Origin of the sequence: Halodesulfovibrio sp. MK-HDV, from assembly GCF_009914765.1 — a bacterium.
Classification (GTDB): domain Bacteria; phylum Desulfobacterota; class Desulfovibrionia; order Desulfovibrionales; family Desulfovibrionaceae; genus Halodesulfovibrio.
Window position 1 is genome coordinate 57,672 of the sequence record NZ_WYDS01000014.1, and the last position, 57,671, is coordinate 115,342.

Annotated in this window: 35 protein-coding genes (2 of these 35 cut by a window edge); 15 read left to right on the plus strand and 20 right to left on the minus strand. The window is 44.4% G+C overall.

The window, feature by feature from the left end:
• The 5 genes from MKHDV_RS11885 to MKHDV_RS11905 all read right to left on the minus strand — a co-directional run.
• On the minus strand, window positions 1-367 hold the 5' portion of the coding sequence (locus MKHDV_RS11885) for a hypothetical protein (RefSeq protein WP_160715572.1). It extends 194 nt beyond the left edge of the window; the window shows 367 of its 561 coding nt (coding positions 1-367); its start codon is at window positions 365-367; the stop codon falls past the left edge of the window.
• A 170-nt stretch (window positions 368-537) separates the two neighbouring features.
• Window positions 538-2,007, minus strand: a complete 1,470-nt coding sequence (locus tag MKHDV_RS11890; RefSeq protein WP_160715574.1) for a radical SAM protein — start codon at window positions 2,005-2,007, stop codon at window positions 538-540.
• A gap of 28 nt (window positions 2,008-2,035) precedes the next feature.
• A complete protein-coding gene (locus MKHDV_RS11895) occupies window positions 2,036-2,665 on the minus strand; it encodes a TetR/AcrR family transcriptional regulator (protein ID WP_160715576.1) in 630 nt (209 codons plus the stop codon).
• A 288-nt stretch (window positions 2,666-2,953) separates the two neighbouring features.
• Entirely contained in the window at window positions 2,954-4,624 is a 1,671-nt protein-coding gene (locus MKHDV_RS11900) for a carbohydrate-binding protein (protein ID WP_160715578.1), read from the minus strand.
• 107 nt (window positions 4,625-4,731) lie between these two features.
• Window positions 4,732-7,266 (minus strand): glycosyl hydrolase family 18 protein, encoded by a 2,535-nt coding sequence (locus MKHDV_RS11905; protein ID WP_160715580.1) that lies wholly within the window; start codon window positions 7,264-7,266, stop codon window positions 4,732-4,734.
• Window positions 7,267-8,879: 1,613 nt separating this feature from the next.
• On the opposite strand from MKHDV_RS11905, the gene proX reads away from it, so the two are divergent.
• Complete coding sequence (gene proX, locus MKHDV_RS11910) at window positions 8,880-9,887, plus strand: glycine betaine/L-proline ABC transporter substrate-binding protein ProX (RefSeq protein WP_160715582.1); 1,008 nt, start codon at window positions 8,880-8,882, stop codon at window positions 9,885-9,887.
• A 596-nt stretch (window positions 9,888-10,483) separates the two neighbouring features.
• Window positions 10,484-10,801, plus strand: coding sequence for a hypothetical protein (locus MKHDV_RS11915; RefSeq protein WP_160715584.1), 318 nt, complete (start codon window positions 10,484-10,486; stop codon window positions 10,799-10,801).
• Window positions 10,802-11,385: 584 nt separating this feature from the next.
• Here MKHDV_RS11915 and MKHDV_RS11920 read toward each other — a convergent pair.
• The 6 genes from MKHDV_RS11920 to MKHDV_RS11945 form a co-directional block, all read right to left on the minus strand.
• On the minus strand, window positions 11,386-11,940 hold the full coding sequence (locus tag MKHDV_RS11920) for a hypothetical protein (RefSeq protein WP_216846916.1): 555 nt from the start codon (window positions 11,938-11,940) through the stop codon (window positions 11,386-11,388).
• Window positions 11,941-12,380: 440 nt separating this feature from the next.
• Entirely contained in the window at window positions 12,381-13,193 is an 813-nt protein-coding gene (gene ablB, locus MKHDV_RS11925; protein ID WP_160715588.1) for a putative beta-lysine N-acetyltransferase, read from the minus strand.
• Window positions 13,162-14,523 (minus strand): lysine 2,3-aminomutase, encoded by a 1,362-nt coding sequence (gene ablA / locus MKHDV_RS11930; protein WP_160715590.1) that lies wholly within the window; start codon window positions 14,521-14,523, stop codon window positions 13,162-13,164. The genes ablB and ablA overlap by 32 nt, the downstream gene beginning before the upstream one ends.
• Window positions 14,524-15,543: 1,020 nt before the next feature.
• Window positions 15,544-16,113: a nucleoside recognition domain-containing protein gene (locus MKHDV_RS11935; protein WP_254060469.1), complete on the minus strand. Its 570-nt coding sequence runs from the start codon at window positions 16,111-16,113 to the stop codon at window positions 15,544-15,546.
• Window positions 16,114-16,148: 35 nt separating this feature from the next.
• A complete protein-coding gene (gene feoB / locus MKHDV_RS11940; protein WP_160715592.1) occupies window positions 16,149-18,050 on the minus strand; it encodes a ferrous iron transport protein B in 1,902 nt (633 codons plus the stop codon).
• A gap of 126 nt (window positions 18,051-18,176) precedes the next feature.
• Window positions 18,177-18,398 (minus strand): FeoA family protein, encoded by a 222-nt coding sequence (locus MKHDV_RS11945; protein ID WP_160715594.1) that lies wholly within the window; start codon window positions 18,396-18,398, stop codon window positions 18,177-18,179.
• 230 nt (window positions 18,399-18,628) lie between these two features.
• Between MKHDV_RS11945 and MKHDV_RS11950 the strand changes: the two genes are divergently transcribed.
• The 13 genes from MKHDV_RS11950 to MKHDV_RS12010 all read left to right on the plus strand — a co-directional run bounded on the left by MKHDV_RS11950 (window position 18,629) and on the right by MKHDV_RS12010 (window position 47,597).
• A complete protein-coding gene (locus MKHDV_RS11950; protein WP_160715596.1) occupies window positions 18,629-19,093 on the plus strand; it encodes a Fur family transcriptional regulator in 465 nt (154 codons plus the stop codon).
• A gap of 163 nt (window positions 19,094-19,256) precedes the next feature.
• Window positions 19,257-20,084: a DUF3450 domain-containing protein gene (locus tag MKHDV_RS11955; protein ID WP_160715598.1), complete on the plus strand. Its 828-nt coding sequence runs from the start codon at window positions 19,257-19,259 to the stop codon at window positions 20,082-20,084.
• A 1-nt stretch (window position 20,085) separates the two neighbouring features.
• Window positions 20,086-21,495, plus strand: a complete 1,410-nt coding sequence (locus MKHDV_RS11960) for a MotA/TolQ/ExbB proton channel family protein (protein WP_160715600.1) — start codon at window positions 20,086-20,088, stop codon at window positions 21,493-21,495.
• A gap of 2 nt (window positions 21,496-21,497) precedes the next feature.
• Window positions 21,498-22,133 (plus strand): MotA/TolQ/ExbB proton channel family protein, encoded by a 636-nt coding sequence (locus tag MKHDV_RS11965; RefSeq protein WP_160715601.1) that lies wholly within the window; start codon window positions 21,498-21,500, stop codon window positions 22,131-22,133.
• Window positions 22,126-22,536 (plus strand): biopolymer transporter ExbD, encoded by a 411-nt coding sequence (locus tag MKHDV_RS11970; RefSeq protein ID WP_160715603.1) that lies wholly within the window; start codon window positions 22,126-22,128, stop codon window positions 22,534-22,536. The genes MKHDV_RS11965 and MKHDV_RS11970 overlap by 8 nt, the downstream gene beginning before the upstream one ends.
• Window positions 22,533-23,183, plus strand: coding sequence for an energy transducer TonB (locus MKHDV_RS11975; RefSeq protein ID WP_160715605.1), 651 nt, complete (start codon window positions 22,533-22,535; stop codon window positions 23,181-23,183). The genes MKHDV_RS11970 and MKHDV_RS11975 overlap by 4 nt, the downstream gene beginning before the upstream one ends.
• Window positions 23,171-24,397 carry a lipopolysaccharide assembly protein LapB gene (locus tag MKHDV_RS11980; RefSeq protein ID WP_160715607.1) on the plus strand — a complete coding sequence of 409 codons (1,227 nt, stop codon included), beginning with the start codon at window positions 23,171-23,173 and terminating at the stop codon, window positions 24,395-24,397. The genes MKHDV_RS11975 and MKHDV_RS11980 overlap by 13 nt, the downstream gene beginning before the upstream one ends.
• Window positions 24,398-24,443: 46 nt before the next feature.
• Entirely contained in the window at window positions 24,444-25,400 is a 957-nt protein-coding gene (locus MKHDV_RS11985) for an MBL fold metallo-hydrolase (protein WP_160715609.1), read from the plus strand.
• Window positions 25,401-25,589: 189 nt separating this feature from the next.
• The gene (locus MKHDV_RS11990; protein WP_160715611.1) at window positions 25,590-25,895 is read left to right on the plus strand and encodes a hypothetical protein; all 306 of its coding nucleotides are present in this window, start codon (window positions 25,590-25,592) and stop codon (window positions 25,893-25,895) included.
• 31 nt (window positions 25,896-25,926) lie between these two features.
• Window positions 25,927-26,832: a DUF4198 domain-containing protein gene (locus MKHDV_RS11995; RefSeq protein ID WP_216846917.1), complete on the plus strand. Its 906-nt coding sequence runs from the start codon at window positions 25,927-25,929 to the stop codon at window positions 26,830-26,832.
• A 44-nt stretch (window positions 26,833-26,876) separates the two neighbouring features.
• Window positions 26,877-36,845: a non-ribosomal peptide synthetase/type I polyketide synthase gene (locus MKHDV_RS12000; protein WP_160715615.1), complete on the plus strand. Its 9,969-nt coding sequence runs from the start codon at window positions 26,877-26,879 to the stop codon at window positions 36,843-36,845.
• Between the two features lie 10 nt (window positions 36,846-36,855).
• Window positions 36,856-46,491 (plus strand): non-ribosomal peptide synthetase/type I polyketide synthase, encoded by a 9,636-nt coding sequence (locus MKHDV_RS12005; protein ID WP_160715617.1) that lies wholly within the window; start codon window positions 36,856-36,858, stop codon window positions 46,489-46,491.
• Between the two features lie 104 nt (window positions 46,492-46,595).
• A complete protein-coding gene (locus tag MKHDV_RS12010; protein WP_160715619.1) occupies window positions 46,596-47,597 on the plus strand; it encodes a helix-turn-helix transcriptional regulator in 1,002 nt (333 codons plus the stop codon).
• On the opposite strand, the gene MKHDV_RS12015 is transcribed toward MKHDV_RS12010, so the two are convergent.
• The 9 genes in view from MKHDV_RS12015 to MKHDV_RS12055 are tightly spaced (at most 53 nt apart) and all read right to left on the minus strand, a layout consistent with a single transcriptional unit that may run on beyond the window.
• Window positions 47,594-49,054 (minus strand): hypothetical protein, encoded by a 1,461-nt coding sequence (locus tag MKHDV_RS12015; RefSeq protein WP_254060470.1) that lies wholly within the window; start codon window positions 49,052-49,054, stop codon window positions 47,594-47,596. The two genes, MKHDV_RS12010 and MKHDV_RS12015, sit on opposite strands and share 4 nt — an antisense overlap.
• Before the next feature lies 1 nt (window position 49,055).
• The gene (locus MKHDV_RS12020) at window positions 49,056-49,832 is read right to left on the minus strand and encodes an outer membrane lipoprotein-sorting protein (RefSeq protein WP_160715621.1); all 777 of its coding nucleotides are present in this window, start codon (window positions 49,830-49,832) and stop codon (window positions 49,056-49,058) included.
• A gap of 1 nt (window position 49,833) precedes the next feature.
• Window positions 49,834-50,979 (minus strand): saccharopine dehydrogenase NADP-binding domain-containing protein, encoded by a 1,146-nt coding sequence (locus tag MKHDV_RS12025; RefSeq protein WP_160715623.1) that lies wholly within the window; start codon window positions 50,977-50,979, stop codon window positions 49,834-49,836.
• A complete protein-coding gene (locus MKHDV_RS12030; RefSeq protein ID WP_160715625.1) occupies window positions 50,979-51,884 on the minus strand; it encodes a PLP-dependent cysteine synthase family protein in 906 nt (301 codons plus the stop codon). The genes MKHDV_RS12025 and MKHDV_RS12030 overlap by 1 nt, the downstream gene beginning before the upstream one ends.
• 11 nt (window positions 51,885-51,895) lie before the next feature.
• Complete coding sequence (locus tag MKHDV_RS12035; RefSeq protein ID WP_216846918.1) at window positions 51,896-52,705, minus strand: 4'-phosphopantetheinyl transferase superfamily protein; 810 nt, start codon at window positions 52,703-52,705, stop codon at window positions 51,896-51,898.
• The gene (locus MKHDV_RS12040; protein ID WP_160715629.1) at window positions 52,680-53,438 is read right to left on the minus strand and encodes a thioesterase II family protein; all 759 of its coding nucleotides are present in this window, start codon (window positions 53,436-53,438) and stop codon (window positions 52,680-52,682) included. Before MKHDV_RS12040 ends, MKHDV_RS12035 begins: the two co-directional genes overlap by 26 nt.
• A gap of 9 nt (window positions 53,439-53,447) precedes the next feature.
• A complete protein-coding gene (locus tag MKHDV_RS12045) occupies window positions 53,448-55,778 on the minus strand; it encodes an RND family transporter (RefSeq protein WP_160715631.1) in 2,331 nt (776 codons plus the stop codon).
• A 50-nt stretch (window positions 55,779-55,828) separates the two neighbouring features.
• Window positions 55,829-56,674, minus strand: a complete 846-nt coding sequence (locus tag MKHDV_RS12050) for a DUF4198 domain-containing protein (RefSeq protein ID WP_160715633.1) — start codon at window positions 56,672-56,674, stop codon at window positions 55,829-55,831.
• A gap of 53 nt (window positions 56,675-56,727) precedes the next feature.
• Window positions 56,728-57,671, minus strand: partial view of a TonB-dependent receptor gene (locus MKHDV_RS12055; RefSeq protein WP_160715635.1) — the 3' portion only. The gene runs 1,123 nt beyond the window's last position; only the last 944 of its 2,067 coding nucleotides appear in the window; the start codon falls outside the window, past its right edge; its stop codon occupies window positions 56,728-56,730.

Below are 57,671 nucleotides of genomic sequence, written 5' to 3' on the forward strand. Positions count from 1 at the left end.
CATTCTTCTGTTGACCACCGCTCTGTGTAAAGGGAAATTCTTTTTTAAGATCAGAATTCATATAATCAGTAAAAACTTGCCTTGAAAGATTAGTAGCCCAATCGACAGCTACAAGCGAAGCCATTCCGTATCCATTAGCCGACTCTGCATGGACTGTTGTTGAAGCACCATCCATACTTTCAACATATTTCCAGTCAGGTGGAATTTGTAAGGTAAATCCGGCAAGATCATTTTTTATTAACTGATTAACTTGCGGAGTTTTTTTATTTATAGAATTTTTTTTTGGACTTCTTTGAGTCCGCAGGTGATTTAGAAATGACGTCGGACTGTTGATTCTTCGTTTTTTCAAACTCTTTTTCAAATCCATTTTGCGCTGCGTCAGCACTATTCTTTTTTATTTCAGCATAGTCTTGATAATAAAGTACGGATAATGACCTGACATCATTTTTTACCTCAGCCCAATTGAAAAATGATAATGACCAGCCTGCAAGAGTGATCCATAGCAATACGATTATCCAATACAATATTGGTGCATTATCACGAGGGACATCTTCTAACAAATAAGTTTGTCGGTTTTTTTATGTCTATGAGTGCCCATAGCGTGAAAAGCACCCCCCACACCCAATACCAATCAAAAAGCAGCCCGATTGCGATTAAAGTTAGCCCTAGAATTGAAAGCCAATATTTAGGCTTGTGTGTAGCCATAGAACTCCTCAGTGATGTTTTATTCCTATCACTCGAGGTAGTGATGTTTTTTGAACGAATTTTTTCATATTCTTTATACTTTATCCTGTCATTTAACGATGGTGAAGTGACATTCTTTACCCTTTTTGTACGTTCAATCTCTCTCCAGAACCACTCGGTACCCTCTTCAAGTTGTTTTGGAGTCATCCCCTTAGGTTGAAAAACAGCATTGCTACCATCATAAAGCGCCCAATCTTTACTGAGAATACGTCCTTCTGCTTCTATTTGAGCAAATTGCTTTGTTCCGGGGAATGGAATGAGGATAACTGCTTCAACACTGTCGATACCTATCTGTTTGCAAAATTCCAAACTCTCTTTAAAAATTTCTGGTCCATGAGAGTCAAACCCAAAAATCATAGAAGATAGAATAGATACACCGTGACTATGGAATACTTCTATTTTTTCTCGGATGGATTCTGGTTCTACAAAACCTTTGCCTGTGCCACTCAGGGCATCTTTTGAAGGTGTTTCGATACCGATTAATAATTCTCGACAACCACTTTCAGCGGCTGCCTTCAGAAGCTCTTCATCGTCTGCGAGCTTAATTGTGGCTTCTCCTACCCAGTTAATATTGAGAGGCTTAAGTGCATTAAATAATTCCAGTGCATACTCTCTATCTGCTGCCAGATTATCCGAATGAAGTTCAACCCAATTTGTAGATAATGCTTTAATTTCTGCAACGATATTCTCAACGGGACGTCGCCTGAATTGATTGCCGAAAAACGGTGGAATCACACAAAAATCACACCTATGTACACACCCTCTGGTAACAAGAACAGACCATATGTGTTTGTACCGTGATGGAGGTATCAAATTCACTGGATACGGCTTGAGTGTTGCCAAATCAACAGGGTTTTTTCGTTGGTAACATTTAGCTAAAACACCTGCTTGATAATCTCTGAGTAGTTCTTCCCACACCCCTTCTGCTTCCCCAAGCAATAATGCATCACAATGTGGTGCTGCTTCTTCAGGCATAAAGGAAGCATGTAGGCCTCCAAGTACTACGGTGTATCCCTTCTTCTTGTACTTTTCTGCCATTGCATATGCATGAAAAGCATCAGGCGTATGAAAAAAAATAGCCACTATATCGGCCTTAACTCTAAAGTCTGGGCGCATATCTATTGTTTCATCGCAAAGCTTGACCCCAATATCGAAAGGTGTAGTCGCAGCCACGGAAAATATATTCTGTGGAGGTGACCCAAGAGCCTTTTTATACTCTTTAAAAGGGCCTGGTGCTGATGCTTTTATTAAATACACATTCATCTTATTTCTCCATGCGTGATAACAGGTGCTACATTTTAAGCGAAGTTGCTCCCGATACAAATAACGACACAATATGTTCTGCTAACCAAGTACTATCCTGCATATTCGACACAATCGTAGGTGAAAGTCCCTTAGTATGCACACCATAGAATCCAAAGGCATCCATTAATCCAAAGAGTGAAAGTGCAGAGAAATGCGTTTGTGGGTGGTCTTCTGGTTTCTCGAGAATCCGAGCTATAATTTTAGATAAAAAATGCAGTTCAGAATGGAAATATCGCTGAATAATATCGTTGGATATTGCTTCTGGGGCGACTGTATTTCGAGAAACTAGAGCCACTCGCCATTCTTGTCCGTCTTGTGTGACATATCCTTCCACACAGCCTTGAACATATGCGAATAATGCTTGAGTAGAAGGCAGCTTGAGTAAAGCCTGTTGATCTTCTTTAGTTGTTGCTACACTTCGACATGCATCTTCAAGCACCCCCACATATAATGCTTCTTTGTTTTTAAAATGGTAGTTTAACGCGCTTAAATGGGTATCGGCTGCACTTACAATTTCGCGCACAGTTACTGCTTTAAAGCCTTTTTCTGCAAAGAGTTGCCCTGCTGCCTCGATTATTTTGAGGCACGTAATTTCCGAATTTTTTGAAGTCCCCACAATTTTCTCCATATTTTATAAACTTGAACTAAAACACTTGATAGCATTTGAACAAGTATTCGAACATTTGTATCGAACAAATGTTCGATACGCAATTAAATTTTTTAACATTAAAATTAAGACAGTTACGTAAGTCGTATTATTTTATCGAAAGTTACTAATGAAATTCAACTATGCTGGGCTCTATCTTGTCCTTAGAGAAAGCCATGGTGAACCTGATCCACAAAAAGGGCTTCACGACATAAGTCGTAAAGCCCGAATCAGACATTATCTTTCTGTTACAAACTGTTACTCGTTACAAATACCTAAATCCTGCCAAGCACCCCATTGTCCATCTGAGCCAGGTTCGGTGTTTTTTGTCCACCACTGGGCTTTCCAAAGATGTCCGTTGGAAGATGCCTGATTACCCGCCACATAGACTTTGTTAACCTGCCAAACCGCAACGGTACACTCAGCTTGGCTCCCACCAGTCTGCCCTCCTGAAGGCGGATCAACAGGACTTTCATCACCAGTAGAAGCTGGCGGAGTCACGGATGTATTGCCACCGCATGCCCCAAGGTCTTTCCAAACTCCCCAAGCACCGCCGGTGCCAGGTTCGTTACTCTGAGTCCACCACTGAGCTTTCCATTGGTGTCCTTCGAAAGAGACTTGGTTGCCTGTGGTATACACCTTGCTGGATTGCCAAGCATCACCAGTGCACACATTACCAACAAAAATAGTTACCGAAGCCGAATTGCCAACAGCTCCTGCATCATCAGTGGCTGACGCCGAAAGTTGATACGTCCCTGTTTTTACATCAGCTATTGTTATATTAAAAGGTAATGAAGCGCCGACACCCTGAGAAATGCCATCCAGAAAAAATTCAACCACGCCAACGGAGCCATCATTGTCACTAGCCGTAGCTTGGACGCTTACATCGGCTCCTGCTGTAAATACCGATTTATTAGCCGGAAACGAGATGGTTACTGTAGGAAAACTGTTTCCTAAGTCGTCCTTCACGTATTTTTGAAAAACCTCAGTGAACGCAGATTTTTTTTGATCCACTCCACTACAGGTTGCGGAAAGAGATCCCGGGCAGCCGCCATTATCACGACCTGTAGACCACATCGATAGCATCCCCACCCAAGACAACTGTTCAGGTGCTACAGCCCATTCGTAAAGCTGCTGAGCATCTTTCAAATAAAATCGTTCTGAAGTGACGTCATTTTGACCAATCATTGGTGTGATACCAATTTGGGTGTCCACACCAAGTTCAACCATCTGACGATGTGTATTGGTGGCTGCATCAATGGCGTATTTCCCCATCTTACCTTCAGGGCTAGGTGCCGGATAATCGCCGTAGTCCATAGCCATGATATTTACCAGATCTACGCGAACCCCGTTTTGCTTGGCATTTTGAATAATAAAAAGCCCCTGCCCCGTGAGTCCTTGAGGCAAAACCGGCAGGCAATACGCCACCTTAAGCTCAGGGTTGGCAGCTTGAAGACCTACAATAGCTTTGTTTCGACGATCAATGGAAGCGCGGTCAGCTACAGCCGCTCCTTCAATATCAAAGTCAACCCATGTTAGCTTGTACATGTCTATCACAGATTGATACGCGGCCTGAAGTTCTGCAACATTACCATGTTTCAAGGCCAACTCTGTACCGCTTGCGCCGCCAAAGGAGACAATCACATCACCGCCAGCTCTTCTAACGGCTTCAACCTCTTCTAAATAGAATTTATCAGCCACCGGATAATATCCGCCCCAAGAGGGTTTTCCTGATGTGTCACTGACGACAAAGGCAAGTGTTGTATAGTTCTGAGAAGTCTTTTTTTGGTAATCAGAAATAGAGAAGGTAGGCCAGCTGCATACATCAACGTACGGAGCAAATATTTTGGAAGGAAAAGCCGCCAAAGAAGAGACGACAGATGTTGCAAGCAATGCCACAGAGCAAAGGATTAAGAGTATATTTTTCATCAGCATTCCTTTTTCGATAGGGATGAAGGCCAAGATTATAGCCTTCATCCCCTCGATCAAGTCCGACTCAATCGTGGTGTTAACCCGTGAACCGGACTAACACATTTTTATTTAGAGCAAATGCCCAAATCTTTCCAAGGGCCCCATGCACCACCAGTTCCTGGCTCGTTGCCACGGCTCCACCACTTCGCTTCCCAAATGTGTCCATTATGAGAAGCACGGTTTCCCGCTACATAGGTAGCGCTTGTAGACCATGGAGTGGCTCCGCCGCACTGCGAGTCCTGAGTGATTGTGGCGTTGGTTTGGATGGTAGCAGTTGCACCATCCCCGTCAGTCACCGTAAGACGCACTGCATATTTGCCTGCGGATGTGTAGGTATGGCTTACGGATTTACCTGTAGCTGATGCTCCGTCGCCAAAGCTCCAAGCGTAGCTGTAGACACCGTTGCCACCAGACGCACTCCCCGACATGGAGACAACTTTGCCAGCTTCACCTGAGTAAGGGCCACTTGAGAATGCACTTACAGGATCAGGTGTAGGCGTAGGAATAGTCTCATCCTTAGTGACAGTGATCACCGTTGTAGCGCTTACTAATCTTCGTTTACCATCAAACACATTCACAATGGTTGGATAAACACCTTCGGTGGTAAAGGTATGGGTTACAGGATTGCCTGTCCCCATTCCACCAGGACCGAAACTCCAAGAGTAATAATAAGGCGCAATGCCTCCCTTAACTGTGGTCTCAAGTTGGAGAGATTCTCTTACTTTCACAGAATAAGAAGCAGGCAAGCTCGCTGAAAACTCAACAGGCTGTGTATTCTCAGTGACATAAGCAGTTGCACTTGTAGAAGTTTTCAGTCCAGAGTTATCCGCTACGTACACAACTACTGGGTATGTACCCTTCGTGCCATAGATGTGGCTCACTGGGTTTCCAGTGGCGCTGCTTCCGTCACCGAAAGTCCACGTGCATGTGTAAGGAGCCTTGCCCCCTGCAATAGAAACTGAAAATGAAGCGCTGGCTCCGGCCTTTGCTGAAACAGTTCTAGCCATGCTGGCTGCAAGTTTAGGGACTGGATTTACGGAAGATTCATTTGCGAAGACTTCATTGATCTTGTTCACCAATTCGGACTTTACATTACTGTACTTCACAAGCTTGGGACCATATTTAGTGGCAGTTCCACCAAGTTCCAAGTCTCCGTAAACAGTCCATACAATGGTTCCGCCAAAACCGTTATCTACAATGTATTTAGATTTTACGGCAACGGATTCAGGGTTTTCAAAGCTTAAGAAGTAGTTGCCATTGGTAAGGTAAGGAACTTCGGCTTCTGTATCCCAGTGGTAAGTCCAACCACTTCCAGACCCCAATGCTTTTTGTTTAACAAAGAAGTAGTTAGGTGTGCCGTCGTAAACGTCCTTAGGCCAGTTTGTGTAATCAGCACTCGTGACGATGTTGCCATCAGGTTGGATAAATTCATCACGTTTTACTGTAGGATTGTTTACCTCTGCACCATCTTGGCAAATTACACCGCGACCATAGAAAGGAATGCCCATGTTTACTTTTTCACGGGGGATTCTGGCACTAATAATGTAATCGCGAAGGGCGTCCCAGTTAAATCGGGAAAAGTCAGAGTTGTTGTAATCGTGGACGTTAGAGTTGAATCCTGCTTTATCAGACCAACCACCGTTAAAGTCGTAGGTCATGAAGTTGAAGAGATCCATAACTTTATCCAGCTCAACCCAGTCAAACCCTTTCAACTTTTCAGAATCAACAGAAAAAGCTGCTGTCAGGAGTTTGTCATTACCGATTGCGGCTCGGATTTCGCGCATGAGAGTAAGGAAGTTTGCGTAGTCAGCTTGTTTGCCGGTGAAGTTCATGCCGGTAAATGGCCCTGGGTATTCCCAGTCGATATCAACACCGTCAAAGCCCATATCTATAAGCTGCTTAACGCCTTTTATGAAGTTAGCACGCTTGGCAGGACTAGCGGCTACATCAGAGAAGTGACGACACATACTCCAACCACCGATGGAGGCTACAAGCTTTACGCCGTTGGCATGAGCCTCGGCGATAAGACCTTTTGCACCACCAGGCTTAGGTAAAGGAAGAGGTAAAGGCTGGTTATATACACCCCAGGAAGGGTTAGACCAAGTAGACGAGCCTGCGGATGTTTGAAAACCGAGAGCATTAGCTTGCTTGGCTACAGATTCATTTATCCACCAAAGTCCCTGCATTTCGCCATACAGAATGTGGAGGTCAAAACTGCTGTAGACATCTGTATTCAGAAGACCTGCTGGTTCCTGAACTGTGCCCTCTTTGTAAATGTTTTTATTTCGGAAATCTCCGCTGTGCAAAGAACCGTCTTTGGCCACACCGAAAAAAGCGAAGTTGAGTATTGTGTATTTACTGAAATCCACATTCATATGTGTAAGAGCACCCTGCTGAGGAACCCCTGCTTTTTGCTCTTTCCAAGCATCCCAGTTTGTGATGTACCCCACCACATTTTTACGGTGATCATCGGTATTAGCTGAACCACCAGTATTAACAGCAGCAAAAGCTGTGCTCAAGAAAAGTGAAATAAAGAATGACAGTGTAACAAGCCAGGTAACGGGATTATGTCTTGTAAGACAACTCAAGAGTTTTTTCATGGCATCTCCTACCATTTTGGGATCAAACCCATTGTTACCCCCTAGCCCCCGTGTTCGGTTCACACACAGATGTGTTTTGCTTTAGCAAAGGACAACATCTGTTGAGTACCTCCTTTTGGCAATTTCATACGTTTTGCAGAAGTGATTACAACTTATGTTTTTCTTTATAAAATGCAGAAAAGAAAAATCCTAAATGCAATCAAACCGCTTTAGCACCTCATCCCTCCTAGACATAAGTTAAGTTGTTCATTGGTAAACATGAAATCAAATTGGTTTTCAAAAGTTTTATCATTATTGCCAGCTATAAATACAAACCTTACAGATACTTTGACTTCAAATGCTCAAGCCTTTTCACATCTTTAGAAAGTGACAAGATTGTTCTTTGTTGCCCTCTAAAATATTTCATCGAATGCTTTTGAAGCTTATAATGTTGTAGTAATTTTTTTTACTTATGTTTTATTAAGCAAAACAAAAATTTTACTTAGTAAAAGAACAAAAAAGTTACTTTATTTGAAGCAACAAAAGATATTCTGAAAACACATATACATTCATATTTATTTACGTCAAGTAACCAAGTACTTTTTTTGCTTATTTTTTGATTTAATACATTTTTTATAAAAATTTACTCATAACATTAATTTAATTTATAATCTTTTTTTGTTTTATTTAGCGCATGAAAATCAATTTATGCATTTAAAAAATGAATAAGTGTCAAAACTTTGTTTAATAAATTCTTTTTTGTGTTTTTTTTTACAATCTTAAAAGTTGTTTCTTTCGTATATATATTTAAGTTTTATTTCATGTTGCCTTCAATACATAATTTCAAATTCAAATTACATTCTATTTAGTTTAAACACATGTAATAAATAATAAAATTAATTCAAAATACAATTCTCTACACTACACCACAACAGTACTTTTATTCTAAATAAATACTGCACGTCGATGCATTAGAGTGAACAGTTCTAAGAAAAGTATATTACAACAAATAAGCAGCGTACCTACTGCTGAAATGAACAAAAAAGCTCTCGCACAAGGGTGCAGGAACTTATTTTTAAGACTTATAAAGACAAACATCATAGCCAACACGATAGTGATAAGAATCACAGAAAGTTGGGAGAAAGATTTGAAGCTGTAATCTGGTTAAGGTTTGTTCTTAGACAGGGAAAAGCATCCCAAAAAAACTACGATATTTGCAATCGAACAGATATTTCCACTTGATGACAATGAGAAGCTAATCCCCCTAATCTTCACTTTTAATTTTATAGGCGTAACAGCTTATTATTTATATTTTTTTACCATTGCCCATTACGCGTTATAAAAAATGAATCCACTCACCCTCTTGATCATGAGCAAATATCATACTAAAAAAATTAGATATCTTGAGACAGGAGGCATTAGGACTGAAGTAAAAGATACGAATACATCTTATTAAAACCAAAACAGTGCGTTATAATATGACTGCATTGTCCATTGTTGTTTCTCAGTATTCATTGGCACAAACTACCTTGGCTCACCGCCATTCTTAGCATAACGGCATGCTAAGTGTGCATTACGCTGAATGCTGCTTCCCGTAATAAACAGTTCGTTATTTCAAAAAGAAAGGAAGAATTATGTTCGTAAGAACCATTCTTAGTTGTTGCCTTTTAGTACTTCTCTCCATTCCTGCTAATGCTTACAACCAACTGCCAGGTGAAGGGGTAACGATTAAGCCAGCACGTGCCACATGGGTTAGCGGATACTTCCATGAAACCATTATTCGAAAAGGACTTGAAGAACTGGGTTATTCTGTAAAGAAGCCAAAAGACCTTTCTCCAGCTATTTTCTACAAAGTTGTTTCATTGGGAGATATCGACTATTGGCCTAACACATGGTTGCCAAACCAGAACCACCTGCTTAGCGACAGTGTGAAGGAAAGAGCTTCCCAGGTTGGTTATGTTCTCAAAGATGAAGGCTTACAAGGCTACTTAGTCAGCAAAGAATACGCTGATAAGTTTGACATTAAATCACTGGACGACTTTAAACGCCCGGAAGTAATTAAAGCCTTTGACCGTGATAATGACGGCAAGGCAGATCTTACCGGCTGTCCTTCCGGCTGGGCTTGTGCAAAGATTATCGATCGCCACTTAAAAGAAAACGGACTGAAAAAATACGTTCGACATATTCAGGCCTCATACGAAGCAGCCATGGCTTCAAACCTTGGCGCTTACAAAAGTGGTGAGCCAATTTTCTACTACGCATGGACTCCAAGCTGGACTGTCTTCAAATTAAAACCCGGCAAAGATGTTGTATGGATCAACGTTCCAGAGAAATACAACACACCGAGTGAGAAACCTCTGGAAAACGTAGTAGGTGCAGTCTCTTCTCCTATTAATATGGGATTTGAAGTTGCAAGCATTCGAGTTACAGCGAACAACAAGTTTCTTGAAAAGAACCCTGCTGCAAAGAAATTCTTCACACTATTCCGCATGAGTGTTGGCGACATGAACGCGCAACAGGTTAAAGTTCAGGAAGGCAAGAAGTCTCAAAAAGACATCAACGCTCAGGCTGATGAATGGATTGCAGCGAACAAAGAACTCTGGAATAGCTGGCTTGATCAGGCTCGACAGGCTGCAAACTAATACCATAACCTTCATGGTAACTCTGAAGTCTCTCTCCTACTAAACGGCAGAAAAGACAGAACGCTCTTACATAAAAATGTAAGAGCGTTCTTTTTTTAATATTTTTTGCCAGCTTGAATGACAGCCCAATTAACATTCCGAAACATACACTTCGAGTTTTGTATCTGCTAAAAACAATATGTGTCACTGCTTGCCATATATTGTTCTCAAGTCTTTGAGTGCCAAAGAAAGAAAGCCTATTTCCTAAATTTCTCAGTATCCTGAATTCTGTATCAGGCAGCATCTGGAACTCAATATTCCATAAACAATTGCTAACAGGATCCCTCTCGCAAAAGATTTTGTTCTTGTGGCAAAATAATCACTTGTTGTTAAATTGAATGCGCTGACTAGTTGTAAAACAATTCTGTCCTTGCAGCTGGTCAAAATAATTAGAATATCTTTTCCCCTCATGATTTCTTTCCAGGCCGTAAGCATCATAAGCGTAAGAGGACAGGCGCTATCCGCCTTGCAGCTTTTGGGTGTGGTGTTACTATTGGCGGAATTGTTTTAACGGCTATTTCGTAGTTAATGGGACATATTCCAAGGAGGAACTAACAATGCCTATGTATCTCTGTCATTACACTTGCAATCCTGCCGCTTGGCCCGTCGATCGTAAGAAAGAAATAGAGGTCTGGACCTCAATGGTTAAAGATGCCGACATGCTGGCTGAAGGTGAAGGGCCGGTTAAATTTAATGGCTGGATCACCAATACAGAAGGGTATGCTTTGGTTGAAGCAAAATCCAAGAAGGAAGTCATTCTATTATGTGCGAGATTCTGGCCATATTTCCATAACGACATCAGAGAAATAATTCCAGCGCACGAAGCTGGAGAGGCAATTCTGACAGGCGCCACTCAAGGTTGGGAAAATCGTTAAAAAGATGACGCCTCGTGCGTGAGGTAATGAACATTGTGTGTACCATTGTTCAGTGCGTACTTCACACTCTTATCTACTCTTTCAAATGAAATGCACGCAGTCGATATGCTATATAATTTGTTCCACAATAGATTGAATCCGTTATGAAGAGGGAACCTAGAAAGCTACCCTAGTTATAAATCGAATCGGTACAGAAAAAATTTGAAATTCTTCCGTCATCAGATAGGTGTTACCTTACAATAAGCAGAAGGCTCTTACATTTTCATGTAAGAGCCTTCTTGCTGACCTCCGCCTATCCCCCTTCTCTACCACTGTCGTCTTAAAATTAGTCCGATTTCTAAGTGTTGCAGCTGGAAATATGTAGTTTGCACAATTGCGTAAGGCTACAACCTAAATCACACTTTACCAAGAAATGCTGAATGGGCTTCTTCTAGTGCCCTTGGAATTTCATCAGTACGTCTTTCATGTGCATCATTCGCGCAAAATAGAGACCGCTATGTTTGAGGAAAAAGACGCAAGGAGCAATTACATAGCGGGGCTTCGTACGAAATTGGTAACAGAGCAACAAAAGACGTTTCTCAATGTTAGTTGTTGTTTTCGACGTGGTAACGTGCACTGGACATCGGTACTGTTGGGTATTTCGCCACATCATTAGGAGTAAAAACAATCACACGGGCTATGCTTGTTCGACTGGCAAGGCGATCATACATTTCAACAAGGTAGTCAGAGCATTCAGACAAGCCTTTCTCTTTGATGAATTTGCTATATTTTTCAAATTGTTGCGTCGTATCTAAAGCATTCATGCTGTAAGTGTTTTTACACCAATCTTTATCCCACTTAGCCACTTTCTCCCCACCAAGTTGCTTGAAGTAATTATTTCCTGCTGGGGATGACATACGTTGAACAAAAAGAATCGTTTCGCCATCGGTATATATTTTTGAATGCATGGTCCCACGCGGAAATTGGCCGCTCACTTCCGTATTCAGAGGGATATTTACTGAGAGTTGACCTATTTTTTGAAAATCAGATGGAATAGTAAGCGCATACGCGCCACTGCCTATTTTACTACCTGAACTATCAGTATCAGTTTGAGGTGATCGTTCAAAAAAAGAGACAATTAATCTTTTAATTACATTCATATAACAACCTAACTTTTTTGACATATTGCGAAATCGTTCGGGATATTTCAATTTTGGACGGTGAAGCAAATCTGTATAGCGATTAAGTGCCCTGTTACCAATGAAATGTTCTTATAAACTTTCTTGTTGAAAGCAATCTGCAATTTATTAAACACACGTAGTCTGCGTCAGTTTTGTTGTCACGTGCAATCAGTGATCTTGTTTCAATCTTGTAATACATAGTGAAGCCATTATGTTGAATCAAGCTGAAGATGGAAAGGAGTGCTTAAAGGCGTTGAACAAAAAAAGCTCTTACACTTTCGTGCAAGAGCATTCTCTATGGAGCCTTTCCTTTTGCCAGATCGATAGCCTGAGTATGCAGTCTTGTATCCATTATGGTTAGATCATAAACAGGTGACACGAAACGGGGTGAGGTCGGGAACCATAAACAATATCTGATGTCATAACGCCATCAGCTTTTTACTCCATACATTCATACTTTCGATCCCGTTTGCAATGCATGTGTTATTCGGTAGTCGTCCGCAATAAGTATATCCTGCACGAGCGAATGTTATATTCATTCCGGGTGATATGGCTCTGGCAATAGTGTAGGCAGTAATTATCCCCATAGTACGCATAGCAGACTCCATCTCAGCAAGTAACGCTGAAGCAAGCCCTGTGCTCCTATGTTCAGGAAGTGTGGCAAAATCGGTCATCTCGACGTTCTTAACGCCAGAGTCTACTTCCGCAGAAGCCAAAGCCACTAGTTGTCCTTCAAAACGCGCTCCCCAATAATGTGTTCCTTCATTCATGGTTTGCTCTACAAAAGCAGCATCATGCACAGGAAATGGGTATTTTTTAAAGACTTGCTGAAAAAGATCTACTATTTCTGGAACATCTTTCTTTTGCAAAGGGGTTATCGCATACCCTGCAGGCAGTTCTTTACAACTTTCATTTGCCTTTTTTTGCGCAAGAATACGTACACTTTCAAACGTAGAGCCTAAGGGTTCATCCCGTCTTTCAGGCATTAAGTATTTTGCAACAAAAACGCCATCCCCGCGATGTGCATACATGTTTGGAACACGCACTTCTTCCTCAAAGCTTTGCGCTTTGAACGCATCAAGCATCACTTCGGGAACCTTTGCGATGACCTTTGAGTATCCTTCAGCTAATGCAATATCTGACAGGCTACGTGCAGCAACATCTGGAGAACTTCCCAACTTGAGCAAGTAAACTCTGTTGCTACTGCGCCCATGCTGAATAGTATTTCCCATTATCAACACCACACGATCCGGCTGCATCATCTCTCCTGTCCATACGTTCATTTTCTTTCGGTGTGAGACTCAAAGTTTCATCCCAATCACATAAAAGCTTTTCAATACCGATTGCCTTTTCACAGCCGTCGTCCTCTTTTAGAGTGAGAGTGCACTTTTCGCACTTTCTGTCACAATAGTGAGAATCGTAACTTTCGGGCTCATTATAGGTGGTAATTACACCCTCATAGTTTCTGAGTACAACCTTATGTGTTCCCCACGAGACAATGTAGTTTGGCATTACAGGAATTTTCCCGCCACCACCCGGGGCATCAATGACATATGTGGGGACAGAGAAGCCAGAGGTGTGACCTCGCAAGCTTTCAATAATCTCAATGCCTTTGCTCACAGGAGTACGGAAGTGAGTAAGGCCTTCTGACAAATCACATTGATACAAGTAATATGGACGCACTCTGTTTTTAACCAATTTTTGATTCAAGGTACGAATCAATCGCTGGCAATCGTTGACGCCCGCCAACAAGACACTCTGGTTGCCCATTGGAATCCCAGCATTGGCCAACATTTCAAGCGCCTTTCGTGAAGAAGCGGTCATCTCTCTTGGATGGTTAAAATGCGTATTCATCCAAAGTGGGTGGTGTTTTTTTAACATCTCAACAAGGTCAGTTGTTATTCGCTGGGGAAGCACAACCGGCATTCGCGTCCCTATACGAACAACTTCAACGTGGTCAATGGAGCCAAGTTCTCCCAAAATCCAATCAAGTCTGTCATCCGAAAGCATTAGCGGGTCACCGCCGGAAATTAATACATCTCGCACCCGTGGATTGTTACGAATGTAATCAAGCCCCTTTTCCATCTGCTTACGATCGGGAATAAAGTCCATATCGCCAACTTTGCGCTTGCGAGTGCAGTGTCGGCAATACATTGAACAAATATTACTTACGTGAAAGAGCACCCGATCAGGATATCTGTGTGTAATACCCGGCACTGGACTATCTTTCTCTTCATGCAAAGGGTCAGCCATGTCATGCTCTAAGACGTCCATTTCACGCACAGAGGGAAAGCACTGTCTAAAAACAGGGTCATTCTCATAATCATCCACTTCAATAAGGGATAAATAATAAGGAGTAATTGAAATTGGAAACTGCTCTGCTGTAGCCTCGTAAGCCATCCGCTGATCATCAGTAAAAGTTATCCCGAGCAATCTTTCAAATGTTTTAACATCACGAATACTATGGCGAATATGCCATTTCCAATCATGCCATCGCGATGAGGGGCCTTTTTCGTCAAGTCCCTGAACAAAAGCTTTTTGTCGGGCATTAAGGGGGGTCATATACAATCCTTATGTTTATTAAATAGGATGACTGTAGAAGCGTATTGTTACGACGTCTTTAAACGACTCAGGACTACTGTAAATCTGAAACGCAAAGTATAGGAAAAAAGAAACTGCAAAAAGTGTCCATATAAGAATAAAGACTACATTCGAAATTAACAGCCGCTTGTCATTTTCCATTTCTTTCTCCTTTCACGCTACGCATTCATAGCACTCAATCAATGACGAATTACGCTAATACAACACTTAAGATACATCATGGATCATAAAACAAAAGGGGAAGGTTTGGGGGGTGATCGGGGGATGAGCATGTACCCGAAAATAATGAAAAGAACCTGTCAAGGCAAAAAAAGTTCAACTCTCCGTTGTATATGAAAAGATTACAGCACGTCATGACATCATTCCGACCGGACATGTGCTGGCGAATCTTAATGCAGGAGAAGGCAAAACTGTTTGAGTTGAATAGCGTGCCCATGATCTTCAATTTCATTTACTACTCGCTTATAAAGCTAAGAGAATTGTTCCCGAAACTATAGCTATGTCTGGTCAATAATTGGCCAAACAACATTTGAAACTCGACATATTCATTTCAAAACTGAAATCAACGTTGAGAATACATACAAATTCGACGAACTGACACAATCTACCTTTCGACGCTGTAGCGCGGCAAACTGGTGTTACAGCTCAGCATAGAGGGCTTTCCCGCTGGAGTTCTAAAACTGACGAAAGGCGAAGATAGATATAAAAGAAAGCTCCTAGCTTAATACGCTAGGAGCTTTCTTTATGCGCAATTTCAGGGAGGGAAGCTTATGTATCCAATTTTCTTGTACATATCTTTCAAGGTTCGGCCTGTATACGTAAGGAATGAATATGACCAAAAACCTCGCCACCTCTCTCGGCATACTTTCGGTCATTGGCAGCGAAATAGCATAATAAGGAATCTATGTCGAAGAATGTAGTCTTGCATTCACGAGGCAGTGACACGCCTCAACTCTGCTTGAAGACGTATATTTTTCTGAATCATTTTACATATTCGACACCGAGTTGTTGTTTTGTTTCACCTATGGATTTTGGAAGCATGCCCATCACAACGGTGGTCAATACGCAAAGTCCGTAGAATAACCACATCATCTGCATTCCGGTTAAATTAAGTATTTTTCCGCCAGTAAATACAAAGGTTGCTACGCCCAGTCCGAGTAATGTTTGGTAGGCAACAGAAAAACACATGAGCTTGGTAGAAGCTGTTTGCATTCGAACCATAATTAACGTTGGAATGCATGGAGGGTATAACGCCATGAAAAGCATTAATGCTAAAGCATGGAGCGAAGTAAAACCTTCTTCCCCTTCTTTCATACTTTCCTGAACTGATTTGTTGCTTCCATCAACTGCGTAGATAGCACCTAGTGTTGCTGCGCTATTCTCCTTTGCGGCAAACGCTGAGAGTAAAGCAATATTGATGCGCCAATTGAATCCGGCATATTGAGTTACAGGCTCTAAAGCGTGTCCCATCATGCCAAGGAAACTGTTTTCAAATTGCGCTGCCCGTAATTCTCTGCGTAGCTTTCGTCTTGTTCGTTGGACGTTACGCAAAGCTTTAGCAATTTTTTATTGCATCTGTACCTTGTTTAGCAGCAATACTGTAAAATTGCGGATTTTTTGCGGCAAATTTTTGTTGGATTTCGTGTAATGTTGCAGGGTCTTTTACTCCACGTTTTTGCTTTTTTGTATCCGTCGGCAAACAGAATTAAATCCATAAGATTTTGTTCATCCACTGCATTGTGGAGCGTAGTGGCAGACGTTACATCTAAAAATTTTGTGACAGCTGCTGTTTCTTTTTGCTCAAAACCATTTTGTACTTCGGTAGATAGTGTTGGAAAATTGATGAGCACAAAGACAATTACAGCTACGGCAATGACGACAGTGACGATTTTTTTAACAAAGAGCCACATGCGTTCTAAGGCACGGTGTAATACGCCTGATACCGTTGGTAGATGGTATGCAGGCATTTCCATAATGAACGGTGCACTTTCGTATTTGCTCAACACTGTAAGTGATAAGGCTTTTGCTACAGGCAGAGCCATAAAGAGAGTCACCGTTGCGATGAAGAACATTGCAATTCCTGAATGATCGCTAAAGTAGGCGCTGATCAAAATGAGATACAATGGCACTTTTGCGAGGCAGTTCATCATTGGCACAACCATAAGTGTTGTAAGACGTGCCCGTTCATCCGGAATGGCCTTGGTCGCCAATACACCCGGAATGGCGCACCCTCCTACGTATACACCACCAAGAATAAGCGGCAAGGTTGATTGTCCGTGCATACCGAATTTACGGAACAGCCGATCTAAAAGAAACGCCATGCGCGGCATGTAGCCACTGTCTTCAAGAATTGCGATCAAGCTGAAAAGTAAAAAGAAAATAGGTAAATAATTTAAGATTGCGGTAACGCTCTGAATTGTCCAGCTTCCGAGAGAACGACTTACCGGATCAACAAGAAAGTTTGGCTGTGGGAAAATTTGCATCAGGAAGTCACCTAGTGCCGCCCACATAGGCCATACGCGTTGTGCTAAGTCGTTTCCTAGAACAATCGACACCTGATATAAGCAAAAAAGAATGGCAAACAAAATGATCGGGCCAAATACTTTGTGACAAATGTATCTGTCTAGTTTGTCAGAAAAAGTCTCTGCAGCTTGACTTCTGGCAGTGACGCACTCTTTGCAGATGGAAGCACATGCTTCGTGGCGTTTTTTTGCAATAAACCTTTCAATATCTTGACCTGTTACTCGCATGAATTCTTCTCTGTACTCTTCTACAGATGCGAGAATAGCTGTGGATGTTGCTAAAAGATTTTGGTTGGTTTTACTTACAAAAGCTAATGCTTCCGCATCATTTTCCAGAAGTTTGATAGCAAGCCATCGCAAAGGATAATTTTTCGTTGATAGTGGTAAAAGCTCTTCTGCTACCTTAGTTATGTAAGATTCTAGTTCTCCGTAATCTATCGTATAATTTCGCTGAGGATTTTCATCTGTTGCAGTCATGCTTTCTGCTAACGCATCGAGCAGTTCTTTACGCCCGAAAGATTTTTTCCCAATGGTTCGAATTACACGAATGCCAAGCTGCTGCTCCAGTTTGGATGAATCAACAGAGATGTGACGCCGTTCAGCCACATCAACCATATTCAGAGCAAGAACTGTGGGCTTTTCCATTTCGAGCAATTGCAGCGTTAGGTACAGATGACGCTGTAAATTAGAGCAATCTGCTACATCAATAAGTACCTGCGGATCGTCATGAAGAATTACGTCCCGCGCGACCCGCTCTTCAAGTGAATAGGATGTGAAGCTGTATGTTCCAGGAAGGTCAACAAGTTCAACGGATGTGCCTCCTACAGAGAGGATTCCTACTTTTTTTTCAACAGTCACACCGGGGTAGTTGGCAACGTGCTGTCTTGCACCTGTTAACATATTAAATACGGTAGATTTTCCGCAGTTTGGCTGTCCTGCTAATGCAATGGTACTAACTTTATTCACAACAGCACCTTTCGTCTGAACGGGAATATAATAATGGGACGCTCATACGCTACCTATCCTTATGTGTTGCTGCTCTGCCCTAGGGGGCAGCACAGTCTGAATTTTACACAGCATTAATTCTACTGGTTAGTGAACGATTACTTTGATTGCGATGCCGCGTTCTAAAATCAATCTTCCGTCGCCAATTGAGATGATCATTGGGCCTCGACCCGCGTTCACAACTACTGCGAGCTTTGTTCCGGGGTATACTCCCAGTGACTCCAGTCTTGTTGTGGCACAACGACCTGCATCTATAGTAACTACGCAGGCATTAGCCCCTGCGAGAATGGTATTGAGTGTCTTTTTCATTGTAAAACCCTTATGCTTGAAACAATAAAAACCAATCATTTAATAGTATTGTGGATGTGACATGTCAAAAAAAAGAGTAAATTGACATTGGGTGTCAACTTACTCTTGCGGCATAGTAAAAAGCAGTTATTAAATGAAAATGAATGTCATTCGCTCAAATGCTTGCCTTTCATACTGAGGCGTTGTAAGCACTTGTTTACCGACATAACTCGTGGAGGTGTTTATAGAAAATGAGTGAGCCTTTGGGGATTTTTCAAGATTATCTTAAAAGGAAAGGGCTCAAGGTCACAACGCAGCGCGAATTCATTTTGCATGTTTTTATTCGGCTAACTACACCGGTAACGGTGGATGAGCTGTATCAGGAAGTTGTAAAGCTAGACCCAACAATTAGTATTTCTACCCTGTACAGAACGATTAAGCTTATTGCGGGATGTGGCCTTGCCAGTAGCGAGCAGACAGATGAAGGTGCAATCCATTACAAGCCAGTTGTTGAAGTACGTTTTGTTATGGTTTGCGAGTGCTGCGGAACTGAAACGCCTTTCGTAAACCCTTATCTGGATTGCATTCACAATGAGGCATCACGCCAGAAGGGTTTTGAACTCCGAAGATGTCATACTGTTATTTACGGCATCTGTAATAACTGTCGAAAAAGAGAGGTTGCCATACCCATAACGTCTTTAACAATTACAGCGTAACTATATATTCGCTTCCACTTTTTACATACCAAGTTTTCTACCAGTTCTTTCTGTTTAGTCCGCAGAAAAATTCTTTGAAAGTCCGTTAGTAGCCTCTGCATATTGCATTGGCATAACTATTACCTATGGCTCATGTGAATGAGTTACATGGAGACGGACACCAATGTATCGTACGTATTATATAGCTCTTCTTTTCCTTGCGGGGCAGCTGCTCTCTTTGGCGCCAGCTTACGCAAGTTCAAAACAGGCTCAGTCACTTGCTTCGGGCACGATAGCCGTCGAGCAAAAAGCTCAGAAAAAAATTAGTGCATGGCAGCAGGAAAAGCATAGTGTCATCGCGCAGATTAACAATAAGCAAGTTGAATTTGACTGGCTTACTCATCAAAAAAATAAATATTCCCGCTACATCAAAACGCTCGAAGGCAATATTGCAGAAATGAAGCGCCAGCAGCAAGAACTTGAAATGATTGCTAACGCTGTTACGCCTCTTCTTGAAAATACCGTTGCCCGACTCGAATTCTTTATCGATGAAGATCAACCGTTTTTGTCTAAAGAACGACAGGAGCGCATGTCCAATATTAAAAAAGCTCTTGCAGACCCGCATCTAGCGCAGGCTGAACAGCTCCGCCGTGTTTTAGAAACTCTTGAAGTAGAAACAGGATATGGCTCAGGTATTGAGATAGATAGCGAAGATGTAGTGCTTGAGGGGCAGCCTTTGCGTGCAGAAACTGTTCGCGCTGGTCGCCTAGGTTACTATTGTGTTTCTCCGGATAAACAACAGGTCGGCATATGGTCTCCGGTAAAAAAAGAGTTTGTTATGGTTGCGGATAGCAACAAACAAGCCGTTCTTTCCTTGCGAACTATTGCACGCCGCAAACAGATTGTTGAAGTAACTCCTTTGCCTCTGGCCATTGAAGTGACTTCGGTTCCGACTCCATCGTCGTCAGTTGAATCTGTTGCAAGCCGCTCTACTTCTCCGGAGAAAGAATAATATGCGTACCTCAATATCCACCGTTCTTATTGCTCTATTTTTATTATGCAGCTCAGTGACTTCTTTTGCTGTTTCAGCGGACGAGGTCAGCCCTGAGCAATGGCAAAAGACTATTAAGACACTAAAACAGCTGAACATCACACATAAGACTGATGTTAAAAAAGCACTCGACTTATCCTCTCAAAACAAGGTGCAATTAACAGGAAAGCTCGCGCAACTTAAAAAAGCTGTATCTAACACAGACATACAGGTTCATACCCTGACTGCACGTTATCAAAAGCTGATTAAGGATGAGGCGAAGCTTACTGCATTGCTTAAAAGTCGTCGGGAAGAGATTAAAACTTTTGAAGGAACCGTGCGTACTGCTGCAAAGCTTATGCAGGATCGTTCCCGTACCAGTTTTTATACGCAGCAGAATCCGGAACGCCTCGCCGCTTTTGCAACCTTACTCGCACCGGATAGAATGCCTGGCTTGACCGATCTGACCAGGCTTATTGAGATGTACTTCAACGAGCTGCAAGCCACTGCCGATGTGTCTCGTTACTCAAGTACTATTATCGGTTCAGATGGTCAGCCAATGGATGTTGAGATTATCAGAACCGGTACGTCGTCTGCGGTATATCAGTCCAGTACTGGTGAAGCAGGTTTTCTGCAGCTGACTGGTGATGGAACCGTATCGCAAAGCGTTAATGGTATATCCTCGCAGCTCAGTGGCACTATCTCCGCAGCCTTTGCAGGTGAACAGTTCCTGCCGCTTGATTTTAGCCATGGCGCAGCTTTTATCCGTTTTATCGCTGAAGAAGATACGTGGAAAAAAATTGCTGCTGGCGGTGCTCTTGTATGGCCTATCCTCGGCATTGGTGCAATTGCTCTTCTGCTTGCCATTGAGCGCTTTATCACCCTGAGTCGCTTGCGTCGTTCATCTCCCAAAGAGCTTACTGTTATTCTCGAACATGCCGAACATGGTGAATGGGAAGAGTGCCATACTTTACTTGAAAAACGGAGCACTCCTACAGCTCGAGTGTTGAATTCAACGCTTAAGAAAGCACAAGGAAGCGCCGCTGCGTTGGAAAAAGGCATGGAAGAAGCACTGATGATTGAACTTGCCCGTATGGAGCGCTTCCTGCCTACAATGCAAACTCTCGCCGCCGTAGCTCCACTTCTTGGTCTTCTAGGTACCGTTACCGGTATGATTAACACGTTTCAGGTGATCACACTTTTCGGAACAGGCGATCCGCATATGCTTTCCGGTGGTATTTCAGAAGCACTTGTCACAACGCAGCTCGGGCTTGCCGTGGCTATCCCTATTATGATGCTCCATCACCTTTTGAATAGCCGTGTTGATCGCCTTGCTAATGATATGGAAGAAAAGGGAACTGCTCTTATCGCCACCATTCTCAATAGGAGATAGGCATGAGCATCACATCTGAATTACTTGGCCAATATCACGCAGGTGGTTTTGTCCTTATTCCGATCATTCTTACGGGGCTGGTAATGTGGTGGCTTATTCTGAGTAAGCTATGCACGCTTGTTCAGTTTCGAAAACATGAACGATCACTTGAAGAATTACAGACTAATCCACCACCTGAATGGCATTGGCAACACTCGCTGCGACAGGATTTTGTCAAGCTGCGTTGCCGCGATGATGAGGTTAACCACGCATTGATGTCAGCTTTGGGAAATACGTGTTGTGAATCTATGGCAAAGGGAGTTTCGACTATTGCTCTACTTGCCGCTGCCGCACCGCTTTTGGGGCTGCTAGGAACTGTTACAGGTATGATCAGCACCTTCACCATTATTGCTGAATTTGGGACAGGTAACGCCAGAGGATTAGCCGAAGGTATTTCGCAGGCACTAATTACAACACAAGGCGGTTTGCTTGTCGCCATTCCCGGATATATTGCCGTGAACATGCTGCAACGGCGCATAGGTAGTCTTCAACAGCGTATTGATCTGTTTTTAACGTATCTGGATGAACAGCCTCGCGGTGTAGCCCACGATGTTCAGAGTTCATCAGAACTATCCTTCCGGAGTAGTATTCATGGCTAATGTACGGACGAAGAGACGTCGGAAGCAACAAAGTGAACTGAATATGACACCACTTATTGATATGGTGTTCATTTTGCTTATATTTTTCATTGTAACGACAAGTTTTGTAAAAGAGTCAGGTGTAGAAATTAACCGCCCAGTCGCAAACACCGCTGTGGTTAATGAAAGTACAAGTCTCATTATAGGAATTACAGAAAGCAATGAAGTTTGGATAGAGGGTAAAATATATGATGTTCGCTCTGTCCGCGGGTACATGAACCGCTTTCTTGCTGAGACACCGGAAGGGGCGGTTGTCATTACTGCGGATAGAGAGTGCCGAAGTGGTCTGCTGATCAAAGTCCTTGATTCGTGCAGGGAAGCTGGCGCAACCAATCTAAGCGTAGCAGCCAGGACACCATCATGATGAAAGTGCCCTATCGCTCAATTCAGTGGGTTTGTTCGGGAGCACTTGCGTCAGCACTTGCGGTGTTGTTGTTACTCGCCCCTGTTTTTTTGAAGCAGGATGTTGATCCGTCAGACGTGGCGCGGTTTTCACAGCCTGTGTCATTGCGAAAGTTAACGCAGACACCGCCTGAACCTGAAGAAAAAATGCCGGAGCAGGAGGAGCCAAAGCCGGAGCCGTTGACCGCAGAACCGCTTGCGCTTTCTCCGATTGCTGCCCCGCCAGTATCGCCGATTCAACCAGAAATCTTACATGTTGATATCGGAGCAAACCTTGCTCAGGCCGTAGCCATATCGATACCACGTCATAGCGGAGTGTTGTCACTTGGGGATGTTGATGAAGCGCCTGTTCCTATATTCACACCACCGCCAATGTATCCGTCAAAAGCACGCAGAAGGCGTTTGGAAAGCAAGCTAATTATAAAAATGATTGTAACATCACAGGGGAATGTCCAGAAAGCCACCGTAGAAAGCGGGGAGTATCTGGAAACGTTTCGTGAGCCCGCATTGCGAGCTGTAAGGAAATGGCGCTTTAAACCGGCACAACTGCATGGCAAACCTGTCGCTGTGCTGGTAACACTTCCATTGGAGTTCACATGCAAAAATTAATTATATTGATCCTGTTTGGCTTATGCCTCCAGTTCTCAATCGCTGGCAGTCCTGCTTTTGCGGGGAAAAATGATGCGGTGAAGATAAATGCAGCACTTAAAGCGCTGCAAGAAGATAAGCCCGCAAAAGCTCTAGAGATTTTGACGCATATGTTGGAACAACCAAAGCCGGAAATTACAGCACTTCTTATTGCAGGGAATGCGTATATGCAGTTGGGGGAAAATGAGAAAGCTCTTGCCCTGTATCAAAAAGGAGTAGCCATTTTTCCTAATGATATTGGATTGCTGCAAAACAAAGCAATTGCTCTGTATTACTTGCAACGTTTTAGCCCTGCCGGTGATGCTTTTGCTCTTCTTTCCAAGTTTCAATTAGCAAAAGCGAAAGAAATAAAAGAAGAGGTCGAGGCAAAAACTGGACAGGCTCCGGCTTGGTATAAAAGTCAGTATCAGGCTGCTGTTTGCTACTATAAGTCGGAACATTACAATAAGGCTTTGACTGCCGTGATGCCTCTTCTTTCGTATCGCAAAACATCACAAAGCGTAGATGCTAAAAAGCTGTTGGCTCATATCTATATCGCATTGGAACAATGGAAAAAGGCCTCGGCGCAACTGGACATACTGGTTGCTACACATTCAAAGGACAGATCTTTGTGGCTATTGCTTGCGAACGTGGACATTCGCCAAAACCGGCTGACTAAGGCTTCATCAGCATTACAGGTTGCTCATTGCATGCACCCCCCCACTCGTTCAGAGTGCGTTCGGTTGGCAAAGTTGTATTTGCAGGTAAATGCCCCGTTGCTTGCAAGTAAGATTTTGTTGGCTAGTCCACAAAACCTTACAGCCTCCCAGCATGACCTTATGGCGATTGCCTATGAGAGGGCTGGGTATGTGGAGAAGGCTGTTTTGTCTTTGCAAGAAGCGATAGCGTTGGAGGATACGAGCAAGCGGCACTTGGAATTCGGAAAGCTTTTGTATCGAAATCAGCTGTATGAGAAAGCCATTGAGCCATTGAATGTCGCGTATACCAAGGCGAAAAAGAAGGGGCTACCGTTGTATCTTCTCGGACAATGCTTTTTGAATATGAACAACTACAATAAGGCGACAACGTTGTTTGTAAAAGCAAAGAAATATCGAAGCGTACGTTCTAATGCAAAAAATGCCTTGTCGTTGATAAAGCATATACAACGTATGCAACAGGAAAGTGTAACCGGGTAAATAAATTAGCTCGGAAAATACATTAACAGCAAATAAGGATTGGAAGATGGTTACAATACAAGAAGTTGATAGTGTTGAGATACTAAGCCTTCAAGATAACTATATCGATGTGCTGGCAATGGATAATTCAGAAGTTGTTCAGCGCCCATCCCTTTTTGCACAAACTGGTGATGCTGAAGGAACGGTGTCAAATGGCCCGCTTGCTGAACATGGCTTTTCTTCATTCATCACAGTATCTTTTGGCGGTCAGAAAAAGAGTATGCTTTTTGACTTTGGCTGCTCAGACAATGGAGCGTTGTACAATGTGGATTTGCTTTCTATAGATCTAGCACAAGTTGATGAACTTGCACTTTCTCATGGGCACTTTGATCACTTTGGGGGAATGGAACAGCTCGTACAGCGCATAGGAAAGAATTCTTTATCGCTTGTGGCACATCCCTCTGTTTTTAAGGACAGATATGTACGAACACCCACAGGTCTTAAGCTAGATTTTCCAGCATTTAATAAAGAACAGGTGTTGTCCATGGGGCTTTCTATTAATGACACCTCTTCTCCTTTCCCTATGCTTAATGGACACGCGTTGTTTCTTGGAGAAATTCCTAGAATAACCAGCTTTGAGCAGGGAATGCCAAATGCCTTTTGTTTGAATGATGGTGTTGAGTGCCCTGACAGTATTGAGGATGATTCCTCGATGATCTTTAATGTTAAGGGTAAAGGGCTTGTGGTCTTGTCTGGCTGTGCCCATGCAGGAATAGTGAATACGGTAACGCATGCTCTTGAGGTTACAGGTGCATCAAGTGTGTACGCCATCATGGGGGGATTCCATCTTTCCGGCCCGTATCATGAGCAGTTTATTGAACCTACAATCTCCGCATTACAAGCCATTGCTCCGCGCTACATAGTTCCTGCGCATTGCACGGGACGAAAAGCAACACAAGCGATAGAGCAAGCCATGCCTGATGCGTTTATCTGCAACATGTCGGGTACTACTCTTCGATTTTAGCCGAACCTTTCTTTTTCATTCAACACCGATTTATGGAAATAGTTGTGCGCAGTTTTTTGATCTCTGCGCACAACCATTTCTTATGATGTTAAAAATGATTCGTGAAGTGTTAGTGTAACTCGTTATTCTTTCTTACAACGCTAATGGACTTTCAAAGACTGGTAACAAAACTATGGCTAGGTATTGAAAATGAAACTCATAATCAAACTATTTTTTCTATGCTCACTGCTCATCGCAACCCCTGCAAGTGCTCACACATTGCATTTTACGCAGGACGATAATGGCGACAATACAGTTGAGTTGATTGGAATGTATTCGACTGGTGAAATTGCTGCAAACACCCCCATTAAGCTTATTGGAAAAGAAAGTGGGAAAGTGCTGTGGCAGGGACGAACCGATGAAGACGGCTATTGCACTTTCACACGCCCTGCCATGACCTATGAGGTTGAGCTGGACGCCGGTGCGGGTCATCAATGTCGCGAGGACGGTATTTAATCACTGTGCGTAATTGTACTTGGAGATTCTGTTGATCACTCAATTTAAAAAATCGATGCTTGGGAGCCTGATGGCTGTCACTGTTTTTTTGGCAGTTGCAGGCACAGCTCAGGCCCACTCTCTTTGGGTAACTCTGTTTGAATCACATACCCATGAGCCGGGCCATATTGTCTCTGTTATCGGATGGGGGCATACCGCACCATTTGACGATTTGTTGGCATCACCGAATGGTTCCGCGTCTATCGAAGATTATTATGTGATGGCGCCAGATGGGAAAAAGTTTCCATTGGGTGTACCGACTTCTGAAGCGACACTTGAAAAGCATGAACCCTATACACACATTGCCCGCAGTGATGCCGGAATCCGCAAGATTGATATCTTAAAGGATAGTCCGGAAGGTACGTATCAGGTTGTTGCTAAGAATAAAGAAGGCTTCTTCACACGCTATACAAATACCAACGGTAAAATGCGTATGGCTCCAAAGCCGATTGATCAGTTGAAAGATGTGAAAGAAGTTTTGGAAAGTGCAAAATTTACCATGGTAGGCAAATCCTATTATACTGTTGGTAAATGGAGCACTCCTAAGAAATTGGGTACCGAACTTGAAATTATTCCAACATGTGATCTTTCAAATGTACATCCCGGTGACATGGTTACTTTTGATGTCTTCTTTATGGGTAAGCCCGTAACAACAGATAGTAACGCCATTAATTATATGACGTTGACCAGCGACACCTTTGGCGGGCCGGACGGCTTCTTCCTTTCAGCCTATATAATGAACGGTAAGACACAGTTCCGGATACCGGAAAACGGGCATTGGGTGGCCAATGTTTACATCTCGCAGGATGTAAAAAAAGACGGTCCACTGGCAAAGCTTGCTAAGCAATGCAGCAAAGTTTTTTCCGGCGCCACTGTCAGCTTTACAACTAATCCGTAACATAATGCCCCGCTTCGGCGGGGCAAACTTATTCAGGTGGGTTCATGTCATTATCCTCCCCTATCTCATCTCTTCAAAAGACCATTTATCACTGGCTTCTTGCAGATCTGCAACAAACGCTCAGCAGCTCTGTTTGCCCAGATACTCCATTATCGGATCAAGGGATGAGTTCTATTCAAATTGTGCAACTTACCGAAAGGCTCGAAAAGCAATTTGTATTGTCACTTACTCCTTCATTTGCGTTTACTCACGCTACCGTGCGGGCGTTATCGTTCGCGGCGGCGACTATTGCCTTGCCGCAAACTGATGTAGGGTCTGTAACTACACATGCTCCACACGAACCGGTTGCGATTGTGGGCATGTCTTGCAATATGCCAAATGGCTGTACTTCTCCAGAAGCCTTCTGGGAACTTATTGTCAGTGGCGAAAACGGTCTGACAACCATCCCGGAAAATAGATGGAATACTGCTCAGTTTTTTGATGAAGAAAAGCAGGTGGGCAAAAGCTATGTGAAGATGGGGGGATTTCTTGACGATGTAGATGCTTTTGATGCGGATTTTTTTGGAATTTCCCCGCGTGAAGCGATCATGATTGACCCGCAACATCGTGTCTTACTCGAAACCACATGGCACGCTATTGAACAGGCTGGGATTTCCCCGCGAAGCCTTTCTGGATCAAGTACAGGTGTTTTTATGGGGATCAGTGGCTGCGATTACGCACAGCGTGTGTTGGCGTGTAAAAATGATCTATCTATGCATGCGGTCACAGGAACATTTACAAGTATTGCGGCTCAACGAATTTCATATCATTTGGACCTGCACGGACCGAGCATGGTTGTTGATACTGCCTCATCTGCCTCTCTTTCAGCTATTCATACGGCCGCTCAGTCTATTCGTTCCGGTGAATGCTCTACTGCCGTTGCAGGTGGTGTGAACCTGATTCTCTCACCGGAAATGCATATTGCATGTTCACAAGCAAATTTAATGGCAGATGATGCATGTTGCAAAACATTTGATAATCGCGCAGACGGCTATATTCGTTCGGAAGGTTGTGGTGTGCTGGTGCTTAAAAGTCTTTCTAAGGCAAAAGCAGACAATGACACCATTCTTGCCACAATTATTGGTTCTGGAATGAATCAGGATGGTCAGAGCAATGGTATAACTGCCCCGAATGGTGACGCGCAACGCGCCTTATTGAAGCATGTGTTGGATGTTGCCGATGTTCCACAAGAAAGTGTCCAGTACATAGAAGCACACGGAACGGGAACGGCTCTGGGTGATCCTATTGAACTGACTGCAATTGCTGAGACGTATGGTGAAACAACCCGTGAACATTCCATTGTTGTTAGCTCCACAAAGCCATGTATGGGGCATGCTGAATCCGCTGCAGGTATAGCAAGCGTCATCAAAACGATTCTTGCTATGAACAAGAATACGATTCCCGCACAATATGGATTTTCATCGTTAAACCATCGTGTGAAATCTATCGCTAACAAATTTATTGTTCCTAGTGAAAACATCACTTGGACAAGTCTTGTTGCGGATAGCTCCTCCCCACTGCGTGCAGGGGTAAGTGGTTTCAGCATTGGTGGAACAAACGTTCATATTTTGCTTGAAAAAGATCAGGCAGATGTTGTGAAAAAACATGCTTCTCAAAAGAGTCCAACTGACTCGCCTTTGCTTTACGCTCTTGCAATTGGCAGCCTCTCCCCTGAAAGGCTTGCAGATCGTTGCCACAGCGTCGCAGAGCATCTAGCTACTATTTCTGAAGATCATTTTTCTGCCTTTGCGAACGGTTGCGCCGCTGCAATGCAGTATGAACGTGTACGAACAGTTGTGTCAGCCGATTCGTATGAAGAATTATTAGTGACCTTACGGAACACTACAGCCGATTCTTTCGCACATATTGCGCCAATTTCTGACGCCCCCGCTATCAATGCGTTTGTTTTTTCCGGACAAGGCGCACAGCGTGAAGGGATGGGAAAAGAACTATATCAATGCTTCCCTGTTTTCAAAGAGGCAATTGATGCGTGCGCTTCAGTTACAAAGGATCTGCTTTCGGTTGATCTTAGAGAACTGCTTTTTGAAAGCCCGCAAGGAATGCTCAATGAGACCTGCTACACGCAGCCGGTTCTTTTTGCCTATGAATATGCTTTAGCAAAGTTACTGCAAAGCTGGGGGGTTGAGCCGGACATTCTGATGGGACACAGCATTGGTGAATATGTTGCTGCATGCATCGGTGGCGTATTTTCTTTGTCCGACGCACTTTCTTTGGTAGTACTTCGCGGAAAACTTATTCATCAGCTCCCTAAAGATGGCGGTATGCTTGCTATCTTGGCATCAAATGATGTTGCTCAAAATTTTGTAAATCGTGCGACTTCGGCTGGATTCAGTGTTGATATAGCCGCAATAAATACTCCGACAAATATTGTGCTGAGTGGGAAAACTCAAGCGCTCGAATACATAGCCGACCTCGCAGAGCAAGAGAGCGTGCGCGCCGTTCGTCTTGCGGTTTCTCATGCTTTTCATTCTTGCCTGCTCGATCCAGTTCTTGATGAATTTTACGAAGCAGCCCGAAACATTTCGTATCACCCACCAGTTATCCCGCTGATATCTAATATCTCCGGAACAATTGCAGATAGAGATGTTATACAAACTCCTGAGTATTGGCGCGATCATCTTCGTAATCCAGTACTTTTTGCGCTAGGAATACAGACTGTTGTCGGAATGGGGGCTGAGAGCATAATTGAAGTTGGGCCGTTGCCAACTTTGACGAATATGGGCAAGCAATGCGTTACACAAATGGATCTACGATGGGTTTCTTACCCTTCTGGCGGCATTATTCCTTCAACAGCATCTGCTGCGGGGCTATTCCTTAATCAACTCGTTGAAAAAGGGTATGCTCTTAACTGGGAATCCATTTACCCTTCTGTAAAAAAAGTTTCTTTGTCTCTTACCCCATTTATAAAAACACGTTTTCTTCTCCCTGCCTTTGATGGAGCGCATACCGATATTGCAGGAAGCATGTCGGCAACCGCACGTATAGACACGGCTTTAGAATTAGAGAACTCCAACAACATTGTGCATAAGGGGCATCCCTTGTTGCAATGGATCGCAAAAGAGTTATGGAACACCCCAGAAGCCATTGCACTTGATCGCCCTTTAGGCTCTCAAGGCGTTGATTCTTTGATGGGCTTTCGGTTGATTGAACAAATTCAGGGTGCGACTGGCGTTTCCATCTCACTCTCAAAGCTTATGCAGGGTGCAACTCCCGCAGAGCTCATTGCAGACATTGATGCAGCAACTGACGTACGTTGGGCAGATCAGAACGAAAACATTGAGTCTGCGCAGGCCATCCATAACCTTGCTGCTCAGAATATTACGCTTTCATACGTGGAGGAAAAACGAAGCAAATTCGCTCCAGAGTGGGCGCGCTATTCCCCATTCCCTCTTACAGATATTCAGCATGCATACTGGATTGGACGTGAGGACACTGGAACCGGCAATGTTTCATGCCATCTGTACCTTGAACTTGATTGCGCTGAATATGATACAGAGCGTGCCCATTATGCGGTTAATGCATTAATTGAACGACATGAAATGCTTCGGGCAGTCATTCATGAAAACGGTATGCAGCAGGTTTTACCAAGGGTTCCAGAGTATCGCATCGCAGAAACTACACTTGTTGAAGCGACTGCTGAGAAAACATTGTGTGCAACTCGTGGTGTAATGTCACACACTGTGCACGATAGTTCTCAATGGCCGTTGTTTGAGTTGCGTGCCTCTCATAAGCCAGATGGTACAATCAGGTTACATATCAGCTTTGATCTACTTATAGGTGATGGCTTGAGCTTGCTTGTTCTCGCACAGGATTTGGCGACACTGTACAACGAATATTCATCAACAGGCGTAGGTTGTTCAAGCCTTGCGCCTCTGACTTTGTCCTTTAGGGAGTGTGTACTTGCTGATCAGGCACGGCATGCAACTGAAGGATATGAGTCAGCCAAAACGTATTGGTTGAACAAGCTTACTGACATTGCGCCTGCACCAGAGTTGCCATTAAGAGCACATCCTGAAGATACCAGAATCTTTAAACGGCGTAGCGGTAAGCTTCCTGCCCAGCAATGGAACAATATAAAACAGATCGCAAAAGAACTGAACTTAACTCCTTCTGGACTGTTATTGTCGGCGTTTTCTGAGGTGTTGAATTTATGGAGCAAGTCTTCAGAGTTTTCAGTGACACTGACCATGTTCAATCGTCCAAGCGGACATGCAGATGCTCAATTAATTGCAGGTGACTTTACTTCTGCCCTAATCCACTCCGTTGATATGAAAGCAGGCAAAACCTTTGCCGAACGGGCTCAGGCTGTTCAGACAAATCTTTGGGCTGATCTTGAGCATCGCAGCTATTCAGGTGTTCGTGTTTTACGACAGTTACGTTCTCAAAATCTACCATCTGCAATGCCTGTTGTGTTTACCAGCATGCTTCCTATAACAACTCAGGAACCTAAAGGCTTTTATCCTGAAAACTTGGATGAAGGTTTTATTCTTGATGTTCCGTACGGTGTTTTTCAGACACCTCAGGTCTTTTTTGATCATCAAGCATGGGAAGAATCCGGAAATCTTCGCTGGAACTGGGATACTGTTGAAGGACGATACCCTGAGGGTCTACTCGATAGTATGATGGAGAGCTACACCGTCTTTCTTGAAAATTTGGCGCAGTTTAGTCATACGTGGTCAGCGCCACAACCATGCGTACTGCCACCATATCAGCAAGCAAAGAGGCTTGTTGCCAACGATACCGCAACGGCGTTGCCTAAAGGGCTGTTGCATGCGCCTGTTTTGCAGCGAATTACAGATCATCCAGAGGCTCCTGCTGTTGTTTTTGATGAAGAAACAGTTTCTTATGGCAGTCTAGGTCAGTCTGTCGCGGGAATTGTTAAACGGCTTGGACAATTCGAAATTGCATCTGAAGAACTTATTGCTATCGCACTGCCTAAACATTGGGCGCAAGTGAGCTCCACTCTAGCCATTCTTCAGTTGGGTGCAGCATATTTGCCTATAGACCCTAGCCTTCCACAAAGCAGAGTCTCTGCCATCCTTGAACAGGGTAATGTCCGATTTGTCCTGATGCTTGAAGAACAACAGGGAACCCTGATTGTTCCAGAGCATGTCACTTGTATCCCCGTAGACACTCTTTCTAGTACTGTGCCACTCAGCTTGCCAGATTACCCAGCATCTCAGCTGGCGTACGTAATTTTCACTTCCGGTTCTACAGGTACGCCAAAAGGCGTCGCCATCAGTCATGCGGCAGCGCGTAATACTTGTGAGGATATGAATAGGCGTTTTGCGGTAACAGCACGAGATGCTGTTCTCGGTATTGCTCGGCTCAATTTTGATTTGTCTGTGTATGACATCTTTGGAGTGCTTGGTGCCGGTGGAACACTTGTATTTCCGGCTCAGGATCAACTTCGCGACCCTGATGAATGGATTCGTTTGATTACACTGCATGGCGTTACTATGTGGAACTCTGTTCCGGCGCAAATGCAGATGCTTGTTGCTTCGCTCGAACAACAAAGCCAGCCGTCAGATCTTGGCATGTTAAGGCTGTCAATCATGAGCGGAGACTGGATTCCGACAACACTACCGGAACGTTCCAAAGTCGTACTGCCGTTAACGGAACTACATAGCCTTGGAGGCGCTACAGAAGCGTCAATATGGTCGATCCATCACCCTATTAAAGATGTCTCATCTGACTGGGCAAGTATCCCTTATGGCTCCGCCATGGCAAACCAGACGTTCCACGTGCTCGGTCAACAGGGTGAAGTTTGCCCAGACTGGGTAACTGGAGAATTGTATATTGGCGGAGTCGGACTTGCTTCTGAATATTACAAGGATAAGCAAAAAACTGCTGCCGCTTTTGTCTTGCATCCACAAACCAAGGAACGCCTGTATCGTACTGGGGACTTAGGTCGCTGGCATCCGAACGGATATATTGAGTTCATCGGGCGAGAAGATTTTCAGATAAAAATTCGAGGCCATCGTATTGAACTTGGCGATATTGAAGCAGCGGTTCGAAATGTTGAAGGAATTTCAGACGTAATAGCCATAGCTGTTTCTCGTTCCTCCGGTGTTCATATGATTGCAGTTTTTGTGATTGCTTCAAGCAATACATCTGGAGCTGTTGAATCTATCGTAGCTCATTGTGAAGAGACCCTCCCCGACTATATGCAGCCTGGGGCGATTATTCTACGCGATAGTTGGCCTTTAACTCCAAGTGGAAAAGTAGATCGCAAGCAGCTTGTGGTTTCTGATGATGCCTTGTTGCAGCCAGCGAATGGTGAAATGGAAGATATTGTTCTTCCTGTCACGCCTGAAGAAGCTCAGCTTCAAGAAATATGGGAAAATCTTTTAGGAATCAGTATTCCTTCTGTAACGTCACAGTTTTTTGCGCTCGGTGGTGATTCCTTGCTCGCAATTAAGCTTGCGAGTGCAATTCGCACTTCACTGAGAAAAAATCTTCCCCTTGGAAAGGTTTTTGAACTGGCAACAATTAAGGAGCAAGTGACTTGGCTTGCAAGTCAGCCGCATATTGTTGACGAACTCCCGACTCCAAAGCATGTGCCTGAAAATCAATTTGCGCCGTTTCCTCTTACAGAAATCCAACAGGCGTATTGGATGGGGCGTGGCGATATCTATGCTCTTGGCAATATTTCCACTCATATCTACTTGGAAATAGACACGTCACTTACAGATTCACAGTTGCTTAAAGAAAGCTGGAATACACTGATTCAGCACCACCCTATGCTGCGCGCTATTGTCACCAAAGATGGAGCCCAGCAAATTCTGGATACTGTTCCAACGTATTCCTTTGCTGAGCTAGATTTGCGTGAACAATCTGTTGCTATGACGAAACAAGGTTTGGCTAATACCCGAAACGTCCTCTCGCATCAGGTGATTGATACAGACGTCTGGCCACTGTTTGACATCAGACTTAGCAGACTTGAAGAGGCTACAACCCGCATTCATTTAAGCTTTGATGCGTTGTGTGTGGATATTTGGAGCCTATTTCTGTTGCTTGACGAATGGCACAAACTTTACACCACGGCTGGTGACACTGCGGTTCTTTCTAAACAAGGGCTACGGTTCAGAGATTACGTTAATGCAGTTGAAGAATTTCGATCCAGTACCACCTACGCAACGGCGAAAAAATATTGGTGCTCCCGAATTTCGTCGATCCCTTCCGGCCCTGAGCTGCCGCTACAAAAACAACCGTCTGAAATTGCGACACCGCATTTTACACGCCTTGAGCATCGTTTTGAAGAAGCCATGTGGAGAAAGCTAAAGCAGCGTGCAGCTTCTGAAGGGATTACTCCATCATCTTTGCTTTGCGCAGCATATACCAAAGTGCTTGCCCGTTGGAGTAAGTCTTCAGACTTTTCCATAAACCTTACGTTATTTAACCGTCTCCCTATTCATGAAGATGTGAACCAGATTGTGGGTGATTTTACGTCACTTACGCTTCTCGAAGTGCATGATGTTAACAGTTCCTTCAGCGAGCATGCCAAAACTTTGCAACAACAGCTTTGGAAGGATTTGGATCATCGTGACTTTAGTGGTGTAGAAGTGATGCGTGAAATAGCTCGTGCTAATGGCGAAAACCACGCAGTTATCCCTGTTGTCTTTACAAGTGCCATTGGTTCAGAAGCGCTTGGTAGAGATGCTTCCGCCATCGACAAAATAGGGAAACAGCAATTCTGCCTTACACAAACTCCACAAGTATGGCTTGATCATCAGGTTTACGAAAATAAAGGCGACCTCATTTTCAACTGGGATTTTGTTAAAGAGCTTTTTCCGCATAATCTGATTGAAGATATGTTTTCTGCATATGTTTCAATGTTAGAGGCACTAGCTGATGATGCAGGCTGGAAGACAACGGACCTCGTTGCGCTCCCAGAAGAACAAGCACTACGGCGTGTAACGTACAACAACGAGGCGCTTTCTATCCCGCAAGGAAACCATCATCGATTGATTTCCTCTGGATTCACCGGTTTTGCAAACACGCATCCTGAAGCATCTGCGGTTGTAACACCCTCCAGAACTTTGAGTTATGGTGATCTACATGCATATTCGTGTGCTGTAGCAGAATATTTAAGTTCTAATGGTGTGCAAGTCGGCAGCTCAGTTGCAGTTGTTATTCCACGTTGTTGCGAACAGGTTGCGGCAGTCATGGGCGTTATTTATGCAGGATGCAATTACGTACCGATTTCACCAGAAAACCCTGCACAGCGTACAAGCCTTATTCTTGAAAGCGCCAGCATTACGCACGTTCTCACCCTTTCAAAACTTGTGTCTTCCTTACAACTTCCAAGCAATGTTTTGCCTGTTGCTGTGGACTCTCTCACGTTTGACGCAAGTGCACCAATTGCGTGGGAGATCCCACAAACTTCACCGCTCTCCCCTGCGTATTGTATTTTCACATCCGGTTCCACGGGAACTCCTAAAGGGGTGGTGCTCAACCATGCCGGCCCTTGCAATACTTTTGATGATTTGAAAGAGCGTTTTCGCCTCACACCACAGGACCGTGTCCTTGGATTGGCAAACTTAACGTTCGACCTGTCAGTCTTCGATATCTTTGGAATCCTTGACGCTGGAGGCACTCTTGTATTTCCAGAGCCTGAGAGAGAAAAAGACCCAGTGCGTTGGCTTGCCCTACTCGAAGAACATGGTGTTTCTGTTTGGAATACTGTGCCGATGATGATGGAGTTACTTGTTGAATATTGTGAGATGCGAGGTGAAAAACTTCCAGCTTCACTTCGACTCGTAATGATGAGTGGTGATTGGATTCCGCTTTCACTGCCGGAACGAATTGCGGCGCTCTCTTCACGTTGTGAGGTCATATCTTTGGGCGGTGCGACTGAAGGTTCTATTTGGTCAATTCTGTACCCGATTAAAGAACATAATGCGGAATGGAATAGCATTCCGTACGGATTTCCGATGCATAATCAGGAGTTTCATGTTCTGGATCGGAACCTTTGTGCAATGCCTGAATGGGCTGTTGGTGAGTTGTATATTGGTGGCGAAGGTCTGGCTCTCGAATATCTTGGAGACGCACAGAAGACTGCTGAGCACTTCATTGTACATCCGCAAACAAACAGGCGTTTGTACCGCACTGGTGATTTGGGCTTTTTCCATCCAGATGGAACTATCAGATTTGTTGGTCGTAATGACACACAGATTAAACTCCGTGGGCATCGTATTGAGTTAGGAGAAGTTGAGTCTGCTGTTAATGGGTCATCTGCAATTAATCATTCAGTAGCGGTTGTAACTGACGATGGGCAGAACAAGTCTCTTGTTTTGTATTGTCAGGCGGTGTCGACTGAACAGCTTGCTCTTGCTGCAAATGACCTTTGCGAAACAGCTGTTTCATCAGCAGTAAGTACACGACTTCAGCTCACAATGCAGCTTGAGGACGCCCTGCCTAAGTATATGCTGCCAGACTATCTCATATTTGTAGATACCTTCCCGCTCACCTCGAATGGGAAGATCAATAGAAAGCAACTTCCAACGGCTGAAAGTTCGGACGTATTTGCTCCGCCGAGCTCTTTTTCTATGCAAGAAGACACAGTGCAAACATTGATGAATGCAAAGAACTTCACGACTTACAGTACGCAGATTACGGATCTGGCAAGCGTTATCGAGCAAAAGCTTTCTGAGTTAGCAAACATTTCATGCCATGATCATCAAACGAGCTTTTTTGAACTTGGCGCGAATTCTCTTCACTTAATTCGTTTGCAAAATGCTTTGATGCAGCATCTGGACATTTCTATTGATGCCGTAATGCTATTTGCAAATCCCACAATCGAGCAGCTTGCTGTGGCGCTCCATGGTTTGCAGCACCCTGTTACAGAATCAACATTACATGTTCAGGCGGAAGTTTTGCCAGATGGGGCTGAACCTGCCCCTCGTTCGCCTCGTAAGCGGAAACGTGTTAAACACCACCGCGAGTCATAAGGATATAATTATGAGTGATAAGCTTGTTACTGACGCAATTGCGATTATCGGTATTGCGTGTCGTTTCCCTGGTGCTGCCGATAAGGATATGTTCTGGAAGAACCTTCAGAGCGGTAAAGATGTTCTTACTACTTTTACGGAAGATGAATTGCTTGAAAATGGTGTGTCGCCAGAGACATTGAAAAATTCTGATTACGTACGACATGGATACCCGATCGACGATATTGAAATGTTTGATGCTTCCTTGTTCGGGTATTCCCCAGCGGAGGCAAAGCGTATTGACCCGCAGCAGCGGCTCTTTTTGCAATGCGTATGGACAGCGCTAGAAGACGCAGGTTACGCACCGGACTCCAGACTTCATACCGGCGTATTTGCCAGTGCCAAAATGAGCACCTACCAAAATGCCTTATCTGATCCGAATACCATTGGCACAAGCGCGGCATTTGCTTCTGTGCTTGGTAATGACAAAGATTACATAGCAACACGTACCTCTTTTAAACTTGGGCTTACAGGGCCGAGCTTTGCTGTACAAACGGCATGTTCCAGTTCGCTTGCTGCAACCCATTTAGCCGTTGAAAGCCTCATTTCCGGTGAATGCGACATGGCGCTTGCTGGTGGAGTCTCAATTTCAATCCCGCAACGTGTCGGATATACGTATGAAGAAGGGATGATTTGCGCTCCAGACGCTAAATGCCGTGCCTTTGACAAAGACGCTGCGGGCATTTGTGCCAGTAATGGGGTAGGTGTTGTGCTTCTCAAGCCGCTTGAAAACGCGGTTGATGATGGTGACAATATTTATGCGGTTATTCGTGGCTCTGCTATGAATAATGATGGTGCAAATAAAGCAGGATTTACTGCCCCGAGTGTTTCCGGCCAGTATAACGTTATTCGCGATGCACTTTCTGTTGCAGAAGAATCTGCTGATAATGTGAGTTATGTGGAAACGCATGGCACTGGCACGTTGCTCGGTGATCCCATCGAGATTCAATCTCTGACAAAAGCATATCGGGAAGATACTGACGCAAGTGGTTATTGTGCTATTGGTTCTGTCAAAACTAATGTCGGACATCTGGACACAGCAGCTGGCGTGTGCAGTTTAATAAAAACGGCACTTGCGCTGCACCATGAAGAAATTCCTGCAACGCTTCATTTTTCAACGCCTAACCCGCATATTCCGTTTGCTGCAACGCCTTTTTTCCCTATTGCAAATTCCACTGCATGGAAAAAACGAAATGATATGAGGCTGGCAGGAGTGAGCTCTTTTGGAGTCGGCGGAACTAATGTTCATCTGATCGTACAAAGTGCAGCGGATATTGTTCCGTTAAAAAAGCGCGAAACGCATCCTGAAGCTGCGCAGCTTGCAAGTCCCGACGCTCCTTTTATGCTTCCACTTTCCGCGAACGATGCAGACCAATTGAATGTGTTACGTAACAATGTTGCGCAGCATTTACTAGAGCACCCTGATGTAGATTTACCTGCTGTAATGCACACGTTGTTTAAAGGAAGAAAGCATTTTGCTCACCGTGTAGCTGTGAGTGAAAATTCTATTGAGAAACTTGCAGAGACGCTGCGTGCAGCTAAACTTACCTCGACAGATCACCCACCGAAAATTGGGATGATATTTACTGGTCAGGGTTGTCAGTACACTGGAATGGGTAAGGCTCTTTTTGATCACTCTACAGTTTTTAAAAATGCGCTGTTGCGGATTGAGAATGCCCTTGTGGATAGCCTTCCATACCCTTTAACCGAGCTGTTATTCAACGAGACTCATGCTGAGATGTTAGATCATACCAGCATCACACAGCCTGCAATTTTTGCTGTGCAGTATGCTCTAGCAGAATATTGGAAATCGCTTGGTGTAATTCCCGTTGCAGTTACCGGTCATAGCATTGGTGAGTTTGCGGCAGCTTGTGTTGCGGGTATTATGACTCCCGAAGATGCTGCGCATCTAATCGCTCGTCGTGGTGAACTTACAGGCTCCCTTCCCCAAGGTGGCGGGATGTTGGCAGTACTTGCCAAGGAAGAAGAAATTCATGAAATCCTTTCAAGCCATCCTGAATTTGTTCTCGACATAGCCGCGTACAACGGAATTGAACACATAGTACTCGCTGGAATAACGAGTGATTTGCAACAAGTTAAAGTGATACTTGAAGAGTCCGGTTTCTTTTGTAAGCTCCTTAGTGTGTCTCATGCATTTCACTCTCGCTTTCTTGATCCTGTCCTTGATGACTTTCGTGCCGCTACGGCGGCGTTAAACCTTTCTAAGCCTGTACTGCCTTACATTTCCTCTTTTACAGGGAAAAAGGAAGGCACTTTACCTGCCACGCCTAAGTATTGGGTGAGTCATCTACGTAATCCTGTACAATTTGTCGGAGCGATGCGCGCTTTGTGTGATGAAGGTTGTGATGTGATTCTTGAAGCAGGACCGCATCCTATTTTGATTGGCATGGCTAAGAAATTTATTGAATCCTCAAAGCAAGATAGCATTCAGTGGATCTCCTCAATGCGTCGAGGAGATAGCACATTACAGCCAACATATGATGCCATAGCGTTCTTGTATCAAGCTGGTGTGCAGATTCGTTGTGACACTTTGGTGAATGGAGCGGCAAAGCAAGTTCCACTACCTACCTATCCATTCAAGAAAGAAAAGCATTGGGAGCCTAGAACCATCTGCTCTTCTGCTGAGTATACAATTCCTGCGGTACAAAGAGGAGATGCCCCTTTCTACATTGCACAAGTGCCGCATCCAACCTCAACATTTACGGCAGAGATTGGGCTGGATACTTTCCCTGCCCTTGAAAACCATTGCATCAATGGCGAGCTGGTTGCACCGCTTGGTATTCTTACAGAACTGTTAGCCCAAGTTTGGGCTGCCTATTCTGGTGAAAAAGCAGCTGTGAGCATTGCAGAAATTACGCTCCATGCTCCGGTATTGCTCGATGCAGCCATTCCTCAAACCATTCATGTGTTACCGCAGGAGAATGGAAGCATTTCCGTGCAACAGCAACGAGGTGACGTATGGGTATCCTGCATGTCTGCTGTTGTTATTACACAGTGCAGTGCCCTCCCTGCTGTATCAACCTTAGCAGATGGAAAGAGGTTTTCTAAACAGGATTTACCGGAAGTATTGCGAGGTTTCGGGTCGGATAAGCATGGTGATGCATTGTGGACGTTTACTAATGCTATGGTGGGGAGCTCCGCTATTAGCGCGAATATTCTGTTACATGACAAGTTGCTTTCCGGTGCACCAACAGGTGCAGATAAAGGGGCAATGACTGTTCACCCTTCCCTCATTGATCCATGCATTCAATTGCTAGGCGGATTTGTAGACTTGTTTACCGATGAAACAGGTGCACCCTGCATATTGCTTCCGACATCTTTACAGGCATCTACCACGTATGGTTCGCATTCAAACCAAGTGCATTGCGATATTCAATTACTAGAAAAAACAGAACGAGTTGTTTCTTGCGACATTCAACTTCGAACTCCTGAAGACGTCGCCATTGTGGAGCTACACGGGCTCTCATTTATTAAGATTCCGTCGGATGCTCAAAACGCGCTACACAATTCAATAAGTCCGTATACCAGGCTGGTCTGGAAGAAGGCAGAAAACGTTTTGGATAATAAACTGCATCTGTCTCAAAAGTCAGAAGTAGCGGACAAACAAGATGTTGAAAGCGCATCAGCTCTAGAGCTGGCTCCTCTCTCTACCGATTTTACTTTTGTTTCTGCACCTACCGAAGTTGAGAAGTTAGCTTCTCTTTTCCCATCAGCACAGATTGTTGATGTTACCAAGATTCAAACTGTTTGTGCCGAGAAAGTTCTTTTTTATGCTGAAGGCTCAACCATAAACATGATTGTTGAAACGATGGTGGCTCTTGCTTCTTCTCAAAAGATTAAAGAGTTGGTTTTAATTACTCATCACGCCATTCGTATTAACGATGCGGAGTCTGTAAATCCTGATCAAAGAGTGGTATGGGAACTTGGTCGTGTGTTTACGTCAGAGCACCCTTCTGTTGTTGTAAGGATGCTTGATATTGATGACATCAGCGAATTACAGGCAATTCCTGTTTCTTTAAAGCTGTCACAGTATGCGCTTCGCAATAAACAGTGGCACTTGCCTTGTCTTGTTGGTGTAGAAAAAAGCCTCAAGTCAAATATCCTCGCGCCTGTTACAAGTACAACAACTCTTGTTACGGGCGGTACCGGTGGTTTAGGAGTTGAGCTTATTACTCAGCTTGTAAGCGAAGGGCACAAAACCATCCTTGTCACCGCACGCTCTAAACCTAAAGCACATGTTGCAGCAGTTTTTGATACTCTTCGTAAAAAAGGTGCGGATATTGTTTTTGAATCAGCTGACATTGCAAATGCGAAAGATGTACAGCGGGTTCTTGCGCCGTGTGGTTCTTCTCTTCCGCCTCTTGGGACTGTATTTCATCTTGCGGGTCATACAAGTAATAGCTCTCTTTGTGATCTAACTGCCGATGGTTTCGCTGTGACATCAAACGCAAAGATAGTTGGTGCAGCGTTACTTGATGAATACACAAGGGCGCACCCTGTTGAACGATTTGTTCTCTTTTCCTCTATTTCGACCCTGCATGGTATTCCTACCGCTGGTGTCTATACCGCATCAAACGGGTACTTAGAGGCCATGGCAGAACAACGTCAGCAGGACGGACTGGAAGCAACTTGCATTTGCTGGGGGCCTTTTGCTGATTGCGGGATGCTGTCTCACGATATTGAAGGGCACCACGTTCGAGAAACTCTTGGCATTAATGCTTGGTCACCCGAGGCTCTTTCGTACCTTAGAGAATTCCCGAATGAAACGGCAGTATGCACCCTTGCAGATATCGATTGGGTTAGATTTAGCCAAGCTTTGGAATCAGCCGGAACTCCGTTGGCGTTTGCCGTGGACAACTTTTCTGTACCACAGCCAGTAGAAACCACGACGGATATTTCGGCTAGATCTGATTCCACAGGCATTTCTACAGATAATTTGGAAGAAAACATCACGCGTTCAATAACACAACTGTTGCAAGTTAGCGTGGCTCCGGCACGCAATGAAAACTTGTTAATGGCAGGATTGGACTCGTTGTTATTCCTTCAGTTATCTCAGAAAATTAGAAAAACTTTGGAGGTACGAATTACGCCTGCAGAAGTTTTTGCAAATCCTACCATCGAAAATATATGCAACATTATTTCCGGCAAATTGCTGCCGGAAATGGATGTTGAAGAACCTGAAGTGGTTCTTGAGGATAGTTTAGAACTTGGTGAGGCGTTCCCCTTAACAGATACTCAATATGCGTACTGGGCTGGACGAAGTGAAACAATGCCTATGGGCAACATTTCATGCCATAGTTACGCAGAGTATGATGTGGAGTCACTTGATCTAGCCAAGTATAATGAGGCGTGGGATGCTTTGATTCAACGTCATCCGATGCTCCGCATGATCATCACTGACAAAGGCCAGCAGCAGATACTTCCGAAGGTACAATCACTACATATCGCACATGAAAATTTATCCACTGTTGCCGATGAAGAGCAGCAAGTGCAGATGGAACGTGTGCGTAATATGCTCTCGCATAAAGTGCATGAGACCTCTTGCTGGCCGTTGTTTACGGTTCAGACGGTGCAGTTGCCAAATGACGTCACTAGAATATGCATGAGCATTGATTTGTTACTTGCTGATGCCAGCAGCCTTCAGATTTTAATGCGTGAGTTACGCGACGTGTACTCAGAAGGACTTATAAGCAGCGTTACCACTGGTATTAAAAAGCTTCCAACGCTCGAGTATACCTTCCAAAAATACATCGCTGATGCTCAAGAGTTTGCTGCGAGTGATGATGGTGGAAAACTTCTTTCTGCAGCTGAGTCATACTGGGACAATAGGCTGGAGTATCTTCCTCATGGACCAGAGCTTCCCATTTGTGTTGCTCCTGAAGCCATTAAGGTTCCGCGTTTTACGCATCGTTCGCACGTCCTAAAAAAATCCGTATGGAGTGCCTTAAAAAAACGTGCCCAAGCGCATGGTCTTACTCCTTCTCTCCTACTCTTAAGTGCTTATGCAGATGTTCTGGCTCGTTGGAGTCATAGTAAGGCTTTCTGCCTGAATGTGACGCTATTCAACAGACAACCCTTCAATGAGCAGGTGCGAGAGATTGTTGGTGATTTTACTACATTGAGTTTACTTGAAATATCCAACAACCCTGCTGTTCCATTTATAAAAAGAGCTGCCGCTGTACGTGACCAATTTTGGACAGATATGGAGCACACATCTCTTTCTGGTGTGGAAGTCATCCGTAAATTAACCCGTAGCGGCAAACTTCCATTTGGTGAGAGTTATCCCGTAGTCTTTACAAGTAATATTTCCGGTGGGAATGCATCAGATGTGCTGCTTGAAGCACTAGGGACGCGTGGATTTAACATTAGCCAGACGCCACAGGTATGGCTGGATAATCAGGTGCATGAGGATAAAGGTGATCTTGTTATCCATTGGGATTCTGTGGATGAACTTTTTCCTGAGAATCTTATTGAAGAAATGCTTAGTGCATATGGGCTTATGTTAACGCAGCTTGCCGGTACTGATGCTTGCTGGCAGCAAAATGCCTTTGACTATCTACCGCAACGGACCCTTGCGACGTTAGAGGCAATGAATGCGACATCTGCGCCGTGCTCAGCCCATAATTTATGGTCGTTATTTGTGAAACAGTACAATTCTGTCCCTGATGCCATTGCGATTATTACTCCTAATGAACAAATCTCGTATGGAGAACTTGGAGCGCGTGCTGCTGGATTTGCCCGTGAATTAACCAAGCGCGGTGCTACCCAGAAAACGCTGGTTGGAATTAGTCTTCCTAAAAGCATAGATCAAGTTGCAGCAGCGTTGGGCACGCAGGCAATAGGTGCTGTTTTTGTTCCAATTGATCATGAACAACCTGCCATACGTAAGCAAACTATTGCACAGGAAAGTATGCTTTCCCTCGTTATTGCGTATGAATCTTTTGACCCGACCATTACTCACATTTTGCCTTCTTTAGCGACAGATTCCCTTGAACATTATGAGGGACCAACTTCAGTGGATGACCTGGCGTATATTATCTTTACTTCCGGCTCTACTGGTAAGCCTAAAGGGGTGAGTATTACACACAAAGCGGCGGTAAATACGCTGCTGGACATAAACAAAAGATACGACATTTCTAACAATGACGTTGTATTTGGCGTGTCCCGTCTGACTTTTGACTTAGCGATTTATGACATTTTTGGTGCGTTTGCAGCCGGTGCCACACTTGTTCTGCCGGAGGACTCCAGACAAAAAGACCCAGCGCATTGGATTGATTGTTTAGCTTTGAACGGATGCACCGTTTGGAACTCTGCTCCGGCTCTTATGCAGCTTGCAATCCAATATGCTCAAACTACCGAGAAAACGTTCCCGGCACTTCGTTTGGCAATGCTCAGCGGTGATAAAATTGTTCCTGATCTGCCACAAAACCTTCACTCGATTGCTCCTAATGTAGAAACTCATAGCCTTGGCGGTGCTACGGAGGCTTCAATCTGGTCAATTTGCTATCCTATTGGTTCGCATAAGCCGGAACATGGCCCCGTGCCTTATGGACGTCCAATGGCAAACCAGCAGTGGTATGTTCTTGATAGTGCGCTTGAACCATGCCCTGAACATGTAATTGGCGAGTTATATATTGGTGGTACCGGCCTTGCTCAAGGGTATTATGGACGCGATGATTTGACCAAGAAAGCGTTCATCACTCATCCCGCCACTGGAAAGCGAATTTATCGCACTGGAGATATGGGGACGTTGAATCCTCAAGGTCATCTTACTATTATTGGCCGAAGAGATTTTCAGGTTAAAATTCGTGGGCACAGAGTTGAGCCTTCCGAAATCGAACATGTTCTTTCTAAACATCCAAAGGTCTCTCATATCGTCGTTCTTCCAATCATCGGACAGAACGGGATGACACTCGCTGCGTACTATTCAGGTTCTGCTTCCAAGCAGGAGCTCACGGTGTATGCCACCGAACAGTTACCGCGTTACATGGTCCCAGCTCATTATGTGTCTATGAATATCTTTCCAATGACGCCAAGTGGCAAAGTCGACCGTAAAAAACTTCCGAAGCCGGATGTTGAGATCGTTGCAGATACAAAGCAGGAAAATGCAGAGCTGACCCCGCTGCAGGATGCCGTTGCAGAAGTTTGGAACGAGTTATTGCAGCAGGAATTCACACCTGTTGATATGGATTTCTTTAATGCGGGTGGTGATTCTGTCCTTGCGGCTCAGTTAGTGCTTGGCATTCGTGGAAAATTGGGAATTACTCTTGCCCTACCGCGTTTGTTTGAAAATCCGACGATTGGCTTACTTAGCCAGCACATTCTGGAATCACATCCAGATGTAGATGAGACATTACGCAAGCGTTTGTCAGGGGAGAATACAGAGGCTTCGAAACCAAAAGAGTCAAAACCAGATAAGACAACATCTATCGTCGATATTGTACACGTCGACATATTGAAAAAGCATCCTGTTTGCAAATATGTACCGACGATTTCTCACCCCCCACACGGTGGACAGAATACGTTTACACATCCGTTTCTTACTGGTGCCACAGGCTTTTTAGGCATTCATGTTCTTAAGTCGCTCTTGCAAAATGATGTCTCGGGTGTCACTTGCCTTGTGCGTGCCACTGGAAAGGATAGCGGTTTAAAAAGGATTCTTGATACGGCGGAAGTCTATGGTTTTTCTTTGGAGAGGTTCAAAGAGAAAATCCAAATAATTACTGGTGACTTGTCACTCCAATATTTTGGATTGGAAGAAGACCAATTCCTTGAACTATCAAATAATGTGGATGCAGTATTCCACGCCGGTGCTCTGGTTCATTACATTTATTCCTGCGAAAGCTTGCTTGGACCTAACGTTATCGGAACACGAGAAGCAATCCGTCTTGCATCAACCGGCAATGTTAAACCATTACATCATGTATCAACGGTATCAGTCTTCTCACCTCTTAGAAGCAGTGATGATCTGCTTATCCTAGAAGATGAGCAGATTGAACAAGACATGGATGTGTTTGGTGGATATCCGCAAAGTAAATGGCTCGCTGAACGACTTGTTCAGAATGCTATCAATGCGGGTTTACCAGCTTATATATACCGTCCGGGGCTTATTACCGGCACGAGCTCCAAAGGAATATGGAACAAGGAAGATTTCTTGTGGCGCGTTATCCAAGGGTCTTTGAAGGCTGGTGTTATCCCTGATCTGGAACGTGTTGAAAACTTTTTGCCTGTAGATACAGTTGCAGAAGCTCTTGTTCATATTTCTCGCGGCACACTGGAGCATAACGTTTATCATCTGGACGGATTTAACCCTGTTTCATCTCGTCAGTTGGTAGAAGAGCTCAGGCAGGTCACATCTGCATTGCAGGTTGTCCCCTATGCTCAGTGGAGAAAAGCGATTGCGCAGCCGGAGAATCCGCTCTACCCCCTTCTTCCTTTATTACCTGACGATGTGAATCCAGAGAGTATCTCCCGGCAATTCCGTTTCGATAACTCGAACGCACGCAAAGCCTTGCAAGGTAGTGCGGTGCACTTCCCAGCGTTGGAAACGCTACTCCCTGTCTATATGCAAAGCATGTTAGCTTAGTATTAAGAAATGGCTACCTGATATCCTCAGGTAGCCATTTCTATTTTGATAACGACTTGCAATTTCATTTAATACTGATTACACAATCTTTACAGGAGGTAACTGTGGTTAAGATCAGTATGAACAATTGGAAGCAAGCATTCACAGACGGTGAGTCGTGGATACCTGAGGAAGAAGAGCAATGCTTGTGGAATGAATACCAGATCCGATCAGGAATAAAACTCTTGGTGCAGAACTGCCCTGCGATTGTGTCTGACAAAGAATTTCAGTTCGAGCAGCATGATGCTCCGGTTGAATTTTTATATTGTCTTTCAGGAAAGACTACTCTTTCATTATGTGATGCGCGTGGTGAACAAAGGGAATTACAGACGCAGACGGGGCATTGTACGTGCTCATATCTACCCCATTGTTGCGGCATCTCTAAAACACAATCAGGTACACCTTTGCGGGCTGTGGGATTACAAGTTTCATTGGAAACGCTCTCTTCTATTGTTTCTAAAGAAAAATGCTCATTTCTTTCGCTCATAGAAGGCGCTGCTTCGGAAAAAGATGTTTGCCCCTTCTTTACAGAAGCAGCAATTCCTATGTCATTACAGATAAGTGCAAAGCAAATTTTAGAATGCCCGCTTGAAGGGAACTTTAAAAAAATGTTTTTAGAGTACAAGGCGCTGGAGCTGCTCTACACCCAGTTTAGCCTGCTCGATTCTATCGCGGCCTTTAGCAAAAGCATTACGGATTTTGAAGAAAAGGCTACACGCAAAGCACACGCCATATTAATGGAAGATATTTCTGCGCCACCATCCTTGCCGGGGTTGGCAAAGAATGTTGGCTTGTCACATACCCGTTTGAACAAGTTGTTTAGACTTATTTACGGCAATACAGTTTTTGGAATTCTACGAAAAGAGCGCCTTGAGTGTGCAAGGCGCTTGTTAGAAGATGGGCGGAGAAATGTTTCCGAAATAGCATATGAATGCGGATTTTCAAGTCCGAGTCACCTTTCCCGTGCATTTGTGGAGCAGTTTGGCTCTCAGCCTAAAAAATATCAGACAGAGCACATGATGCGTCAGGCTTCTCTTGATCAACATTTAAATTTTAACGTTAATTAAAAGTAATATCGGGCAGTAAAGTAATACAAATCGTTATTATCATACTGCCCGAGCAAGCCCTTGTTTGATCCTGTCCAAATCATCACGCCAGTAGAAAGGCTCCATTCGTCTCCGAGTTTATATTCACCGAAGGCTTCAACAATTGCCCCGTCATTACTGGTGTAGGCTTTGCCGCGCACGCCGAGCTTCAGATCATCTCTCAAAAAGGTTCTGCTTAATTCGTATGTAATTCCGTGCCAGAGCTTTGTGCCGACAAACCCTTCATCGGCGGTGCTGAAATACTGTGAAACTGCATCCATAAAGAATTGTAGATTTACGTAGTAAATACCGTCATAGTTGTAATCGCCGCCCACAACCCACTGCCAAAGGTCGCGTCTACCTATACCGTCACTACTACTTTCCATTGCGACTGGATATTGTGGTTTATACGCAAGTTCGCCACGAATGGTGCCGTCTCCTACGCCTTTGGCAAAGTTAAGGCCAAAGGCTGCAAAACGTGGGTGCTTTGGTCGAAATTCAGGAACACCTGAAGCCGTTTCGTATCGTCCGTATACAGGCGAGTTTACAAATCCATAATACCCAATGAGGGCGACATCCCATCCTTCAATATTGCGGGAGAGCCTTGCCCCAAACTCCACATCACTGAACCATTTATTTGGCACTTCCTGTGAATCAAGTTCCAGAGTTCCTGCATCTTCTCCTTCATAAAGCTCACTTAATCCCTGTGTAACCCAAGGGTTTCCCTGTCGTGGAATATCTTCCACACTGGCTACTGGCAAAAAGACGCCTTCCAATGCCCAGTCGCCTATAACCAATGTAGCGTTGGCCAACCAGACCGGAAGACGGTTGTCGGCTCGACCGGACGCAATCGGGTCTCGAACATCCAGTGGATTAATTAAATCCATAGGATTGATTCCGTCTCCTGTTCCCCACCGAATAACCTTGCTCCCGACTATGACGTCGAGATTGTCCGAATCGTAGCTTAGATACGCGCTACGCAGGCATGGATAGAGCGCCTTGTGTCCAGTGCCATCCCAAAATTGCGCTGCGAATTCATAATCTCCATCTATGCTTAAAAATCCAGAGAATTGGTTGTATCGGTAATCTGCCTCAATCCGCAGGCGTTGCCGTATGGATATGGGAGTCTTTGGCGTGTTTAGTCCGAATTGATTGCGTGATTCAAAGAATCCGGCATAGGTGAAGACGCCACCGTCTACAGAGGTTGTTGAATCGTCAATAAGTTCTTGAGGGATTGTAAATCCTTCATCGTCTGCAAATGGATCACCGCCGATGCTCAGTTCTTCATTTTGAACATCGGCGGCAAAACATGAACTTGAAATCACCAGCAGGCAGAACAATGTAGCGCTGAGTATGTGTAGTATGTATCGTGTCATAATTGTAGAATCTGTACTCAATGAGAAACGAAGCAGAATTGGCGCAGGGAAAGAGCGAGGCATACTATTGCTTCAAGTCAGTCTGCATAAACAGTGAATCGCTCAGGCCGGTGTTATAAGTAATTTTACGATACTCCATAATGGTAACTGTACCGCGTGATGGTGTTGTCATTTTTTGGCGAGTAGTACTCCAGATGCCCTGAATCTTTTTAAACCCGCCATACACCAGCTGTTTGTATTTTTTACCTGCGTGATTGACGTACTCAATTTTTGCAGGAAGCCAAATGTCTTTGCGAATCCACGTAAGACGTTTGCTAAAATTTGATTTTTGCGGATGTACAGGTGTCATTTCTACAACATAACAATCAACGCCGAAGAGTTTTTCTTCTCGAAGTAGAACATGGGTATCGTCATCTACTTCGCGCTTAGAAATATCTTCATTTGCATAATCGCTGCGCATGAATGGCCCCTTTTTACCGCCTCCGGTAACCCTGCGAACAAGAGATTCTGAAGGCATGTACACCCACATGTCGTCTTCTTTATCGATGTCTTTGTATGACCATGTCAGGTAGGAGGTGTTGCGGACGTCTTGTGGTTCTGAGAAGCGGATCACCTGCTTTTCAATTCCATTGAATTTTTTCTTTTTTACTTCCATAGAGCGCAAAAGCTGTTGCTTTCCGCGCTTGATAACCATGACGGATTGCATTTCACCGCATTCACTCGTGTCTACTGCGTCCATGCGCTCCGCTATTTCTCGGCCAGTAAGACAAAATCCAGACTGCGGTACGAGTACTGCGACGATAATCAGACAACTTAGTCCCAGTTTACAAAGTGACTGCATTTTACTCTCCTTCTTTTGAAATATATTCGATGGTGATTCCTTGTTCTTGCAGTGTTGCGAGGACAATTTTCGGTTCCATCATTTCTGGAAAACTATTGATGCCAAGATGCTTAGATTTTCCTGTGACAATGCGGTGCGCCATCATTGCACTGGCAAGCCCTGTGCCCGTATATGAATCAGGGAAACGAAGGATTCCTTCTGTTGTGGAAACTTTCCCGTCGTGCACGCCTGTTATTGTAGACACGAGCATGTAGCCCTTTGTGTTTTTCCTTTTGTTATCCAGAGCAGAAACTCGGCATAGAAGACGTGCTGACAAATCAGTAAAATAGGGATGCCGGTAGCAGCCTGTAAGACTTACGAGGCTTAACGTTGCAGAGAACAAAGGCCCTGTGTTTACCCAAAAGCATTTTCCAGAAAATGCTTTTGTTTGCTTTACGACTCTTTCAAACTCTTTTGTGTAGAAAGGCTGAGCTATGCTTTTTCCGAACGGCTCTGGGAGCACAGGAAAATGAACGAATCTTTCAGAAAATGGCAGTGGAGTCCTTTTCCGGTTTTCTGCTTGGGAGGCACCAAGCTCCTTTAGTTCGCCCATACCGCAAACCATGTCGTACATAGAACCGTATGACCAAACATCTTCACCGGCGAAATAGCTTTTGATTGAGAAAATCTGTGAGAACTTTTTCGCCATAGATAAAGGCAGGGAGGCAGAAATTCCGGGAACAATTCCAACTGCAAAACAAAGCTGTAGTTTACGCTTAGCTACTTCATCCTCAAGGTCGCGGATGAGTTCGATAACATAGTCATAGCCGCCCGGGTCAACCATGTGGCAGTCGGATTCAACAGCAGCACGGGCTACAGTGTCACCAATTAACGCGGTTGGACCAGTGCAGTTAACAACTACGTCACATGTTGAAAGCAGGCTCCGTAGAGCCTTTGGGTCTTTAATGTCTACTTGGTAAGGCTTGCAACTTGCTGGTGCCTTTTCAGTATTGTTTCTTGAAACTGTGGTGAGTTTAGCTACGGTATTTGAGGCTGCTTGAAAATTGCGGCCGCAAATATACAGGTCAGCATCACCTTGTTGCATAAGGTATGAAGCAGCTACAGAACCGACTTTTCCATATCCACCAAGTATCGCTACTTTCTTCATTACAGTGCCCCGAATAAGTCTGTGCTAAAGTATCGCTCTGCTCTGTCCGGTAGAATAGTTGCAATGCGCCACTCAGGATGTTCTTCAGCGACAAGGGCTGCAGCTGCAAGGTTGGCACCGGACGAAATGCCGGCAAGAACGCCATGACTTTTTGCAAGGTTAGATGCGAACTGCATAGCTAGTTCATCATCAATTTCGATAATTCTGCTAATCATGTCAGGTTGCAAAATCTCAGGAATGAAACCATCGCCGATACCTTCAATGCGGTGAAGTGCTGAGGCATGGCCAAGCAGGGCAGATGCCCCTTTGGGCTCAACAGCCACAATGTTAATGTCTGGAGACTGTTCTTTTAAATACAGACCAACTCCCATCAACGTGCCTCCACTACCGATGCCGCTGATAAAACAATCTATGTCACGTGAAACGTCTTCCCATAATTCTCTAGCAGTTGTGCGGTAATGAGCCTGAATATTTTCCGTGTTAACGAACTGCCCCACGGTAAAAATGTTTTCATTACTCGAAATAAGCTTTTGCAAGGCATCCACAGCACCGCCAACACTTTTTTCCGCAGGTGTGAGAACAACGGTTGCACCTAAGTGGCGAATCATTTTTTGTCGCTCAACACTTGCATTTTCAGGCATAAAGATAGTGACTTGATACCCTTTTGCGGCACCGACCATCGCTAGAGCAATACCTGTGTTGCCACTGGAAGCTTCTGCGATATGCATACCGCGAGTTAAACGCCCTTTTGCTTCTGCGTTGTCCAAAATATGCCGTATTATTCTGTCTTTTATTGATCCACCCGGGTTAAGGAATTCTGCTTTAGCATAGACTTTGCCGCCCTTCATCTGGAGCTCAAGACATGGGGTCTGTCCGATACAATCCATGATTGATACTGCACTCATAGCTGTTCTCCTTATACGGTGAGCACTGCAATTGCAGCGCAGTACCCGTTTTGTGGTGTAAGTTCGATAATCAAAACGTCATCGCTTCGTTCATGTTTTGTGATTGTTGGAGACATGGGGGTGTTTGTTAAGGTGGCTTCAGTAATCGTAAATTCCGGCAGCAACACTCCGAAAGAATTTAAAGGAAGCATCAGTCCGAACCCAACTGCTTTTACAAAGGCTTCACGAATAACCCAGCAGCGTAGAAACGCGGCGCTTTCACGGGTGTTGTGATCGGATGAACAAATCCACTCTGCTTCTTGTTTTGTGAACCACCTTTCCGCTATGGATGTGCCTTCAGGAACACAGCGGACTTTTTCAACATCAGCACCAAGCTCAAACTCTTCTGAGATCACAAGAAAAACGACGTCTTCAGAATGGGAAAGATTAAAATGTAACGAACGATTGTTAATATAAGGCTTACCAAGCGAGGAGTATTCAAACGAAACGTGTTCCGGTGCTACGCCTACATAGCGGGAAAGCACAGTACGCAGCAGCCCTCGTGCGTACGTGTAACGACTGGAAAGCTCTTTTGTGGAAAACAACGCTGCCCGCTCTATTTCAAGAGCGGACAGGCTGTCTTGTAATGCAGGAACATCGAACAGCTCAGAATACGAAAACACCCACGTATGCAATTCTCGCTTGCAAAAACTGAATGCCTGATTCGTGAGCAAGTCCTCCATTCCCAGTTGCCGTATTGAAGGAGTGGATAGCGTGACCCGGGGAAAAATCGCGCTATCCTCTTCAACAATATTTTTACATAGCGATGCAATGCTCTGCACAAGCACCTTCCTTTACGGTGTCAGTGATAAGCTTCAACACTTCTGCCCATTGGGTTTGAATGAAAAAGTGATCACCTTCTATCTGCGTAAAGTTAAAAACTCCTGTGGTATGATTTTTCCATCCGAGCATTTCATGCGGAGTTGCTTCTGGGTCATCTATTCCGCAAAAGGCGGTGATTGGAACCGGTAAAGGGTTCTCCGCTGTGTATTCATACGTCTCATCCACAGTAAAATCTGCACGCAAAATAGGCAGGTACAGTGCCATTAATTCTGGATTTTCCATTAATTCGCGTGGAGTTCCGCCAAAGCGACCTAGCTCGTCACAAAACTCTTTGTCTGTCAGCTTATGCAATGGGCGCGGTTCTGGAATTTCCGGCGAACGACTCCCTGAAACAAAGATGTGTGCAGGTGGCTGATGTCCGCGTTTGCTTAATGTTCGTGCTACTTCAAAGGCCATGCGTGCTCCGAGGCTGTGCCCAAAAAAGGCATAAGGTCGTGTTATGTGCCTCGGTAGTTCTTCGACAAGAGAGTTGATGACTGACTTCATATCGTAGAGAAGTGGTTCAGTAATTCTGTTTTCCCGACCCGGAAGCTGAATTGCAGCAACTTCCAGTTCTGGAGTATTTTCACGGAGCCATGTGCGATAGGCTGATGCTCCGCCTCCTGCAAAAGGAAAGCAGAACAACTGAACATTACCGCCCCGTTGAAGAGCGGGCATAATCCATTTAGACATAATTTTTCCTTACGCTTTTTTCTGGTCAAATGGTTTAAATATCAGCACGAGAGCTGGTGCAAACAGTAAGTCTGCAAGCAATGCACACGCAAAAGCAAAACCTGCGAGTGCACCAATTTTAACCCAGCCCATCATGGCAGAGATCATCAGCACGCTGAAACCAAGGGATAATGTAAGTGTGGTGAAAAGAAGCGGACGGCCAGCGCCGATGATTGTTTCCCGAATGGCAGATTCATAGTCTCCAGTTTTTTCAAATTCTCTGCGGAGGCGGATAAAGAAATGAATAGTGTCATCAACCGCAACGCCGATGATCATTGCGCTGACACTCATAACAACTGTGTCCATGTAGATGCCTGTTACACCAAGTAAACCAAGCACCATTAAGACAGGGAATACGTTCGGCATCATGCTGATCATACCGAGCTTAACGGAGCGCATTGCCCATATCATGATGAGCCCGATCACTGTAAAAGCTAATGCAAAGCTTGCATTCTGGCCTGAAGCAATATTGTCAGTAAGGGCAACCGACATATCGAGAGAACCAGTAGTTTCTACAGTTACACCGCCTGCAAAAAGACTGTCGGCAACTTCAAGGATATCAGTGCGCAGAGTACGTGCCTCAGCAGTTCCCAGAGCAGTAGTACGAGCATTAATTCGCGCAATAGAACCATCAAAGGAAAGCATTTTGTCTAGCTGGTCACCACCGGCCATTTCATACAACATAAGATATTCTGCCGCTGCGCCGTCTGTTTCGGGGAGAGAATAATATTCTTCCGATCCGCCGTGCATCCCTTTACGAACCTTCCGTAAAGCGTCGAGAACGCTATTTACGTCTGTAACAAGTTCGTGTTGCTCAATGCTCTTTTCGAGTTTTTCCATTTTGTGAAGAAAAGCTGCGTTACGTACGCCGTTTTCTTTTTTAGTGTCCAGAATGATCTCGATTGCCATGGAGCCGCCCATAGTCTCATCGACATGCTCAATAGCCTGACGCATTGGCACATTTTTTTTCAGCAAGCGTGTGTTATTCGTTTCGATTTGCACAAAGTTTGCCGCAATAAGTCCAGCCACAACAAAAATGGAGAAGCAGGCAACAATCTGTTTTGGTCTTTTGATGACGAACTCAGCGAGGCGGGCAAAAAAACGATCGAAGATATCTTTCTTACGCTGTGGGACTTCTTTGATGTTTTTTGGGAACTCTCTACCGAAGGAGAAAAAGAACGGTACAAGCAGGAATGTCAGAACAAGTGCTGCAATAACACCACCCGGCACGTACCACGCCATTTCCTGAAATGGTCTGATCGGAGCTGCAATAAAAGAGAAGAAACCTGCTGCGGTTGTGAGCGTTGTGAGCAGGCATGGCAGCCCGACACTTGCAATGGCATCTTTCACCGCTTTCTTTCGCGGAACACCCGATTGATAACGTTCATTGAACGCAACAATTACGTGCACAGCATCACCTACCCCCACGCATATGAGAATGACTGGTAGACCGATGATCATTAGGTTTAGTTGCAGTCCTGTTAAGCCGATAATCCCAAACGTCCAGAGAACACTGATAACTACAATTAGTAGAGGAACAAGGGATGAGCGCACTGTGCGTGTGAGTAAAGCAAGTAAAATGAGCTGAACAAGAATGCAGATACCGAAAAGCATCGGCGTTTCTTTGCCAGCCAGCACATTGTAGTTGAACATAAAGGCTGGTTCGCCAACTACCCATGAATTGAATCCGGCGAACTCTTTTTTGCTCAATATGTTGTATACGGTGTAGGCCACTTGTGCTTCTGGATTTTGTTCACCAGTAGGATAAGCGCTCATTTCGAGCATAATTGCTGCGGTGTTTCCGTCAGCAGAAATATACCGGCCTACAAAATCTTCTTCTCTTAACGCACGTGCACCACGTGCGGCTACCTTGCTCTGGTCTTGTGGTACATCTTCTTCAAAGAGTCTGAGAATATGGATTCCGTCCTGAAGAGGATCTATGGCTTCAGCATTACCAACCCATGTCATATCTTTCAGGAAGGGAACTTCACGTTCCAGTTCACCCGCAAGATTCCGTAAAGAGTTAACGGTATCCTTTTTAAAAACGCCCTTCTCGTTGTTCGGTTCCAGCATCAGGTATACAAAATGATCATTCCCGAACTGCTGTTTAAATACATCAAGGCGGTTCATTGCAGGATCATTGTCCACGAACCATATTTTCGTTGATCCGTTAAACGTGAGTCCCTGTGACATAAAGAAGAAGCCAGCAGTTAGAGCAACCACCAGAAGTAAAGACAACCAGCGAAAGCGAACGAGCGCTTCGCCCATTCGTTTAAAATGACGGTGTGATTGTTCGGTCATATTGATACCTATGGGAAATGGGCGCTTTTATTCAAAGCGCCCTGTTAAGATTAAGCTTTTACGTTAAAAGTTACGCTGCTGCCGAAGTAGACTCTGTGGCAACTTTCACTGAGTTCCTTTAGTTCGTTATCCGGAGCTACGTCCTGACGGGAAAATACGTTAATGAGCCAAGCACCTGCTGTTGGCATTTTGATTCGTGCCCTGCCGTTTACGATGTAAGCAGACAGGAAGAAGCCTTCGAGTTCTCCACCGGCTTCGCCGCCAAAGGTGTTGGAGGATGCAAGAAGAAACTCCATTGTTTCCTGTGTGCAAGTGAATGGCTTGCCCATAAATTTGACGCTAAAAGTTACCCAATCACCTACATGCACATTGCTAAGATCGGTAAGAGGGATAATTTCGAGCGCATGACCTAGCTCTTTAGGCTCTGTCCATTCTTTGTTTTTAAGGAATGCTTTTGCGAAAGCCTGATATTTTACGCTGGTAAGAACGTCCTTATCTTTAACTTCATGCAGAGGTTTGTTTGCAGTGCAAACTTTTCCATCTTCTTCCCACAATGCAAAAAATTCTTCTTTAGTGGTGGCAACTACCTGATGTGTGCCCACTTCTGCATCTTCATCAAAGGAGATTTTTCGTGCTGCAATGTCACCGGCTTCAACGGTTACGCCTGCCTGACCTGCCACCGTATCGATTTCTTTAATAGGTAACGGGAGCTGTGTCTTAAGTAAGGATGGAGTTGCCACTTCATATTCACCAAGGGTTAACGCCCCATCAACAAAGTCATCATTCGGAAGAACGTGTCCAAAACCAAGGCTCACCAGATAATGCCAAGGCGGATTTTCGAGTGATTTATGCAGCCCAAAAGACTCAGTTGCGTTAATCCATAATTTTCTAGCCATTGCTTTCTCCAAAAAAATGCGAAACCACCGCTATTGGGTGATTTCGCATACTGTTAGAAGTTATAAGTTAACGATACACCCAAAGAACGAGGAGCACCCTGTTGTGCTAACGTGCTGCCTGGTCCCCAAGCCCATTCGTTTTCGTAATATTTTTTGTTGAACAGGTTTTTTACCCAAAAAATGACTTCAATATCTTCGCCTTCAAAACCGACACGTGTGTTTACCAGCGTACGTCCATCAACTTTAGATTGGTTTTTAGTATCTGTGTAGAAGGAGCTTACCCCTACAAGATCTGCACCGACGAGCATGCCGGATTCCCAGCGATAGGTGCCACCAATTGTGTAGGACCACTCCGGAGAGCCCGGAGTTACCTTGTTGTCATAGTCGAAAGGATCGCTGCCTTCAGTCTGCCAGTCTTTCAGACGGCTATTCAGGTAACCGAGTCCACCTTTTACGGTCAGCCCTGCAACAGGCATCCACTGTAAATCGAGCTCAGCACCATAAGAGCGCGCTGTAGCAGCGTTAACAATACGACGGCGTTCAGGGTCGCCAGTTGTTGGCTCCATCTGAGCAACCTGCTTGTCGTCGATATTGATGTAGAAAAGTGCTACGTTGGCAATAAGGCTTTTTTCAAACAGGTTAGTTTTTAAACCTAATTCATAGTTCCAAGAGTACTCAGGTTTAAAGTAGAACTGATCTTCAGTTTTTGCTGTTGAGTAATCATAACCACCAGCAAGGTACCCTTTACTTACTTTGGCGTAAGTAAGGATATCGTCTGTAATGTCATAGGCTAAGCTGACTGTAGGTAGCAGTTCTGTGTAGGAATGATTTTCAGAAAAGCGATCAGTACTACCTGGACCTTCCAAGTCTTTCTTACCTTCAAGAGACAACCAGTCGAGGCGAAGACCACCAGTAAGGTGCCATTTTTGTGTCATGTTCCAAGTTGTCTGACCAAATACCGCAGCACCGCTGTTGTCCTGTTTGGTGTGGTGCGTGT

Coding starts and splice junctions, on each gene's coding strand:
- MKHDV_RS12000 (WP_160715615.1), top strand. CDS start 26,877: ATGTCATTATCCTCCCCTATCTCATCTCTTCAAAAGACCATTTATCAC.
- MKHDV_RS11980 (WP_160715607.1), top strand. CDS start 23,171: ATGCAAAAATTAATTATATTGATCCTGTTTGGCTTATGCCTCCAGTTC.
- MKHDV_RS12015 (WP_254060470.1), bottom strand. CDS start 49,054: ATGCCTCGCTCTTTCCCTGCGCCAATTCTGCTTCGTTTCTCATTGAGT.
- MKHDV_RS11975 (WP_160715605.1), top strand. CDS start 22,533: ATGATGAAAGTGCCCTATCGCTCAATTCAGTGGGTTTGTTCGGGAGCA.
- MKHDV_RS12020 (WP_160715621.1), bottom strand. CDS start 49,832: ATGCAGTCACTTTGTAAACTGGGACTAAGTTGTCTGATTATCGTCGCA.
- MKHDV_RS11970 (WP_160715603.1), top strand. CDS start 22,126: ATGGCTAATGTACGGACGAAGAGACGTCGGAAGCAACAAAGTGAACTG.
- MKHDV_RS11950 (WP_160715596.1), top strand. CDS start 18,629: ATGAGTGAGCCTTTGGGGATTTTTCAAGATTATCTTAAAAGGAAAGGG.
- MKHDV_RS11990 (WP_160715611.1), top strand. CDS start 25,590: ATGAAACTCATAATCAAACTATTTTTTCTATGCTCACTGCTCATCGCA.
- MKHDV_RS11920 (WP_216846916.1), bottom strand. CDS start 11,940: ATGAATGTAATTAAAAGATTAATTGTCTCTTTTTTTGAACGATCACCT.
- MKHDV_RS11890 (WP_160715574.1), bottom strand. CDS start 2,007: ATGAATGTGTATTTAATAAAAGCATCAGCACCAGGCCCTTTTAAAGAG.
- MKHDV_RS11915 (WP_160715584.1), top strand. CDS start 10,484: ATGCCTATGTATCTCTGTCATTACACTTGCAATCCTGCCGCTTGGCCC.
- MKHDV_RS12050 (WP_160715633.1), bottom strand. CDS start 56,674: ATGGCTAGAAAATTATGGATTAACGCAACTGAGTCTTTTGGGCTGCAT.
- MKHDV_RS12030 (WP_160715625.1), bottom strand. CDS start 51,884: ATGAGTGCAGTATCAATCATGGATTGTATCGGACAGACCCCATGTCTT.
- MKHDV_RS12040 (WP_160715629.1), bottom strand. CDS start 53,438: ATGTCTAAATGGATTATGCCCGCTCTTCAACGGGGCGGTAATGTTCAG.
- MKHDV_RS11965 (WP_160715601.1), top strand. CDS start 21,498: ATGAGCATCACATCTGAATTACTTGGCCAATATCACGCAGGTGGTTTT.
- MKHDV_RS11955 (WP_160715598.1), top strand. CDS start 19,257: ATGTATCGTACGTATTATATAGCTCTTCTTTTCCTTGCGGGGCAGCTG.
- MKHDV_RS11960 (WP_160715600.1), top strand. CDS start 20,086: ATGCGTACCTCAATATCCACCGTTCTTATTGCTCTATTTTTATTATGC.
- ablB (WP_160715588.1), bottom strand. CDS start 13,193: ATGGGAAATACTATTCAGCATGGGCGCAGTAGCAACAGAGTTTACTTG.
- proX (WP_160715582.1), top strand. CDS start 8,880: ATGTTCGTAAGAACCATTCTTAGTTGTTGCCTTTTAGTACTTCTCTCC.
- ablA (WP_160715590.1), bottom strand. CDS start 14,523: ATGACCCCCCTTAATGCCCGACAAAAAGCTTTTGTTCAGGGACTTGAC.
- MKHDV_RS11945 (WP_160715594.1), bottom strand. CDS start 18,398: ATGAAAAAGACACTCAATACCATTCTCGCAGGGGCTAATGCCTGCGTA.
- MKHDV_RS11905 (WP_160715580.1), bottom strand. CDS start 7,266: ATGAAAAAACTCTTGAGTTGTCTTACAAGACATAATCCCGTTACCTGG.
- MKHDV_RS12025 (WP_160715623.1), bottom strand. CDS start 50,979: ATGAAGAAAGTAGCGATACTTGGTGGATATGGAAAAGTCGGTTCTGTA.
- MKHDV_RS11985 (WP_160715609.1), top strand. CDS start 24,444: ATGGTTACAATACAAGAAGTTGATAGTGTTGAGATACTAAGCCTTCAA.
- MKHDV_RS11900 (WP_160715578.1), bottom strand. CDS start 4,624: ATGAAAAATATACTCTTAATCCTTTGCTCTGTGGCATTGCTTGCAACA.
- MKHDV_RS12045 (WP_160715631.1), bottom strand. CDS start 55,778: ATGACCGAACAATCACACCGTCATTTTAAACGAATGGGCGAAGCGCTC.
- MKHDV_RS12005 (WP_160715617.1), top strand. CDS start 36,856: ATGAGTGATAAGCTTGTTACTGACGCAATTGCGATTATCGGTATTGCG.